This window comes from Exiguobacterium sp. PvP048, assembly GCF_040549175.1.
Lineage (GTDB): Bacteria > Bacillota > Bacilli > Exiguobacteriales > Exiguobacteriaceae > Exiguobacterium_A > Exiguobacterium_A artemiae.
On record NZ_JBEPSU010000010.1, the window covers coordinates 1 to 57,671 of the forward strand.

54 protein-coding genes and 2 riboswitches (1 of these 56 running past the window's edge) are annotated in these 57,671 nt (G+C 50.0%); of the genes, 41 read left to right on the forward strand and 13 right to left on the reverse strand.

Annotated features, from left to right (window positions below):
• Nucleotides 1-206: 206 nt before the first annotated feature.
• Nucleotides 207-310, forward strand: a riboswitch (SAM riboswitch).
• A gap of 86 nt (nucleotides 311-396) precedes the next feature.
• The 9 genes from ABIC15_RS13735 (at nucleotide 397) to ABIC15_RS13775 (ending at nucleotide 10,688) form a co-directional block, all read left to right on the forward strand.
• On the forward strand, nucleotides 397-1,428 hold the full coding sequence (locus tag ABIC15_RS13735; RefSeq protein ID WP_354020949.1) for a methionine ABC transporter ATP-binding protein: 1,032 nt from the start codon (nucleotides 397-399) through the stop codon (nucleotides 1,426-1,428).
• Nucleotides 1,418-2,068 (forward strand): methionine ABC transporter permease, encoded by a 651-nt coding sequence (locus ABIC15_RS13740; RefSeq protein ID WP_188004804.1) that lies wholly within the window; start codon nucleotides 1,418-1,420, stop codon nucleotides 2,066-2,068. Before ABIC15_RS13735 ends, ABIC15_RS13740 begins: the two co-directional genes overlap by 11 nt.
• A gap of 33 nt (nucleotides 2,069-2,101) precedes the next feature.
• Entirely contained in the window at nucleotides 2,102-2,923 is an 822-nt protein-coding gene (locus ABIC15_RS13745; protein ID WP_354020950.1) for a MetQ/NlpA family ABC transporter substrate-binding protein, read from the forward strand.
• 26 nt (nucleotides 2,924-2,949) lie between these two features.
• Nucleotides 2,950-4,161, forward strand: a complete 1,212-nt coding sequence (locus tag ABIC15_RS13750) for a M20 family metallopeptidase (RefSeq protein ID WP_354020951.1) — start codon at nucleotides 2,950-2,952, stop codon at nucleotides 4,159-4,161.
• Between the two features lie 158 nt (nucleotides 4,162-4,319).
• Nucleotides 4,320-4,467: riboswitch (FMN riboswitch) on the forward strand.
• 156 nt (nucleotides 4,468-4,623) lie between these two features.
• The gene (ribD, locus tag ABIC15_RS13755) at nucleotides 4,624-5,670 is read left to right on the forward strand and encodes a bifunctional diaminohydroxyphosphoribosylaminopyrimidine deaminase/5-amino-6-(5-phosphoribosylamino)uracil reductase RibD (protein ID WP_354020952.1); all 1,047 of its coding nucleotides are present in this window, start codon (nucleotides 4,624-4,626) and stop codon (nucleotides 5,668-5,670) included.
• The gene (gene ribE / locus ABIC15_RS13760) at nucleotides 5,655-6,284 is read left to right on the forward strand and encodes a riboflavin synthase (RefSeq protein WP_188004801.1); all 630 of its coding nucleotides are present in this window, start codon (nucleotides 5,655-5,657) and stop codon (nucleotides 6,282-6,284) included. Before ribD ends, ribE begins: the two co-directional genes overlap by 16 nt.
• Nucleotides 6,281-7,465, forward strand: a complete 1,185-nt coding sequence (ribB, locus tag ABIC15_RS13765; RefSeq protein ID WP_354020953.1) for a 3,4-dihydroxy-2-butanone-4-phosphate synthase — start codon at nucleotides 6,281-6,283, stop codon at nucleotides 7,463-7,465. Before ribE ends, ribB begins: the two co-directional genes overlap by 4 nt.
• 1 nt (nucleotide 7,466) lies before the next feature.
• The gene (gene ribH / locus ABIC15_RS13770; protein WP_131502418.1) at nucleotides 7,467-7,925 is read left to right on the forward strand and encodes a 6,7-dimethyl-8-ribityllumazine synthase; all 459 of its coding nucleotides are present in this window, start codon (nucleotides 7,467-7,469) and stop codon (nucleotides 7,923-7,925) included.
• Between the two features lie 126 nt (nucleotides 7,926-8,051).
• The gene (locus ABIC15_RS13775; protein WP_354020954.1) at nucleotides 8,052-10,688 is read left to right on the forward strand and encodes an EAL domain-containing protein; all 2,637 of its coding nucleotides are present in this window, start codon (nucleotides 8,052-8,054) and stop codon (nucleotides 10,686-10,688) included.
• A 58-nt stretch (nucleotides 10,689-10,746) separates the two neighbouring features.
• Here the strand turns inward: ABIC15_RS13775 and ABIC15_RS13780 are convergent, their stop codons facing one another.
• On the reverse strand, nucleotides 10,747-11,397 hold the full coding sequence (locus tag ABIC15_RS13780) for a DUF4352 domain-containing protein (protein WP_131502416.1): 651 nt from the start codon (nucleotides 11,395-11,397) through the stop codon (nucleotides 10,747-10,749).
• A gap of 11 nt (nucleotides 11,398-11,408) precedes the next feature.
• On the reverse strand, nucleotides 11,409-12,767 hold the full coding sequence (locus ABIC15_RS13785; RefSeq protein WP_131502415.1) for an alkaline phosphatase: 1,359 nt from the start codon (nucleotides 12,765-12,767) through the stop codon (nucleotides 11,409-11,411).
• Nucleotides 12,768-13,026: 259 nt separating this feature from the next.
• On the opposite strand from ABIC15_RS13785, the gene ABIC15_RS13790 reads away from it, so the two are divergent.
• Both ABIC15_RS13790 and ABIC15_RS13795 read left to right on the forward strand, forming a co-directional pair.
• Nucleotides 13,027-13,836: a DUF6612 family protein gene (locus ABIC15_RS13790; RefSeq protein WP_188004798.1), complete on the forward strand. Its 810-nt coding sequence runs from the start codon at nucleotides 13,027-13,029 to the stop codon at nucleotides 13,834-13,836.
• Between the two features lie 368 nt (nucleotides 13,837-14,204).
• A complete protein-coding gene (locus ABIC15_RS13795) occupies nucleotides 14,205-15,563 on the forward strand; it encodes an alanine/glycine:cation symporter family protein (RefSeq protein ID WP_354020955.1) in 1,359 nt (452 codons plus the stop codon).
• Between the two features lie 59 nt (nucleotides 15,564-15,622).
• Here the strand turns inward: ABIC15_RS13795 and treC are convergent, their stop codons facing one another.
• The 7 genes from treC to ABIC15_RS13830 all read right to left on the reverse strand — a co-directional run bounded on the left by treC (nucleotide 15,623) and on the right by ABIC15_RS13830 (nucleotide 24,891).
• Nucleotides 15,623-17,266: an alpha,alpha-phosphotrehalase gene (gene treC, locus ABIC15_RS13800; RefSeq protein WP_354020956.1), complete on the reverse strand. Its 1,644-nt coding sequence runs from the start codon at nucleotides 17,264-17,266 to the stop codon at nucleotides 15,623-15,625.
• A gap of 23 nt (nucleotides 17,267-17,289) precedes the next feature.
• A complete protein-coding gene (gene treP, locus ABIC15_RS13805; protein WP_012371570.1) occupies nucleotides 17,290-18,729 on the reverse strand; it encodes a PTS system trehalose-specific EIIBC component in 1,440 nt (479 codons plus the stop codon).
• Nucleotides 18,730-19,031: 302 nt separating this feature from the next.
• Nucleotides 19,032-21,818, reverse strand: a complete 2,787-nt coding sequence (locus tag ABIC15_RS13810; RefSeq protein ID WP_354020957.1) for a sensor domain-containing protein — start codon at nucleotides 21,816-21,818, stop codon at nucleotides 19,032-19,034.
• Nucleotides 21,819-21,950: 132 nt separating this feature from the next.
• Nucleotides 21,951-22,661: a trehalose operon repressor gene (treR, locus tag ABIC15_RS13815; protein WP_131502410.1), complete on the reverse strand. Its 711-nt coding sequence runs from the start codon at nucleotides 22,659-22,661 to the stop codon at nucleotides 21,951-21,953.
• Nucleotides 22,662-22,707: 46 nt separating this feature from the next.
• Nucleotides 22,708-23,670 (reverse strand): hypothetical protein, encoded by a 963-nt coding sequence (locus ABIC15_RS13820; RefSeq protein ID WP_131972077.1) that lies wholly within the window; start codon nucleotides 23,668-23,670, stop codon nucleotides 22,708-22,710.
• Nucleotides 23,663-24,529 carry an ABC transporter ATP-binding protein gene (locus tag ABIC15_RS13825; RefSeq protein WP_131502408.1) on the reverse strand — a complete coding sequence of 289 codons (867 nt, stop codon included), beginning with the start codon at nucleotides 24,527-24,529 and terminating at the stop codon, nucleotides 23,663-23,665. Before ABIC15_RS13825 ends, ABIC15_RS13820 begins: the two co-directional genes overlap by 8 nt.
• Nucleotides 24,523-24,891, reverse strand: a complete 369-nt coding sequence (locus tag ABIC15_RS13830; RefSeq protein ID WP_114597321.1) for a GntR family transcriptional regulator — start codon at nucleotides 24,889-24,891, stop codon at nucleotides 24,523-24,525. Before ABIC15_RS13830 ends, ABIC15_RS13825 begins: the two co-directional genes overlap by 7 nt.
• 194 nt (nucleotides 24,892-25,085) lie before the next feature.
• Here ABIC15_RS13830 and prfA point away from each other — a divergent pair, with 194 nt between their 5' ends.
• From prfA to wecB, 14 genes are all read left to right on the forward strand, one after another.
• Complete coding sequence (prfA, locus tag ABIC15_RS13835) at nucleotides 25,086-26,144, forward strand: peptide chain release factor 1 (RefSeq protein WP_131502407.1); 1,059 nt, start codon at nucleotides 25,086-25,088, stop codon at nucleotides 26,142-26,144.
• Nucleotides 26,144-26,992 (forward strand): peptide chain release factor N(5)-glutamine methyltransferase, encoded by an 849-nt coding sequence (gene prmC, locus ABIC15_RS13840; RefSeq protein ID WP_131972079.1) that lies wholly within the window; start codon nucleotides 26,144-26,146, stop codon nucleotides 26,990-26,992. The genes prfA and prmC overlap by 1 nt, the downstream gene beginning before the upstream one ends.
• A complete protein-coding gene (locus tag ABIC15_RS13845; protein WP_354020958.1) occupies nucleotides 26,989-27,987 on the forward strand; it encodes an L-threonylcarbamoyladenylate synthase in 999 nt (332 codons plus the stop codon). Before prmC ends, ABIC15_RS13845 begins: the two co-directional genes overlap by 4 nt.
• A gap of 17 nt (nucleotides 27,988-28,004) precedes the next feature.
• Nucleotides 28,005-28,520, forward strand: coding sequence for a low molecular weight protein arginine phosphatase (locus ABIC15_RS13850; protein WP_012371560.1), 516 nt, complete (start codon nucleotides 28,005-28,007; stop codon nucleotides 28,518-28,520).
• Nucleotides 28,521-28,525: 5 nt separating this feature from the next.
• Entirely contained in the window at nucleotides 28,526-28,966 is a 441-nt protein-coding gene (rpiB, locus tag ABIC15_RS13855; RefSeq protein ID WP_012371559.1) for a ribose 5-phosphate isomerase B, read from the forward strand.
• On the forward strand, nucleotides 28,967-29,506 hold the full coding sequence (locus ABIC15_RS13860; protein ID WP_012371558.1) for a TIGR01440 family protein: 540 nt from the start codon (nucleotides 28,967-28,969) through the stop codon (nucleotides 29,504-29,506). It abuts the gene before it with no gap.
• Between the two features lie 110 nt (nucleotides 29,507-29,616).
• Complete coding sequence (gene glyA, locus ABIC15_RS13865; RefSeq protein ID WP_290828410.1) at nucleotides 29,617-30,876, forward strand: serine hydroxymethyltransferase; 1,260 nt, start codon at nucleotides 29,617-29,619, stop codon at nucleotides 30,874-30,876.
• Nucleotides 30,877-30,977: 101 nt separating this feature from the next.
• Nucleotides 30,978-31,646, forward strand: a complete 669-nt coding sequence (locus ABIC15_RS13870; protein ID WP_354020960.1) for a response regulator transcription factor — start codon at nucleotides 30,978-30,980, stop codon at nucleotides 31,644-31,646.
• Nucleotides 31,643-33,007 (forward strand): sensor histidine kinase, encoded by a 1,365-nt coding sequence (locus tag ABIC15_RS13875; protein WP_354020961.1) that lies wholly within the window; start codon nucleotides 31,643-31,645, stop codon nucleotides 33,005-33,007. The genes ABIC15_RS13870 and ABIC15_RS13875 overlap by 4 nt, the downstream gene beginning before the upstream one ends.
• Before the next feature lie 76 nt (nucleotides 33,008-33,083).
• Nucleotides 33,084-34,115 (forward strand): ABC transporter permease, encoded by a 1,032-nt coding sequence (locus ABIC15_RS13880; RefSeq protein ID WP_354020962.1) that lies wholly within the window; start codon nucleotides 33,084-33,086, stop codon nucleotides 34,113-34,115.
• Complete coding sequence (locus ABIC15_RS13885) at nucleotides 34,112-34,756, forward strand: ABC transporter ATP-binding protein (protein WP_354020963.1); 645 nt, start codon at nucleotides 34,112-34,114, stop codon at nucleotides 34,754-34,756. Before ABIC15_RS13880 ends, ABIC15_RS13885 begins: the two co-directional genes overlap by 4 nt.
• A 107-nt stretch (nucleotides 34,757-34,863) precedes the next feature.
• On the forward strand, nucleotides 34,864-35,835 hold the full coding sequence (locus tag ABIC15_RS13890; RefSeq protein WP_318929021.1) for a hypothetical protein: 972 nt from the start codon (nucleotides 34,864-34,866) through the stop codon (nucleotides 35,833-35,835).
• An 82-nt stretch (nucleotides 35,836-35,917) separates the two neighbouring features.
• A complete protein-coding gene (gene upp, locus ABIC15_RS13895; RefSeq protein WP_012371551.1) occupies nucleotides 35,918-36,547 on the forward strand; it encodes a uracil phosphoribosyltransferase in 630 nt (209 codons plus the stop codon).
• A 127-nt stretch (nucleotides 36,548-36,674) separates the two neighbouring features.
• Nucleotides 36,675-37,811 carry a non-hydrolyzing UDP-N-acetylglucosamine 2-epimerase gene (wecB, locus tag ABIC15_RS13900; RefSeq protein ID WP_354020964.1) on the forward strand — a complete coding sequence of 379 codons (1,137 nt, stop codon included), beginning with the start codon at nucleotides 36,675-36,677 and terminating at the stop codon, nucleotides 37,809-37,811.
• A gap of 347 nt (nucleotides 37,812-38,158) precedes the next feature.
• On the opposite strand, the gene ABIC15_RS13905 is transcribed toward wecB, so the two are convergent.
• Nucleotides 38,159-38,950, reverse strand: a complete 792-nt coding sequence (locus ABIC15_RS13905) for a pentapeptide repeat-containing protein (protein ID WP_354020965.1) — start codon at nucleotides 38,948-38,950, stop codon at nucleotides 38,159-38,161.
• 650 nt (nucleotides 38,951-39,600) lie between these two features.
• Here ABIC15_RS13905 and ABIC15_RS13910 point away from each other — a divergent pair.
• The 13 genes from ABIC15_RS13910 (at nucleotide 39,601) to mreB (ending at nucleotide 50,025) form a co-directional block, all read left to right on the forward strand.
• A complete protein-coding gene (locus ABIC15_RS13910; RefSeq protein WP_012371548.1) occupies nucleotides 39,601-39,819 on the forward strand; it encodes an AtpZ/AtpI family protein in 219 nt (72 codons plus the stop codon).
• Nucleotides 39,816-40,202: an ATP synthase subunit I gene (locus ABIC15_RS13915; RefSeq protein WP_012371547.1), complete on the forward strand. Its 387-nt coding sequence runs from the start codon at nucleotides 39,816-39,818 to the stop codon at nucleotides 40,200-40,202. The genes ABIC15_RS13910 and ABIC15_RS13915 overlap by 4 nt, the downstream gene beginning before the upstream one ends.
• Nucleotides 40,203-40,210: 8 nt before the next feature.
• Nucleotides 40,211-40,954 (forward strand): F0F1 ATP synthase subunit A, encoded by a 744-nt coding sequence (atpB, locus tag ABIC15_RS13920; RefSeq protein WP_012371546.1) that lies wholly within the window; start codon nucleotides 40,211-40,213, stop codon nucleotides 40,952-40,954.
• Nucleotides 40,955-41,029: 75 nt separating this feature from the next.
• A complete protein-coding gene (gene atpE, locus ABIC15_RS13925) occupies nucleotides 41,030-41,242 on the forward strand; it encodes a F0F1 ATP synthase subunit C (protein ID WP_012371545.1) in 213 nt (70 codons plus the stop codon).
• A gap of 137 nt (nucleotides 41,243-41,379) precedes the next feature.
• Nucleotides 41,380-41,913 carry a F0F1 ATP synthase subunit B gene (gene atpF / locus ABIC15_RS13930; RefSeq protein WP_012371544.1) on the forward strand — a complete coding sequence of 178 codons (534 nt, stop codon included), beginning with the start codon at nucleotides 41,380-41,382 and terminating at the stop codon, nucleotides 41,911-41,913.
• The gene (locus ABIC15_RS13935; RefSeq protein ID WP_012371543.1) at nucleotides 41,913-42,446 is read left to right on the forward strand and encodes a F0F1 ATP synthase subunit delta; all 534 of its coding nucleotides are present in this window, start codon (nucleotides 41,913-41,915) and stop codon (nucleotides 42,444-42,446) included. Before atpF ends, ABIC15_RS13935 begins: the two co-directional genes overlap by 1 nt.
• 19 nt (nucleotides 42,447-42,465) lie before the next feature.
• Complete coding sequence (atpA, locus tag ABIC15_RS13940; RefSeq protein WP_012371542.1) at nucleotides 42,466-43,974, forward strand: F0F1 ATP synthase subunit alpha; 1,509 nt, start codon at nucleotides 42,466-42,468, stop codon at nucleotides 43,972-43,974.
• Between the two features lie 57 nt (nucleotides 43,975-44,031).
• Nucleotides 44,032-44,883: an ATP synthase F1 subunit gamma gene (gene atpG / locus ABIC15_RS13945; protein ID WP_012371541.1), complete on the forward strand. Its 852-nt coding sequence runs from the start codon at nucleotides 44,032-44,034 to the stop codon at nucleotides 44,881-44,883.
• Between the two features lie 35 nt (nucleotides 44,884-44,918).
• Nucleotides 44,919-46,337 carry a F0F1 ATP synthase subunit beta gene (gene atpD / locus ABIC15_RS13950; RefSeq protein ID WP_012371540.1) on the forward strand — a complete coding sequence of 473 codons (1,419 nt, stop codon included), beginning with the start codon at nucleotides 44,919-44,921 and terminating at the stop codon, nucleotides 46,335-46,337.
• Between the two features lie 26 nt (nucleotides 46,338-46,363).
• Nucleotides 46,364-46,777 (forward strand): F0F1 ATP synthase subunit epsilon, encoded by a 414-nt coding sequence (locus ABIC15_RS13955; protein WP_114597336.1) that lies wholly within the window; start codon nucleotides 46,364-46,366, stop codon nucleotides 46,775-46,777.
• Between the two features lie 321 nt (nucleotides 46,778-47,098).
• On the forward strand, nucleotides 47,099-47,332 hold the full coding sequence (locus tag ABIC15_RS13960; protein WP_114597337.1) for a DUF1146 family protein: 234 nt from the start codon (nucleotides 47,099-47,101) through the stop codon (nucleotides 47,330-47,332).
• Nucleotides 47,333-47,567: 235 nt separating this feature from the next.
• A complete protein-coding gene (murA, locus tag ABIC15_RS13965; protein ID WP_114597338.1) occupies nucleotides 47,568-48,872 on the forward strand; it encodes a UDP-N-acetylglucosamine 1-carboxyvinyltransferase in 1,305 nt (434 codons plus the stop codon).
• Nucleotides 48,873-49,041: 169 nt separating this feature from the next.
• Nucleotides 49,042-50,025 carry a rod shape-determining protein MreB gene (gene mreB, locus ABIC15_RS13970; RefSeq protein ID WP_354020966.1) on the forward strand — a complete coding sequence of 328 codons (984 nt, stop codon included), beginning with the start codon at nucleotides 49,042-49,044 and terminating at the stop codon, nucleotides 50,023-50,025.
• Between the two features lie 296 nt (nucleotides 50,026-50,321).
• Here mreB and ABIC15_RS13975 read toward each other — a convergent pair whose 3' ends face one another.
• A complete protein-coding gene (locus ABIC15_RS13975) occupies nucleotides 50,322-51,191 on the reverse strand; it encodes a hypothetical protein (protein ID WP_354020967.1) in 870 nt (289 codons plus the stop codon).
• 181 nt (nucleotides 51,192-51,372) lie between these two features.
• On the opposite strand from ABIC15_RS13975, the gene ABIC15_RS13980 reads away from it, so the two are divergent.
• A complete protein-coding gene (locus tag ABIC15_RS13980; protein WP_114597340.1) occupies nucleotides 51,373-52,569 on the forward strand; it encodes a multidrug efflux MFS transporter in 1,197 nt (398 codons plus the stop codon).
• 58 nt (nucleotides 52,570-52,627) lie between these two features.
• On the opposite strand, the gene ABIC15_RS13985 is transcribed toward ABIC15_RS13980, so the two are convergent.
• Nucleotides 52,628-55,114, reverse strand: a complete 2,487-nt coding sequence (locus tag ABIC15_RS13985; protein WP_354020968.1) for an EAL domain-containing protein — start codon at nucleotides 55,112-55,114, stop codon at nucleotides 52,628-52,630.
• Between the two features lie 230 nt (nucleotides 55,115-55,344).
• On the opposite strand from ABIC15_RS13985, the gene ABIC15_RS13990 reads away from it, so the two are divergent.
• Both ABIC15_RS13990 and ABIC15_RS13995 read left to right on the forward strand, forming a co-directional pair.
• Nucleotides 55,345-56,133, forward strand: coding sequence for a flagellar hook-basal body protein (locus ABIC15_RS13990; RefSeq protein ID WP_354020969.1), 789 nt, complete (start codon nucleotides 55,345-55,347; stop codon nucleotides 56,131-56,133).
• 15 nt (nucleotides 56,134-56,148) lie between these two features.
• Nucleotides 56,149-56,931 (forward strand): flagellar hook-basal body protein, encoded by a 783-nt coding sequence (locus tag ABIC15_RS13995; RefSeq protein ID WP_354020970.1) that lies wholly within the window; start codon nucleotides 56,149-56,151, stop codon nucleotides 56,929-56,931.
• A 695-nt stretch (nucleotides 56,932-57,626) separates the two neighbouring features.
• Here the strand turns inward: ABIC15_RS13995 and ABIC15_RS14000 are convergent.
• Nucleotides 57,627-57,671, reverse strand: partial view of an NAD(P)-dependent oxidoreductase gene (locus ABIC15_RS14000; protein ID WP_012371530.1) — the 3' portion only. The gene runs 819 nt beyond the window's last position; the window shows 45 of its 864 coding nt (coding positions 820-864); its start codon lies off the right edge, out of view; it ends in the stop codon at nucleotides 57,627-57,629.

Genomic DNA, 57,671 nt, shown 5'->3' on the forward strand with positions numbered 1-57,671 from the left:
GTGGTTATGGCTACCGAAACCTCGAACGATTCTTTTTGAGATTGCGCCTCGAGCTTGGTGGTTAAAATAGCAACCACGTGTTATGGTGATGAGCCTTTATTTTTGAAAATATGGTTGACCTTTAAAAGATCTTTCTGTAGTGTAAAAATTAGTTTTACGACATAAGTTCAACCGGCAACAACACACATACGAATTTCATACCGCAACACTTATCCAGAGAGGTGGAGGGACTGGCCCTACGAAACCTCGGCAACAGACTCATTATGAGCACTGTGCCAATTCCATCAGACAATTGTCTGAGAGATGAGTCGAGTGGATTCTGCCATTGTGCGGATCCAGGTCTCTTCTTGTTTCTTAAGAAGAGACCTTTTTTGTATTTTAAAGGGGGAACAAGTGGTGATTACATTCAAAAATGTAAAAAAAATCTATGAAACAAAGGAACAATCGATTGCTGCGCTGAACGGGGTCGATCTCGAAATCCGAAAGGGAGAAATCTTCGGTGTCATCGGTTTCAGTGGAGCCGGAAAAAGTTCCTTATTACGATGCGTCAACCTGCTTGAACGGCCGACATCGGGCAGTGTGACGGTCGATGGACAAGATTTGACGACGCTCTCGGCGAAACAGTTACGGGAAGCCAAACAACACATCGGGATGATTTTTCAGCACTTCAATCTGCTGGATTCGAATACGGTTTTTTCGAACGTCGCAAAACCCCTTGTCTTAAAGGGCGTCAAAAAAGACGAGGTCCATCGGCGGGTCAATGAACTGCTGGATTTCGTCGACTTGGCGGATAAGGCCGATCATTATCCGGACCAGTTATCGGGCGGACAGAAACAACGGGTCGGGATTGCCCGGGCACTTGCCACCCAGCCGTCCGTCCTGTTGTGTGACGAAGCAACCTCGGCGCTTGATCCGCAGACGACACAACACATATTACGCCTGCTGAAACAAATCAATCAGGAATACGGCATCACGATCTTACTGATTACCCATGAGATGGGTGTCATCCGTGAAATTTGTGACCGGGTCGCCGTCATCGAAGCCGGCAAGTTGATTGAATCAGGTACCGTATTCGACGTCTTTTCGAACCCCCAGACGGCGACGGCAAAAAACTTCGTCCGTTCCGTCATGCAGGATGAGATTCCGGCGTCAGTTCAAAAAGTCATCGATCAACGGGATACCGGGCACCATATCTACAAAATCAACTTCCTCGGGGCAGGGACCGGACAACCGCTTTTATCGCAAGTCGCGAAACGGTTTGATGTCGACCTCAACATCCTGCACGGCAGCATTACGGAACTGCAAAACATTCCGTTTGGCAGTCTGCTTGTTGAACTGATCGGTGATGCGGCGGAAATCAAACGGGCACTGCATTACATCGATCAATCGGATGTCGTCGTCGAGGAGGTGCTCGCAGATGCTGGTTAACTATACAGATATTTGGACCGCTTTTTTGCAAACGATGACGATGGTCGGACTGTCGTTACTCTTTTCGACATTGATTGGTTTACCGCTCGGCATCCTGCTTGTCGTGACACGAAAAGGAGCATTGCTCGAACAAATCCCCTTCTTCAATGTCTTAAGCAGTATTGTCAACATCTTCCGGTCCGTTCCGTTCATTATTTTGCTCGTCGCGATCATTCCGTTGACCCGCTTGATTGTCGGATCGTCGATCGGGACGCAGGCAGCGATCGTTCCGCTCGTCTTTTATGCGGCACCGTACATCGCCCGCCTGATTGAAAGTTCATTGCTTGAAGTCGACACCGGTGTCTTGGAGGCAGCGGAAGCGATGGGGGCGACACCGTTGCAGACGATTTTCCGTTTCCTCTTGCCGGAAGCCCTCAGCTCGCTTGTCCTGAACCTGACGATTGCGACAATCGGCTTGATCGGGGCATCAGCAATGGCCGGGGCAATCGGCGGCGGGGGACTGGGTGACTTGGCGATCACGTACGGCTACCAACGGTTTGATACGACGGTCATGATCATCACGGTCGGGATTCTCGTCATTTTGGTTCAAGGGTTACAGACAACAGGCAACCTGTTGGCACGAAAAATTCGGAGACACTAAAAAAACATAGAACAGATAAGGGAGAGATGGATGATGAAAAAAGGATTAGCGATTGGTGCAGCATTGACGACGGTATTGTTTGCGGGATGTGCCGCTTCCGGAGAAGAAGATCAAAAGACGGTGAAACTTGGCGTCAGCGGTTCTGACACCCAAGTTTGGGAATACGTCGCGAAAAAAGCGAAGAAAGAAGGCATCACGATTGAGCTCGTTAAGTTCTCCGACTATGTTCAACCGAATCTCGCACTCGCGGAAGGAGAGATTGATGCGAACTCCTTCCAGACCGTCTCTTACTTTAACGCCTTCAAAAAAGAACATAAGTTAAAACTGTCGCCGATTGCGACTACGGTCATCGCGCCGATGGGAATTTATTCGGATAAGATCAAGGACGTCAAAGACATTCCGGTCGGTGGAAAGATTGCCGTTCCGAACGAAACGACGAACATGGGGCGGGCATTGCTGCTGTTGCAGGAAGCAGGCCTGATCAAGCTGCCGGACGACTTTGACGGCAACGGCTCCGTCGATAAAATCGTCGAGAATCCGAAAAAACTGAAGATTGTCCCGGTCGTCGCCGGTCAGACACCACGCGTCCTGCCGGATGTCTCGGCCTCGATCATCAATAACGGAATTGCCGTCGATGCCGGCTTTAATCCGATCAAGGACTCGATTCTCCATGAAAACGAGACGGCAAAACCGTACATCAACATTATCGCGACCCGGACGGAAGACAAAGACAAAAAGACGCTCAAGAAAATCGCCTCGCTGTACCAGCAGGACGATGTCGCTGCCTTCATCAAAAAAGAGTACAAAGGCAGCACGATTCCAACGTTCGTCCCACTTAGCGAGATTGGCGAATAACAAAAACCAAAAGGAGCGTGACCCAAATGACAATTCAGACGAGACGGCAAAACCTGACACAAACGATTGAACAGGATATTGAGCAAAAACGGGAGTCGTATCTTGAGACGAGCCATCGGATTCATGCGACACCGGAAATCGGCAATGAAGAATATTTTGCGTCGCGTCATCATGCGGAACGCCTGACAGCCGAAGGGTTTACAGTCGAACTTGGTGTGGCCGGACACGAGACAGCGTTTCTCGCCCGGAAGGTCTCGGATAAACCGGGAGCAACGATCGCTTTTCTAGCTGAATATGATGCCTTGCCGGGAATCGGTCACGCATGCGGACACAACATCATCGGCACGACAAGTGTCGCAGCAGCGATTGCCGTCAGTCAAGTTCTGGATGAAGTCGGCGGCAGTGTCGTCGTCCTCGGGACACCGGCGGAAGAAGGCGGACCAAACGGCAGTGCGAAAGGGAGTTTCGTCAAACACAATCTGCTGACGGGCATCGATGCGGCCTTAATGGTCCATCCGTCCGGACAGACCCGGATTACCGGTTCTTCGCTCGCCGTTGATCCGCTCGATTTTGCCTTTACCGGTAAACCGGCCCATGCGGCAGCTTCGCCGGAAGAAGGGATCAATGCCCTGGATGCCGTCATTCAGTTGTTTAACGGAATCAATGCGTTACGGCAACAGTTGCCGAGTGACATCCGGATTCACGGAATCATTACCGATGGTGGAGATGCGCCGAACATCATTCCGGAGTATGCCAAAGCCCGTTTCTTCATCCGGGCGACGACACGCGAACGGCTGAATGCGGTGACGGCAAAAGTCAAAGCCGTTGCCGAAGGGGCAGCCCTTGCGACCGGAGCGACGCTTGAGATCATCGCCTTCCAAAACGAAGTCGATAACCTGTTGTTCAACCGGACGTTTGACGAGATTTTCCGGGAAGAAGCGACGGCGCTTGGGGAAGACGTCAAGACCGATGAACGGCAGGGTCTCGGTTCGACCGACGCCGGCAACATCAGCCAGGTCCTGCCGACGATCCATCCGTACATCAAGATTGGAGCAGACGACTTAGTTGCCCATACGGAAAGTTTCCGGGAGGCGGCGAAATCGGAACAAGGCGACGAAGCCTTGATCACGGGAGCGAAAATCCTGGCCCGGACGGCGTTCCGTCTGCTGACGGATGACTCGTTACTCGGGACGGTCAAACAGGAGTTCCACGACCGGAAAAACGGTTACTTGACGTAACAGCGAAAGACAGAAGTATGTGTTGGTCCGACCGGATGTCATCAAGACGACCGGGCGGGCCAAACCATACTTTTTTTGTTGAACCGGAAAAAAGAAAACAAATTCTCTTTTGTATTTTAAAATAACCTGTGCTAGTCTTGACCTGTACAACTGAATAACCAGTTCTTCGGGGTAGGGTGAAAATCCCAACCGGCGGTAATGCGATGATTTTCGAATCGACGAGCCCGCGACCCACAATGTACGCATTGTGGCTGACTTGGTGTGATTCCAGGGCCGACGGTAAAGTCCGGATGGGAGAAGAACGAAAAAATGTGCTTGAAACCATTTTCTGAAAAAATCTGTTCGGGAAAAGGTCTATTTCTGTATGCTTTTGAACAGAAAACAAGACGTTTCTTTCGTGATCCTTCAATCATGACGCCCTGCAAATGCAGCGGCGTCTTTTCTTTTGAAAGGAGCGGAAATATGAATAATCGAATGCACCAGGCGATGCAGTTGGCACGGATGCTGGACGGACAAACGAGTCCAAATCCGAGTGTCGGTTGTGTCATTACGAAACATGGAAAAGTGATCGGCTTCGGTGCCCACCGGTTTGCGGGTGGTCCGCATGCGGAAGTCGAAGCATTAAACATGGCAGGAGAAGCGGCGCGTGGTGCGGATCTCTATGTCACACTCGAACCGTGTAACCATCATGGAAAGACACCGCCCTGTACGGAGGCGATTTTAGCCGCCGGCATCAAGCGGGTGTTCGTCGCAACGGAAGATCGGCATGCAATCGTCGCCGGACAAGGTATTACGCGTCTGCGTGAAGCCGGACTGACGGTCGAAACCGGATTACTCGAAGACGAAGCGGTTCGATTTTATACACCGTTTTGGCAAAGTCTCGAGCGGAAACGACCGGTCGTCACCGTCAAAGTCGCCCAAAGTTTAAACGGTGTCGTCACGACAGGTGAGCAACGCCTGATTACATCAGATGCAGCCCGGGTGGCAGGACGTGAGCTGCGGGCAACACATGACGCCATCTTAGTCGGGAGTGAGACGATTTTAATCGATGATCCCGCATTGACGTTACGCACGGAAGCCGGACCTGAACCGATTCGGGTCGTCGTCGACCGTCGTGGACGTTTGACGGAAAGCGCCCAAGTCTTTCGGGACGGTTTGAATCCGACATACTGGCTGACGGAACAACCGCGTGTCTCAATTCAATCGAACGTCACGGTTCTCGTCGGCACGTATACGACACCGAATCAGATTTTAGACATATTGTACGACCAGGGGATCCGCAGTTTGTTGATTGAAGGCGGACCAACGATTCAGTCGTCATTTTTAGAAGCAGACCTTGTCGATCGTCTTGAAATCTATCAAGCCCCGTCCGTCTTACAAGGGACGACCGGATTGACAAGCACAATCGAGATTGAAGACCGGTTCGATTTAACCGACGTCGCGCAAATCGGACAGGATGTCCATCTGCGTTATACGCGGAAAGGAGACGGCTTATGTTCACGGGATTGATTGAAGAAGTCGGGACGATTAAACGAAAAGTTCCGCGCCCGAACGGTTTAGCGCTCGAAATCGAGGCGCGGCATGTTCTTGAAGAAACGAAGATCGGCGACAGCATCGCCGTCGACGGGATTTGTTTAACGGTCACGGCGATGACGGCGACCGGGTTCACGGCGGACGCCGTTCACGAAACGATTCGGGCAACGTCCCTTCAGACGTTGCGGGTCGGCACACCGGTTCAGCTCGAACGGGCGATGCCGGCGAACGGACGGTTTGGCGGTCATTTCGTCAGCGGACACATTGACGGAACAGCCCGGTTCTTAAGCCGTCGACCGGACGGTGAAGCGATGGAATACCGGTTCGAGACCGGGGAGTGGAGTAAATACTGTATTCCGAAAGGCTCGATTGCGATCAACGGAACGAGCTTGACGGTCCAACACGTGGAACCGAACAGTTTAATCATCTCATTGATTCCGCACTCCCGACAGTTGACGACGTTCGACCGGTTGCAAAGCGGGGCACTCGTCAATATCGAGTGTGATTTGATGGCAAAACATTTGTATCACTTTACACAGCAGGAACAAAAAACGGATTGGTCGGCATTTTTAGGAGGCGGAGCAGGATGAACGGATTTGATCTCGTAGAAGAAGCGATTGAAGAATTAAAACACGGACGTCCGATCATCGTCTGTGATGATGAAAACCGGGAAAATGAGGGAGACCTGATTCTCCTCGCGGAACATGCGACACCCGAACAAATCAACTTCATGATCACGTACGGGAAAGGACTCGTCTGTGTTCCGGTCAGCCCGCAACTTGCAGAACGCCTTGAGCTGAATCCGATGACAGATCACAATACCGATCCGCACGGGACGGCGTTTACGATCAGCATCGATCATGAAGAAGCGAAGACCGGCATCAGTGCCGCGGAACGTGCGTTGACGATTCAACGGATGCTGACGGATGAGGCGAAACAATTTAAGCGTCCCGGTCATATTTTCCCCTTGATTGCGAAAGAGGGCGGTGTCCGGGAACGGCGTGGACATACGGAGGCCGGTGTGGATTTGGCACGGCTTGCCGGAAGTGCTGAAGCAGCTGTCATTTGTGAAATCATCTTAGAGGACGGGACGATGGCGCGCGTGGATGATTTGCTGACCTATAAAGAAGTCCATGGGCTGAAGATGATTACAATCGATGCCCTCGTCACGTATCTCGAACGCCCCGTCCGGCGCGAAGCGGACGTCCTGCTTCCGGCCGCGCACGGCGCGTTTCGGATACTCGGCTATACGACGCCTGATCAAAAAGAACACGTGACCGTCCTGTCGGGAGAGCCGGAAGACGGAATGCTCGTCCGGCTGCATTCGGAATGTCTGACGGGAGACGTCTTCGGATCAAAACGCTGTGATTGCGGTCCGCAACTTGACGCAGCACTGGCACGCATCGGACATGAAGGCGGAGCGGTACTCTACCTGCGCCAGGAAGGGCGCGGTATCGGCTTGATGGCGAAACTGAAAGCCTATGAGTTGCAGGAGCAGGGACTCGATACGGTCGAAGCGAATCACGCGCTCGGGTATGCGACTGATTTACGGGATTACAAAGTCGCAGCCGCGATGTTACACGATTTAGGTGTCACGAAAATTCGGCTGATGACGAATAATCCGGAAAAACAACAGGCACTCGAACAAAACGGTATTACGGTGCTCGAGCGGATTCCGCTTGAGATTGACCCGGTACCGGAAAACAAGCAGTATCTGCAAACCAAACAAACGAAACTCGGGCATCTGCTCGATATCCAAGGAGGACAATAACATGGTATTCGAAGGATTTTTAACAGGTGAAGGACTACGCGTCGCAATCGTCGCAGCACGATTCAATGAATTGATCACATCGAAACTGGTCGGTGGAGCAAACGATGCATTCCGTCGTCACGGAGTCGCTGCGGATGCTGTCGATACAGCATGGGTTCCGGGAGCGTTCGAGATTCCGCTCGTCGCGGAAAAGCTTGCGAAAAGCGGAAAGTATGACGCTGTCATCACACTCGGTGCCGTCATTCGCGGTGCGACATCACACTACGATTATGTCTGCAACGAAGTCGCGAAAGGTGTCGCCGGCGCGTCACGTGAAACAGGGGTGCCGATTATCTTCGGTGTCCTGACGACTGACTCAATTGAACAGGCCGTCGAACGGGCGGGAACGAAAGCGGGGAACAAAGGATACGAAGCAGCGGTCTCAGCAATCGAGATGGCGAACCTGTTACGGACTATTTAATGAAATAACTGAGTCTTGAGACCTGTTTCCGAATGGAACAGGTCTCTTTTTTTATTCTGGCAGGACTTTACGAACTCCATCCCTAATGATAAGGGAAAGACTCTTTACAGAAGGGTGGAAAGGAAGATGGTGCGTTCAAAAAAAGCTTATTATCTGCCTGTTGTCGTCTGCTTTATTACAATTTACTATCTTTGGCTGATTATTTTTGCAAACCAGCCAGAGTTGTCAGCTTGGGGCAGTAACTTGTTTTCCATACTCGGTTGCGCGTTTGCGACATGTTTGTTGGTTCAGGCGCAACGAGAACCGGACCAACAAGAAGGACATTTTTTTCTCTACCTTGCATACGGAACAGGAAGTTATCTGATTGCCGAATTGATGTGGGGGACGTATGAGAATATTCTTCAAGTCGAAGTTCCCTTTCCCGGTATCTCGGATCTTTTTTACGTGTTGCAATCTGTCTTCTTTTTAGTGGCCTTTCTACACGCAATCCAACGCCATGTCACAAAAGCTCGTTTAGTCAGCTTTATATTTGATATCGCCATCGTTATGACGGTCGCTGTTACCTACAGTTGGTTTTTCTTAATCCGTCCGCTGTTTGACGAACCGTTCACCTCGAAAGCGGAATTCGTCCTGGCCTTTGCTTACCCGATGTGCGATATCGTTCTGTTATTTTGTATGATCAGTATCTATTATTTATTTGAGAAACACGAGTGGCAAAAACGACGACGTATGTTTCAGTGTTTGTTCATCGGATTGTTGTTACAGGTCGGCGCAGATACATCGTTTGTCTATGTGACGACCGTCAGCGGTGAGGATGTCATCCGGTTGATTGATCCATTGTTTGTCATTGGTTTACTGACGATTAGTATATCTGGTCATTTGGATAATCCCGTACAAAAAAGGCAACAGAAAGAAACAACGCGACGAAGACGTGCACCGATCGGGAAAATGTTTTTACCATATCTGTTAGTCATATTTTTATTTTCAACGATGACCTTTTATGCACGCCAAAATGAAGCAATGAATGGCTTAATGATAGGTTGCGCTATCACGATTCTCCTGATTTTAGTCCGCCAGATTCTAATGATTTTGAGTCACCAAGAATTAATTGAAGAAATTCATCATAAAGCGGACGAGTTAGAAGTGAGTGAGGAACGGTATAAGTCTTTGTTTACTTACCATCCGGATGCCATCTATTCACTTGACTTGAAGGGACGTATTGAAAGCGCGAATCCTTCGTTCGAAAAATTGACGGAGCAGGATGCGGAGGAATTGATTGGCAAAACGTATCGGCAGTTCACGACATGGCAACAGACATCGACAGACAAGGCGACAGCACAGCAATTTGAAACTGTTTTCCAAAAATCTGGCGGTCCAGATGTTTTGCTGAATGTAACCAACATTCCGATTCGCGTCCGGGATCGATTCGTCGGGATGTACGGGATTGGGCAGGATATCACGACCATCCGGGAAAATGAATTAAAAATCCGCCGGCTTGCTTATTACGATCATTTGACCGGGGTCATCAATCGGACCTACTTTGAAGAAGTGTTGCACCATTTAGTCGAAGAAGAGCGGAAGGAAGAAACCATCATTCTCTGTTTTATTGATCTCGACGACTTTAAACTCGTCAATGATTCGTTCGGTCACCATGTCGGCGATCAGTTGTTGATTCAAGTGGCAGAGCGCCTGCAAGAAGCCGTCAATCCGGACGATATCGTCGCCCGTCAAGGCGGAGATGAGTTTACAGTCATCTTGCGGGATGTTACGTCGGATGAGCAGGGCAGAAGCCGAACGGCCCGTCTGCTCGATGACTTAAAACGAACGTATGCGATTGAAGGAATCGAATTGATTTCCAATCCGAGTATCGGAGCCGTCATATGTCAGCGTACAGCGGGAAAACACGTCGTGACGTTGCTGAAGCAGGCCGATCTTGCGATGTATCAGGCGAAATCGGGTGGCGGTAAATCCATCATCTTCTTTGAAGATATTGCCGAAAAAGCGTCCTACCGCTTGCGACTCGAATCGGAGCTGCCGATTGCCATCGAAACCAATCAATTGATTTTACATTATCAGCCGCAAGTCGATACGGTCACGTATAAGATGGTCGGTGTCGAAGGACTGATCCGTTGGAATCATCCGGAACTCGGAATGATTGCACCAAACGATTTCATTCCGATGGTGGAAGAAGTCGGCATGATTATCCGGCTTGGTGAATGGGTGTTACGCGAAGGGTTTTTACAGGCAAAACGGTGGGAAGATGAAGGAGTCACATTGAAGGTTGGACTGAATGTCTCGATGCAACAGTTTCATCATCCGACGTTCGTCCTGACTTTGATTCGTTTAGTAGAGGAAACAAGTGTTGATCCGACGCGTATCGATCTTGAAATCACGGAAGTCTCAGCTGTCGAAGATATCGAAGAAACCGTCGTGACGATGAATCGCTTAAAAGAACTCGGCTTTACGATTTCGATTGATGACTTCGGAACCGGCTACTCTTCCTTATCCCGTTTAGCGGACTTCCCGATTGATACATTGAAGATTCCCCGCGAGTTCGTCGAAAAAATCCAACCGACGACGACCGGCTACTCGATGATTTCATCCATCATCCATTTAGCGAAGTCACTCGATCTTGAGGTCATCGCGGAAGGTGTCGAGACGCTCGAGCAGGTCAACGTTCTAAATTGGTTGGAATGCTCGCGGATGCAAGGTTATTACTTTGGTCGCCCGATGCCCGCAGAACAAATTCCGGCTCTTTACTAAAAAAGAAGACGATCCTTTCCAGCAAAACAGGAAGGAATCGTCTTTTGGTCTTTTAGCATTATAAGCGCAAAGAAAGGGACGAACCTTTTCCAAGCACATCACGTTTCGCACTGAGGACATCACTCGTCAACAACTCGACTGATGTGAGCGGTTGTTCGATAATGAAACCGAAGTTTCCGCTTCGTGTCTCGCCGGGGGCATATGTCGCAGCGAGCGACTCGAGGTAGACATCGTCTTGCAGTGTCTTCTCGGTTTTTGCATCGAGCCTGAAGTGAGCGACGGGGTTAAACGTGACCGGCTCATCGCCTCTGTTCGTGATCGTCACACGTGTCTTGACGAGGTCAAACGATTCCTCATGCGTAAACCCGTGGAAGAAATCAATCATCCCGTAACTCGGCCGGGCATGGAACACTTTCACTTCTTCGACTTTCATCGTGATCGGTCCGATCGTTCGTGTCACGTCGGGACGGACAAACTGTTTTAACGTCAATTCGCCTTTGTCGTCGGTAACCGATGCGTCGACTTTTGTCAGTTTCCGGTCATCTGGTAATTGCGGGTTCGGGACATATGCGGCAGACTTTTCGATCGATACCGGTGTCTCCTGTTTCGGGGCCGACTTTTCTGATGACTTCTCTTGGACGGTGTCTGGCGTAGTGCCGCAACCCGAAAGAATCGTCCCGAGCATCAAGGCAGCAAGTATCTGTTTCATGGAAAGTCTCCTTATTTCTTCGACTTCAGTAAATCGAAGATGATTTTGGCATGATCCGTATTATCGACTTGTCCGGCAAACCGTTCCTTCGCTGGACCAAACGCATAGACGGGAACGTCTTCACCCGTATGTCCGCCTGTCGTCCAGCCGGTGTGCGACCGTTCATTGAAGATGGCTTCGATCGCATTGTCGACATCAAGCAGTTTCTTCGATTCCGCAGCACGTGTAACGGACTCGATTTCATCTTCCGTCAGGGTGAGTTTCTTCTGGTCGATATATGTCGTCAACGTTTTTTTGACATCGGCACCTTCGATGATTTTTGCTGCCATGAAGTCTGGTGTCTTTTTCGCCGCCTTGATCGGCTCGGCGAACCAGTTATAGATACCATCCGCTCCAATCGAGTAACCGCCGGTCGAATGGTCGGCTGTCGCCACGACAAGCGTGTGCTTGTCTTTTTTGGCAAAGGCGATTGCCGCTTTGAAGGCACGTTCGAAGTCTTCCATCTCGCTCATGGCACCGACGATGTCATTGTCATGACCGGCCCAGTCGATTTGACTTCCTTCAACCATCAGGAAGAAGCCTTTTTTGTTTGAATCAAGTCGTTTGATGGCGGAATTCGTCATCTGTTCGAGTGACGGAACGGATGATTCCCGGTCGATGCGTTTCGGCAGACCACCGTCCGCAAACAGACCGAGGACCTGTTTGTTTTTATCCGCCTGCATTTGATCCAGATTCGTGACGTAGCTGTAACCGTCTTTCTTAAACGCTTTCGTCAAATCGGTATCCGGACGGACGAAGTTTGATTTCCCGCCTCCGAGCAGGACGTCGATCTTATGTTTGCCGTTGACCCGCTCCTTGAAGTAATCGTCCGCAATCGCATTCATGTTTTTCCGGTTCTCATCGTGCGCGCCGAATGAAGCCGGTGTCGCGTGTGTAATTTCGGATGTCGCAACAAGTCCCGTCGATTTTCCGCGTTCTTTCGCTGCTTCAAGGACCGTCTTGACCTCTGATTTATCATTGTCGACGGCAATCGCGGCATTATATGTTTTGACACCGGACGACATCGCCGTCGCGGCGGATGCGGAATCCGTGATGTTTTGCTCCGGGTCTTCCGGATAGGTCATCTGTTGTCCGACGAGATATTGATCAAATGCCGTTTTTTCCGCGACCGGCGTCGAAGGATCATTTTTTAAGTACCGGTGGGCTGACGTATACGAGACACCCATCCCGTCCCCAATCAGGAAGATGACATTCCGGATTTCCGGTGATTTTGCATGTTTCGTCTTAGCCTCAGCGTCGTTCATCGAGACCATCGTACTTAAGGAAAGGGTCGACAAGGCAAGAATGGGAATGATTCGTTTTAACTTCATGGATTGTTCCTCCTTCAGGAAAATAAATAAATAGTTTAGTATCGGATCAGATCTACAGGACTAACTTTAGCGGTAGAGTGTAAAACGAACATTTGAGGGATGTAAAGTTTTGTTAAGAATCAAACAGAAAACTTTACGTCGGACAGGAAGGTCGATGAGTAAAAAACAGTCAGAACGGTAATAAGATAAGAAATGGTTTTGAAACATTTTTCAGTGACAGCTCGTAAAGAAAGATAATCAATTTCAAGGAGGAATGACGATGAAGAAGACAAGGTGGATGACGGTCGGTCTCCTCACGGCAACGATTGGACTGGCAGGGTGTAATAACGAGACCATAGAAGATGGTCAAGGGGAGAACGGTTCCAAACAGCTTTCGAATACGGAGTTGCTGAAAAAAGCGTCAAGCGCACAAGAAAACATCAAGTCGTTTCATATGGACAGTGACATGATGTCGGAAGTTGGCGGTATGCCGATCAGTCAAAAGATTTCGGCAGACATCATCCAAAAGCCGATGACGATGTATCAAAAGATGACAATGAAAAATGCGGAAGACGGGACCGATGTCGAAACGGAACTGTATCTCGTGGATGATAAAATGTATATGTCGCAATCCGGACAATGGTTGGTACAAGATACATCGGAACTAGGGGATATGTTAGAAAACATGGAGTCGTCGGCATCGACAGAACAAAGTCTGAAGTTACTCAAAAAATATAAAGACAATTGGACGATGAAAAAAGAAGGTGATGTCTATCAAATCGATGTCGATTTGAAAGGCGATCAACTGAAAGCCTTCATGAAGGATTCTCTTGAACAATCCGGACAGCTTGCCCAAATGAAAGAGGTCATGGATCAAGTGGATTATAAAAAGATGGAGTACTCGATGACGTATGATGCAAAAACCTACTATCCAAAGACACTTGATATGGAAATGGCGTTTGAGATTGAAGAAGGAACGGAATTTACGATGAAAAACGAATCCGTATTCTCGAAATTCAATGAGATTAAATCGATTGAGTTGCCGGCGGAAGCAAAAGACGCACAGGAGTTGCCGAGCAGCAAGCAATAAGAAGAAACTGATTGACCTGAAAAGGGACTGACTCAAAATTCAGTCTCTCCAAAGATAAGGGTGGCAGATTATAATTCTGCCACCCTTATCCCGTTTAAAGAGGAATCACTCGTTTCACGCTGGCAGAGACAAACAAGACCCGGTTTCCTGCCTGGATCAGGAAGGGAAACTGGCTTGTGTCTCGCCTGAGGAAAGGGCGTGAAAGGACGAGAGATTCCTTTTTGAGTCAGCCCCTTTTAGTGAGCAGTAAAAAGAATACAACAATATAAGCTAGGCAATCGTCTGCACAGAAAATTAACCATTGACAATAATCTGTAAATTCTGAAAAGATAGAAAAGTACATATCGAATTGAAGGAGGGGAAACAGAATGGGGACAGCGTTCAGTGAGTGGATTGGTACGGTATCGGATTTTGTCTGGGGACCGCCGTTGCTTATCTTTTTGGTCGGTACAGGGATTTACTTGACGATACGACTTGGATTCATTCAAATTACCAAGCTTCCGTATGCCTTAAAACTGGCATTCACGAAACATCAGGACGACACGTCGGAAGGGGATATCAGTCATTTTCAGGCATTGATGACAGCTCTTGCGGCAACGGTCGGTACAGGGAATATCGTTGGGGTTGCAACAGCCGTCGTCCTCGGGGGACCGGGCGCGATCGTCTGGATGTGGTTATCCGGATTATTCGGGATGGCGACAAAGTATGCCGAGGCGATTCTCGCCGTCAAGTACCGTGTTGTCGATGAGAAAGGACAGATGGCCGGGGGGCCGATGTACTATCTCGAACGGGGATTAAGACAGAAATGGCTCGGCGTGTTATTTGCCGCGTTTGCTTCGCTTGCCGCCTTCGGGATCGGTAACGGTGTTCAGACGAACTCTGTTGCACTGGCGATGAAATCGACGTTCGACGTGCCGTTGTATGTAACGGGGATTGTCCTGATGGTGGCGACGGGGGTCGTCATTATTGGTGGAGTTAAGTCGATTGGGAAAGTCGTCAGTTATTTTGTCCCGTTCATGATTTTCTTCTATGTCGGAAGCGGTCTCTTGATCATGGTCATGAACTTTGATTTGATTCCGGGTGCACTCGCGACGATCTTCAGCAGTACGTTCTCGAATGAAGCCATCACCGGTGGTGCCATTGGTGCTGCGATTCGTTACGGGGTCGCCCGTGGGGTTTTCTCGAATGAAGCGGGTCTCGGTTCTGCACCGATTGCAGCTGCCGCTGCAAAAACGGATTTCCCGGGACGTCAGGCACTCGTCTCCATGACGCAGGTGTTTCTCGATACGCTTGTTGTCTGTTCAATGACCGGCTTGACGCTTGTCATGGGTGGTCAACTCGATAAAAAGCTGGAAGGGGTCGAATTGACGACAGCCAGCTTTGAAGTGTTCCTTGGACCGGCCGGAAAGTATATCGTGACGATTGGTCTTGTCATGTTCGCTTTCTCGACCGTTCTCGGATGGTCCTATTACGGTGAAAAATCCATCTATTATCTGTTTGGTCAAAAGTCGATTTTACCGTACCGGATTCTGTTTGTTCTCGTCGCGGGACTTGGGGCGATGACGACGAACTTGAATATGGTCTGGGCGATTTCCGACGTCTTCAACGGACTGATGGCCATTCCGAACTTGATCGGTTTGATTGGTCTGTCCGGTGTCGTCATTGCGGAAACCCGACTGTTCCGCGAACAGCTGAAACGGGAAGAGGCCGAACGACGAATTTCATAGAATTTCTGACGGTGCACAAAACCCCGCATTCTCATATGGAGAGTGCGGGGTTTGTTTGATTAAGTCGTTTGATACAGCATGAGGGATTCGTACGGGCGTAATGTGACTTGCCCTGACGCCTCTAAGACATCCGGATAATTCTGAATCAGAACCTGATGATCCAGCCACTCGTCCGGTAACGTGAACGAAGCTGCCGTACCGTAAAAGTTCGACAGGACGAGAAGTTGTTCGTCGTCGGTCGCCCGTTCGTACGCCCAAAGCGAGAGATCGTCCGGTGTCAGAAGCTGGTAACTTCCGTTCGTCAAGACGTCATACTGTTTGCGCAGGTGAATCAGCTGCTTGTAATGATAGAAGACCGAGTCCGGGTCGGCGAGAGCCGCTTCGACATTGATCGAGGTATGGTTTTCAGGAACCGGAATCCACGGTGTCGCTGTCGAGAAACCGGCGTGCGGTGAAGCGTCCCACTGCATCGGTGTCCGGGCATTATCGCGGGATTTCTGACGGATGGCTGCCAAAATGTCTGCTTCCGTCTCCCTAAGCGCCGCTTTTTCGGTATACGCGTTCAGTGTCTCGACATCCCGGTAATCGGTCAGATCCGTGAAGTCCGGATTCGGTGTACCGATTTCCTCGCCCTGATAGATGTACGGTGTTCCTTGCAAACCGTGCAACGTCGTCGCGAGCATCTTCGCACTTTCGACCCGGTAAACCGTGTCGTCCCCAAACCGGCTGACGACACGGGGCTGATCATGATTACACCAGAAAATCGCATTCCAGGCATTTCCCTGCATTCCGACCTGCCAGTCGGAGATAATCCGTTTCAGCTCGAGGAAATCGAACGGGGCTGCCGTCCATTTCTCTCCGTTCGGATAATCAACTTTCAAGTGGTGGAAGTTGAAGGTCATTTTCAGTTCCTGCTCGTTCAGATTCGAGTAACGAAGGCAATGATCGAGTGTCGTTGACGACATCTCACCGACCGTCATCAAGTCATGACCGGCAAAGACACGTTGGTTCATCTCCTGCAGGTAGTCATGGACACATGGACCGTCCGTATAGTATTTCCGGCCGTCACCGGTCGGGTCATCTGCAAAACTGTCATCTTTTGAAATCAGATTGATGACGTCGAGCCGGAAGCCGCGGACGCCTTTATCGCGCCAAAAGCCCATCATCTGATAGACGGCTTCCCGGAGCGCCGGGTTTTCCCAGTTGAGATCGGCTTGCGTCTCGTCGAACAGATGCAGGTAATACTTACCGGCGACGTCGTCGAACGACCAGGCCGGTCCACCGAATTTTGACACCCAATCCGTTGGTTCGTCCCGCCAAATGAAGTAATCGTGGTAGGGGCTGTCGGGATTTCGTCCTTGCTGGAACCACATATGATCGGTCGAACAATGATTGACGACGATATCCATCATGACGGATAACTGGCGTTTGTTTGCTTCCGCAATCAATTGATCGAAGTCTGCCATCGTACCGTAAGACGGGTCAATCGCGTAATAGTCACTGACATCATAGCCGTTGTCGCGTTGCGGGGACGCATAGACCGGCGTCAGCCACAGGTAATCGACGCCGAGCTCCGTCAGATAATCGAGTTTCGCTGTCACACCACTCAGGGTACCGGTCGCTTTGCCTTCCGGACTGTAAAAACTTTTCGGATAGATTTGGTAGACGGCGGATTTACGCCAGTCGGTTGTCGTAAGAGTCATATCAGGTCACACCTTTCTAAAACTTATGCTGCCTCTTTAAGTGCCGCTTTGCGGGCACGTTTCGTCGAGACGTAATGGAACAGGAACGTACAGACGATCGGAACGATGATCGCGATGACCATCCCGATGATGAAGGACAGAATCGATCCGGGAACGATCGAGATGAAGGCCGGAAGACCGCCGACACCGATTGCCGGTGCGAGTACTCCGCTGACAGCGATGAAGGAAGATGCAATCGCGGATCCGACCAGTGCCGCATAAAACGGATACTTGAACCGGAGATTGACCCCGAACATGGCGGGTTCGGTGATTCCGAAGTAAGCCGAGATGGCGGAAGTCGATGCCATGTTTTTATCATTGACGTTTTTCGCGAGGAACAGCATCGCAAGTGTCGCCGATCCTTGAGCGATGTTCGAGATGGCAATCATCGGCCAGATGAACGTCGTCCCGCTTTGACCGATCAGTTGCAGATCGACGGCGATGAACATGTGGTGCATTCCCGTGATGACGAGCGGGGCATAAAGGGCACCAAACAGCAACGCACCAAGGAGTGGAACGGCTTCAAACGTATTGACGACGCCGATTGTAATCCAGTCTCCGATTTGACGCGTGACCGGTCCGATGACGGCAAGGGCCAGGAAGCCGGTTAATGTGATGGTCGTGATCGGGACGACGAGCAGCTGAATCGCATTCGGAACACGGTTTTTGAGCCAACGTTCGATTGTACTTAAGACGTAAGCGGCAGCGAGGACCGGTAAAATCTGTCCTTGATAACCGACTTTTTCGATTTCAAATAAGCCGAGGATATTGAATGTCGGAATATCCCCTTTTAGTGCACTTTGACCGTAATTCCAAGCGTTCAGGAGATCCGGGTGCACGAGCATCAGTCCCATGACAATCCCGAGGATTTCACTGCCGCCAAAGCGTTTCGTGGCGGACCAGCCGACCAGTGCCGGCAGGAAGACGAACGCCGTGTTCGCCATCATGTTGATTAAATCCCATAAACCCTGCAGGTTCGGATACCGTTCGATCATCGTCTTGCCGCCAAACTCAATGCCGAACAGATTGTTAATTCCCATTAACAGTCCGGCGACGATGATGGCCGGGATGATCGGCATGAAGACATCGGAAAAGACTTTGATCAGTTTTTGGAACGGATTCATTTTCGAGGCACCGGACGATTTGACGTCAGCGATTGTCGTCGCCTGTAAACCGGTTAATTGAATGAACTCGGCGTAGACACGGTCAACGTCGCCGGCACCGATGACAATCTGATAGACACCCGCATTCAGGAAAGCGCCTTTGACGAGCGGGACTTCAAGTAACGCTTCTTGTTCGACCAAACTTTGATCTTTTAATGTCAAGCGGAGGCGGGTGACACAGTGGGCTGCCTGCTCGACGTTATCTTTGCCACCGATTCGTTCGATGATTTGTTCTGCAATTTGCCGATAGTTGGGTTTCATCTCACATTCTCCTTTGGGATTGAACTGAAGACTCATTTTGAAATGAAAACGTTTTCTTATATGCGCACATTCATCTTAACTTATCTATATAAGTTAAGTCAACAACTTATATAGATAAGTTTGAAACCGCTTTGATCAATAAAAAAGGGGCTGACTCAAAAGTCAGTCCCTACAAAGAAAAGGATGGCAGATTCTAATTCTGCCGCCCTTTTCTCGTTTAAACAGGAATCACTGTTTCACGCAACTCCTACAGGAAAGAGCGTGAAAAGACGAGAGATTCCTTTTTGAGTCAGTCTTGTTTTTCAGGAAGATTGCAGCGCTTCGAAGACGAGATGGGACTGCTTCACATCCAAGTACTGACATTCATATTCGATCTGACCGTTATCCAGTTCGATCGCCTGAAGCGGTCGGACCGGAATCGGCTGTTGCTTCAAAATCAAAACGAGTTCAATCCCTTCATGAACAGGCAGATGTAGCGGGGAATAGAAGGAGACACTATGCATGGTCCCTTTGGAGACTGCGATATTTGTTCGACCGACGTGGATATCCTGTCCGTTCAACCGTTGAATCGTAATCGAAGCATCGATTGTCCGGGTGCTGATCGGAGAAGTCATCGCTTCCGTCGCTGCAATTTGCCGCCTACGCATCGCCTGTTCGAAATCTGCTTTTGGCAGGGGTTTACTGAACAGGTAGCCTTGAATAGTTGTACATTCGAGTCCCCGTAGGAAGTGAAGTTGTCCCATCGTCTCGACGCCTTCTGCGACGACATCCATTCCGAATTCCTTGGCCATGAAGAGGACACTCCGGACGACGGATTGCGTTTTTTTATCTTGGACCAACGTCGTCGCGAACTGCCGGTCAATCTTAATCGTGTCGATTGGATACTGTTGCAGGTAAGAAATCGACGAGTATCCTTTTCCGAAGTCATCGAGGGCGATCTTGATCCCCATTTGGCTGAGCATCTGAAGCGACTGTTGAATTTTACTGTTATCAAACAGGACATCGGTCTCGAGAATCTCGATTTCAAGCATGCTTGGGGAAACACCGAAGCGTTGGAGTGTCTCCTGGCAGGTCTCGGCAAAGTTTCCGTGAATCAGACGTTTGGGAGAAACATTGATCGAGACCGGAACGATCGGTAAGTCGGCAAGAATCCATTGGTTGATGTTCCGGCATGTTTCTTCGAGCACCCAGTCGGCGATCAGGATATGCATCTCGCTTTCCTCGGACAACGGGATGAAATCGTTTGGCGGAATCCGGCCCCAGTCCGGATGTTGCCAGCGGATCAATGCCTCGGCTCCGACGATCGTTCCGGACCAGGCGTTAACCTTCGGCTGGTACTCGAGGAACAGTTCATTCCGGCGGATAGCTGTCCGGATACTTTTTTGAAGCTGATGACGCCGGTAAGTCTCGATATTGAACGTCGAGGAATAGACGCTGTATTCATTCACACGGGCCCGACCGAGAGCGATGCTCGCTGTTTTGACAAGGTCTTCCGCCGAATCCGCATCTTCCGGAAAACGGCTCACACCGATGCCGATTGACGGGTACCATTCATAGGAATCGATGACGATCTTTTGTTTGGACAGTTCAATCAATTGTTCACAAATCTTGTTGATCGAACATTCTTCGACGACGTTCGGGAACAGGACGATGTATTCGTCTCCGTAGAGGTGACCAAAGTAAGAAGCAGTCGGCAGGTGGTGTAACAATTGTGTTGCTGTTTTTGACAACCACTTATCCCCAATCGGATAACCGAAATCATGATTGATGTCCTGTAAGGCATTGTAACTGACCGTCAAGACGCTGAACGTGGGATAAGTAGCAATCCATTGGTTCATTTGTTCAAGAACCAGTGTCCGGTTCGGCAGTCCCGTCACCCGGTCATGCATCGCCAGTTGAAAAATTTTCTCTTCCTGTTGTTTTAACTGTGTGATGTCCTGAATGACACTTTGGAAAGCGGAGACGACACCGTCTGCGCCACGGATCGGTGTCCGGTTTTCTAAAATCCAATGAATCATCTCATCGTGACGGATCCGATAGGAGACTTCGGACTCATGATTGGCGAGAACCCGGTGATAACTCGCTTCGACTTTTGATCGATCTTCGGGAAGAATCAAATCCTCGATCCAGAGCCCATCGACCTGTTGGTGCCGGTGCAACAATCCTTCAAAGATATTTTCAAATCCCCGTGTGTGAAAATCAATCTTTTTTTGATCAATATCGTACCGGTAAATCGCACTCGTCGACACTTGTTGGAACGTTAAAAACTTTTCTTTTTCATCATGAAGTTGTTTATCCAATGATTTGTGTTCCGAAAGATTGTAGATAACACAAGCGAGCTCTGCCTGTTGTTGCCGGTCATCTTGCCGGAACGCACATCGGCAGAAGATATCCTGATAACCATGCTGTGGATGAAGGACACGTGTTTCGATGTCGAGTGAAGGCAAACAGCGGTTTGTTTTCAACAAATCCAGATACTCACGAAACTCCTGTTGGTCAGCAGGATGAATCCGTTGTAAAAACTCTTGTTTAGACAAATGTTTGAGCTGTTCGGGCCGAACTCCGAATAATTCCGCGAACGAGTCGGAGGAGCGCAATAAGTTACCGTGCTCATTGAATGCGGCCAGGGCGATTCCCGGAAGTGTTTCGACCAATTGCTGATCAAACTGAATCGAGTCCATCTGCTGTCTCATCAGTCGGTTTGTTGTTAAATCGCGAGCAATTCCATAAGCTCCAACAATCAGACCATTGGCGAAGATCGGAATATTGACAATCATCATTTCCAGATAATGACCTTTCGAATGCCGGATGCGTACCGTATACGTCTCGCTTTGTCCCTGCATGACCTGTTGAAAATGGAACACTGTGCTGTCTTGATCGTCTGGATGAACAAAATGTTTGAAGTGGTTCATTAAAGCGTCTCTCGTATAGCCAAGTAATAGGGATGTTTTATCGTTTAGACGTGTGACACGTCCTAATATGTCGAGTGTATAAATCGCATCCGGATGGTTTTCCATGAAGTGTTCGTCAATGGTGGATACGTCCTGACCACGTTTTAGTAGGGTCTGTAGTCCTTTCTTAAATGACAATGGCAAAACCTCCAGTTAAAAAATATAAAAAGAAACCTAAAATTTGGGTCACATTTTTATAATATAACATTCAAATGGAAGAATGAACGTTTCGTTCAAAAAAACAAAAAAAGGACTCTGAGTTTAGAGTCCTTAGCGGCGGGCAATATCCGTAAACTGAAACTTATCGAGCCGGTGACGCGACTGTGTCCGTTCAAAATGCTGACCCTCGTAATAATAGGTATCATTCGTAATGACGATGACGTGGGTGGTGCCCTCGAGATCCAGATACTGCTGATCTTCCACCGTCGCGGGTTGGGCCTCGATTTTTCGTTTGGCATAACTGATCTGCCGCCCGAGTGTCTGTTCGATATACGCATAAATCGACGCACCAGCAATTTCTTTCGTCAAACCGGGGACGAGGGACGTCACGAACAGGTTGATATCAAAGATGACCCGCTCCCCGTCAATCGACCGGACCCGTTTGACCTGCGTGAGCGACGTACCGGGTGTGACATGGAACAACTGGGCCAGCTCCTCGGTCGCTTCGAGCAGTTCACAGGAAATGACATCGGTCTTGACGTCATGTTCGCCGATTTGCCGGTTCGCTTCAGAAAAGCTGACGATGCCGTTGAACTGAAAGGCAATCGCATCCTGACTGAGTACGAAGACTCCTTTTCCCTGGTGTTTACGGACGAAGCCCTTGTCCTGCAAGGCATCGATTGCTTTGCGGACCGTGCCGCGGCTGGCACCGAATTCCTGCATCAATTCCGTTTCCGAAGGAAGTTTGGTTTCGGCCGGTAACGTCCCGCCCTGAATCTGGTCGACCAATTGCTGATAAATCTGAAGATATTTTGGCATCATCGATTCCGTCCTTTATCCAAAGTGTTGGGGATAGTGTAGCACGGAATCAACGTTTCCACCCAATCATCCGGCGGTACGAACTAAAAGCAGGCCAGGCGAGAATCGCGACGGCAAGCCAGTAGAGAAATTGATTTTCAGACGAGATCACACCGATGACAGCTGCAAGCAAAATGGTCGTATAGACGGAGAAAACGATGATCAACAGCGGATGGATCTTCGGGAAAACCGTGAAACGGCCAAGGCGTTCGTTTTCGCTTCTGACATAAAGCAGACTGCCGCAACTGATTAAGAGGACCAGCAAGACCAGGTTGAATACGAGGGCGCTGATCAACTGTTCGTCTTGGAACAACAAGGTGAACGGTGAAGCCGTCGTCGTCAGGAAATCGAACAACGAAGCCTCCTCATCGGCGAGACCAAATCCGAGTGTCGTGATGGCGGCGATCGCAAAAAAGGTCAGGTAGTTTAAAAACAGGAAGAACAATCCGAGTAATAATTGGCCGATGACGTCGCCGGCAATCGTTCCCGCGAGTAAAAAGATACTGAAGACGACGAGATCGAATAGAAAATACGAGACAAAATCGAGCGTCAGGTCAGACAGGCTGACGTAGTCAAACGGATGAATGCCGCCGATTCCTTGTAAAATCAGCCAGCTGACGAAGAAACCGATGATCGGCAAAATCAGCAGGATGGCGACACCAAGACTCCATTTGATCCAGTAGAGCGTTTTTTTATTGACCGGCAAAGCGTGAAGCATTAAGCTCCGGCCGCTTCCACGCTCTTTTCCGAGGATTAAAATCGCGAAGACCGCCATCAGAATCGCGCCGAATCCGGCAAAACTCGGACTGACGAGGACGGATTGGATGATTTCGTTTTCTGCTCCACCGTATGTACCGAAGTTATCGATGACCGTGTAACTGCCGAAGCCGTAACTGAAGACAGCGAGCAGGAAAAGAGAAGCGAGTGGCCAGATGCCCTGCTTGATATGATAACGGATCAGTTGTTTATACATGTTGATCGCCTCCGAACGTTCCTAAAAAGTAATCTTCGAGTTGGACAGGTAACACATCTCTCAGTAACGGATTTGTCTTGTCGACGTAAGCGGCACCGGCTTCCGAGCGGACGATCAGCGTGACGACCCGGCCGGTTTGTGACAGGACGTGAACATCGTTATGGTGGAAATCCGGGACCGTCTCATAGGCGAGTTGCCATTTCTGCATGCTGGATTTCGCATCTTCGAGTGTTTGCGGTTCTTTGACGAGGTGTTGTTCGATCGTCATGATCCGGTCGGCCAGTGAATCGAGTTCCTCTAACTGATGGGACGCGATCAGGACGGCGGTTTGACGTTCGGCAAGCAAGGTCACAAGCTGTTTTAAGTAATTTCGTTTATTGATCCGGTCGAGTCCGTCCGTCGGTTCATCGAGTAACAGGACCGGTGCGTTGGTTGCGAAAGCAAGCTGCAGTAAAAACAGCTGGGCCTGACCTTTTGAGAGTGAGGTGACACGGCGTCCACGATCGAGATTCAACGACCGGCAATAGTTTTCAATAAAAGTCCGTTCGAAATTCGGATAAAACGCATTGTAAAAGCCGATCAATTCCCCGAGTGTCATCTGACGGTAGACGCCGATTGAATCCGGAACTAAAAACAGATGTTGCCGGGCTGACGGAACGTGATGGATGGACTGTTGGTTCCATTCGACTTTTCCGCGGGACGGCTCAAGTGCTCCGACGAGTGTTTTCAGTAACGTCGTCTTGCCGGCACCGTTTCGTCCGATCAGTGCTGTAATCGTTCCGGCTGGCAACGTGAACGAGGCGTTTTCGTAAATCATTTTGGAATCAATCTGTTTGGTCAGGTGAGACACGGTCAACATGAGGAATCCTCCCTTGTTTGGATAAGTAGTTGATAAAGATCTGCATTGGATATCGATAATTCATCGGCTACGCTGCACAGTGTCTGCACATGTGGTTGAATCGCAGCCTGTTTGACCTGTTCGATCGGTAAATCGGAAATAAAGGAACCTTTGCCGCGCATCGTGACGATGAAGTTACGGCTTTCGAGTTCCTGATAGGCACGGGAAACGGTATTCGGATTGACGAGTAACGTGCTCGCCAGTTCACGGACCGACGGCATCTGTTCACCGGACCGGAGAAGTCCGCGGGCAACCGCACGGATGATTTGGGCGACCAGTTGCTCGTAAATCGGCAACGAACTTTTAGGGTCAACCGTAAACATTCGATTACCTCCTTAAGTGTATTAATTCAATTAGTACACTAATTATAGGAAAATCCATCCAGGACGTCAAGTGGAGTAAAAAAAGGAGTGACGGGAAACGCTGCTAATAAGGAAGAAATGTTGCTCCGGCGTAACGCGACTCTAAATATTTGCTATACTGACGACAGAAGAATCATCAGGAAGGATGACCGAGAATGTTAGAGCGATTAAGTGCGTTGGAAGACCGTTATGAAAAATTAAATGACCTGTTGGCGGACCCCGCCATCATTAAAGATACGAATCAACTGCGTGAGGTATCGAAGGAGCAGTCCCAACTGGCACCGACCGTTGAAGTGTACCGCGTCTACCGCGATAAGATGGAAGCCTACCAGGAGGCGCGTCATATGTTGACGGACCCGGAGATGCGCGATCTCGCGAAAGAGGAAGTCGCCGTGCTCGAGCCGGAAATCAAGGAACTCGAGACGAAGCTGAAAGCTCTGCTCCTGCCGAAAGATCCGAACGACGATAAAAACGTCATCGTCGAAATCCGCGGTGCGGCAGGCGGTGATGAAGCGGCGTTATTTGCCGGCGATCTCTTTAAAATGTATTCGAAGTTCGCTGAAAAACAGAGCTGGAAAATTGAGATCATCGATGCCAGCTATACGGAGCTTGGCGGCTACAAGGAAATCATCTTCATCGTCAAAGGAACGGGTGCGTATTCGAAGCTAAAGTATGAGAACGGCGCCCACCGAGTCCAGCGTGTCCCGTCAACCGAGTCGGGCGGACGGATTCATACATCGACCGCAACCGTTGCCGTCTTGCCGGAAGCAGAAGATGTCGAAGTCGAGATTCACGACAAAGATGTCCGCGTCGATACGTTCACATCGAGCGGACCGGGCGGACAATCGGTCAACACGACCCAGTCGGCTGTCCGGGTCACGCACGTACCGACGGGAATCGTCGCCAGCTGTCAGGATGAAAAGTCACAAATTAAAAATAAAGAAAAAGCGATGAAGGTGCTGCGGGCACGTGTTTACGATAAGATTCAACGCGAGCAGCAGGCCGAGTACGATGAAAAGCGGAAATCAGCGGTCGGAACGGGTGACCGGTCAGAGCGGATCCGGACGTATAACTTTGCCCAAAACCGTGTCACTGATCACCGGATCGGTTTGACGATTCAAAAACTTGACCGGATTCTGCAAGGTGAGATGGATGAAGTCATCGATACTCTCGTCATGGAGTATCAGGCCCGGGCATCGGAGGCGGCGAACTGATGCGAATCGCAAAACGTCTGAATCAGGCACAAACGATGCTCTTGACGGCAGGACGCGAGGCCTCGAGTGCCGAATGGTTACTTATGCACGTTTTACAGGTCGACCGGACCGGATTGTTGATCCGTTTGTCGGACGAACTTGAGCCGGAACAGGACCTGTTGTTCAGTGAATATTTACTGGCCCATTTAAATGGTGTCCCGGTCCAGCATTTGATCGGATACCAACCGTTTTACGGACGCGACTTCCGCGTGTCACCCGCTGTCTTGATTCCGCGGCCGGAGACGGAAGAATTGATTGAATTCGTGACGGGACGCCTGCAAGGAGAAACATTCAAACCCGGTGAAATCGTCGATATCGGAACCGGCAGCGGAGCGATTTGTCTGACGCTTGCCCTTGAACTGAAACAACCGGTCACGACGGTCGATATTTCGGCGGAGGCGATTGCGGTTGCCAAAGAAAATCAACAGATGCTTGGCGGAGAGGTCACCTTTTTGGAAGGGGATTTGCTGGCACCGCTTGCTGACCGGTCAGTCCGGGTGTTAGTCTCGAATCCCCCTTATATTGAAGAAGATGAATTGCTCAGTGACGTCGTGTTTGACCATGAGCCCCACCTCGCGTTGTTTGGCGGGAAAGACGGACTCGTGTTCTACCGCCGCCTGATTGAAGACAGCAGTCGGATCCTGCGCGATGATTTTCGTTTGATTGCGTTCGAAATCGGACACAATCAGGGCGATGAAGTGCAAATGATGTTAAAAAAACGTTATCCAACTGTAGAAACGGGTATTTTAAAAGATATAAACGGTAAAGACCGTATCGTGTATGCGGAACGAAAGGATTGTCCAGAGTGAAGACGGAAATGATTCAGCAGAAGACATTAAATGAAGCGGCACGACTATTACAAGAAGGTGAAGTCGTCGCGATTCCGACGGAGACGGTCTATGGTCTCGCAGGGGATGCGACGAGCGAAACGGCCGTTCGGCGAATTTTCGCCGCGAAGGGTCGACCTTCCGACAATCCGTTGATTGTCCATGTCGCATCCATCGAACAGGCAAAGCAGTTCGTCACTCATATTCCGGATGTCGCGACTCAATTGATGGATACGTTTTGGCCGGGTGCCTTGACGATCATTTTAGAATCAAACGGACGTGCATCCTCACTCGTCACCGCAGGACTGGATACGATCGGATTACGGATGCCGGACCATCCGCTAGCGCTTGAGTTAATCGAAGCGACCGGGTTAGGTCTGGCAGCACCAAGTGCCAACCGTTCCGGAAAACCTTCACCGACGTCATCTGCGCATGTCGCACATGACCTCTCGGGCCGCATCGCCGCAATCGTCGACGGCGGGGAGACCGGAATTGGTGTTGAATCGACGGTCATCGACTGTACTACGAATCCACCGGTGATTTTACGACCGGGTGGCGTGACGCGGGAACAGATCGAATCGGTCATCGGGGATACGGCACTTGATCCTGCCTTATCGATGAAGGATCAGACACCGAAGGCACCGGGGATGAAGTACACGCACTATGCACCGGAAGCCACTTTATCCGTTGTGGCGGGCGACCTCTCATTCCTGCAGCAACTCATCGATGAAGCACGCCAAAATGGACAAAAGACAGGCGTTATTCTCTTTGACGGAGAAGACATCGAAGCCGATGTCCGTTGTTTCCTCGGAACAACGATGGAAACAGCTGCGCAACGTCTTTACGATTGTTTACGGCGATTTGATCAGACGACAGTAGATCAGATTTTTGTACGGGACCTATCAGAAGAAGGGGTTGGGCTAGCAGTCCGGAATCGGCTCCACAAGGCAGCAGGTGGTCGGATCATTCGCCCGTAAAGAAGGAGGATACTGAGATGAGCACACGTCGTGTATTGTTTATCTGTACAGGAAACACATGCCGCAGCCCGATGGCGATGGCATTATTACGCTCAAAAGTGGCCGATCAAGAATTCGATGTCCGCTCTGCCGGTCTGCGTTCGATGCAAGGGTTTGATGCTTCCGAAAACGCCTTACAGGTCTTACGGGAGCGCGGAATCGAACTCGAGCACTATACGCAAGTCTTTGACGACGTCCTCGGGCGTTGGTCGGATATCATCTTGACGATGACACGCAGTCATAAACAGGAAGTCGGCGAACGGTACCCGGAACTGAAAGACCGGACGTTTACGCTGTACGAGTATGTGACCGGCCTTGAACGGGATATCAATGATCCGTACGGCGGATCGATGAACGTCTATCGCCAAGTCCGAAATGAACTCGAACCCCTCGTCAACCGTCTTGTGTTAAAATTGACGCAGAACGGAAACGGAAGAAAAGCACCGGACAACCGAAAACTTCCGAAAAAACAACCTAAACAAACGGGGGAATAGTAACGATGAAAGTAGCAATTGGAGCAGACCATGGTGGTTTTAAGTTAAAAGCAGAACTGAATGAACTCTTACAGGAGCTCGGAATTGATTATACGGACTTCGGCACGTATTCATCCGAATCAATCGATTATCCGGACGTTGCGATTCCAGTCGCGGAAGCAGTTGCGAACGGTGAATTCGACCGTGGGATTTTAATTTGCGGAACCGGTATCGGAATCGGCATCGCTGCGAACAAAGTCAAAGGTATCCGCGCGGCGCTCGTCCATGATACGTTCAGCGCAAAAGCGACACGTCAGCATAACAACTCGAACATCCTGACGATGGGCGAACGTGTCATCGGACCGGGCCTTGCGCGTGACATCGCGAAAATCTGGCTCGAGACGGAATTCGAAGGCGGACGTCATGAAAACCGTGTCTGCAAAATCTCAGATTATGAGGTGAAGTAAATGGATTTGGAACAAATCAAACAGGATCTCGAAGCCTCATTGACGGAACTGAATGAACGTTTTCCGTTGAAAGGAAAGTTGCTTGTCATCGGCTGTTCGACAAGTGAAGTCATCGGGAAACAAATCGGGAAAGCGGGTTCACCCGAAGTCGCAGAAGCGTTATTCGATGTCTTTGATACGTTCCGTCGTTCGCATCAGGTCGATCTGGCGTTTCAAGGCTGTGAGCACATCAACCGTGCTTTGACGTTGGAACGGCAAATCGTTGAACGGCTCGGTCTTGAAGCCGTGACGGTCGTTCCGGTTCCAGAAGCCGGCGGTTCGATGGCGAGTGTCGCGTATCAGCGGTTTTCGGCACCAGTCGTCGTCGAAGCGATCCAGGCCGACGCCGGCATCGATATCGGCGATACGTTCATCGGGATGCACTTGAAACATGTTGCGATTCCCGTCCGTCTGCCGCACCGCGAAATCGGTGAGGCACATGTGACGGCTGCCGTGACGCGACCGAAACTAATCGGTGGCGCACGCGCTAAATACGAATGATTTGCGCAAGGGGTTGCACTCCCCTTGCTTTTTTAATGGATTTTTAGAGGGTGCCCGCAAGAGATTATTCGTGTTAAGATAGGTTTATCGAAATGAATGGGGGAATTCAGATGGAACAAACACCACTAACGTATCTGAAACAGCAAGATGAGGAACTCTTTTCGGCTATGCGCAAGGAACTAGGACGTCAACGCGATAACATCGAGTTGATTGCGTCAGAAAACTTTGTCTCACAAGCGGTCATGGAAGCTCAAGGCAGCGTGCTGACGAACAAATACGCAGAAGGTTACCCGGGTCGTCGTTATTACGGCGGTTGTGAGTTCGTCGATTTAGCAGAAAACTTGGCACGTGACCGTGCGAAGGCCATCTTTGGAGCAGAACACGTCAATGTTCAGCCACACTCAGGTGCCCAGGCCAACATGGCAGTCTACTTCACGATTCTCAATCAAGGCGACACGGTCCTCGGGATGAACCTCTCCCATGGTGGTCACTTGACACACGGCAGTCCTGTGAATTTCTCCGGTGTTCAATACAACTTCGTCGAGTACGGCGTCGATCCAGAAACAGAGATGATCGATTATGATGTCGTCGCGAAGCTTGCGGAAGAACACAAACCAAAACTGATCGTTGCGGGAGCATCGGCTTATCCGCGCGTGATTGACTTTAAACGATTCCGTGAAATCGCGGACAGTGTCGGTGCCTACCTGATGGTCGATATGGCGCACATCGCGGGACTCGTCGCAGCAGGTCTGCACCCGAACCCGGTCGAACATGCACACTTCGTCACGACGACGACGCACAAGACGCTTCGTGGACCGCGCGGTGGAATGATTCTTTGTAAGGAAGAGCATGCCAAAGCAATCGATAAATCGATTTTCCCGGGTATTCAAGGTGGACCGCTCATGCACGTCATCGCAGCGAAAGCCGTTGCCTTTGCGGAAGCATTAGCACCTGAATTCAAGGATTACATCGAGCAAGTCGTAGCCAACGCGAAAGTCCTCGGTGAAGAATTAACGGCACGCGGACTGCGGATCGTCTCCGGCGGTACCGACAACCACTTGCTGCTCGTCGACCTGCAGCCGCTCGGCATCACAGGGAAGCTGGCAGAGCATGCACTGGATGAAGCCGGTATCACGGTCAACAAAAACACGATTCCATTTGACCCGGCAAGCCCGTTCGTTACGAGTGGAATCCGGATCGGAACAGCGGCGATGACATCACGCGGTTTCAAAGAAGCAGAAATGAAACAAATCGCAGAACTGATCGAACTCGTTCTGAAAAATCCGGAAGATCAAGAAACACTGACAAGTGCCCATAAGCAAGTTCTCGCTTTGACAGGCCGTTTCCCACTTTACCCGGAACGCGGTTAAGAGTTACCCGTACGAGCACCACCTCGACCTTTTCGATTGATGAGAAGTGCGGGGTGGTTTTTTGATGACCTGTAGGCAGAACAAAAAGGATGTGAGAGGAAATGAAGATTTTAGTCGTCGAAGATGATTTGCATATTCAGCGACTGATCCGCGAGACACTCGAGGCGGACGGACACCGGGTGACAGCGACGGCTGACGGGAACGAAGCAGCCACTTGGATCGACCGACAACTGTTTGAGGCAGCCGTTCTTGATGTGATGGTGCCGGGACGAAGCGGTTTTGAGTTATGCGCCTTGTTGCGGGCGAATCAGGAAATTCCGATTCTGATGCTGACGGCACTCGGGGAACTGACAGATAAGCGTGACGGTTTTTCAGCGGGAGCCGACGATTACATCACAAAACCGTTTGATCCGGAAGAACTGGTTTTCCGGCTGCATGCGGTCGCTCGACGCTATCAAAAAGCCGCTGTACCGGCGATGCAGTTCGGTGACGTCACGATTGATAAACGGAGCCAGCAGCTGACGATTGGAACGACACGGTTGACGATTCCCCGACGTGAATTTGAATTGTTACATCAACTGGCAAGCTTCCCGGGACGGGTCTTCAGCCGCGAAGAACTGATTGAACAGGTCTGGGGACGCGACTTCATGGGTGACGATCGTACGGTCGACGTCCATATCAAACGGTTGCGAACCCGGTTACACCAGACGAAGGCGATCACAATCGAGACCGTCCGTGGTCTCGGATACCGGTTGGAGGTAAAATCATGAAGTCGTTATATGTCAAAATCGTCGGTCTTGTCTGCCTGGTCCTGCTCGTGTCCGCATTGATCGCCCTGTTAATCAGTAACGTCCTGTATTACACGGTCTGGCAAGCGTCCTACAGTCAAAAGGTCGAAGAGGCGGTCGAGACGTCTTTTGCGTATTACGAACGGCACGGGGACCGGCGGGTCGATTCATTTTACGAGATGCTCAGTGCGACCGGTTTTCAGCTTTATGTCGTTTCGGAATCTGGACAAGTCAAACGGTTCGGGAATACGTTTCGGGATGAAACCCTCGCACCCGAAGTCATTCAAGCCGTGCAGGACGGGAAGGTCTATCAGGGCATGCGGGACTATCCGTTTCATCTGTTCCTGCTCGGATTGTTCGATAACGAAGTCATCAATACGTACGGAACGTCTCTGCAAACCGACACCGGAACGGATGCCGTATTCATTCGTCCGGACTTAAGCCGGCAGATTCGTGAGCTGCACCTGTTCGTCGGAGCATTCCTGGCGTTACTCGTCCTGCTGAGTTTCCTGCTGCTCGTCTTTTCGATCCGTTATCTCGTCCGTCCGATTAAACGTTTGACGACGGCGACGGAACGGATGACGGCAGGCGATTATTCCGTTTCGGTCGCGACAACCGGACAGGACGAAATCGGGGAACTGTCACGCCGGTTCGACGAGATGGCGCAAGCCGTCGCCAAATCGGACGCGGAACGAAAAGCATTTGTTGCCAATGTCTCACATGAATTCCAGTCACCGCTGACGACGATCCGGGGATACGCGGAGCAGCTCGAACGGTCTGCTGAAACGGAAGAGCGTCTGAAGTTACGGACGATCGGACAGGAAGCGAAACGGATGGCCGAGTTGACGCGTCAATTGCTGACCTTGGCCCGGCTTGACGAAGGACGGCCGCTTCGACGCCAGCCGATTCCGCTCGTCCAGTCGATTCAGACGACTCTTGAGACACTGAGTTATCAGTTGGATGAACGCGGAGTCGCCGTCGCCCTGGAAGCCTCGGACGATCCGGTGATTCTGGCGGATGAGTTGGCACTGGAACAGATTTTTCAAAACCTGATTCGGAATGCCTTACATGTCTCGGCGGAAGGTGATTTGATTACGATTCAAGTCGACACCGCAGCCGATTCTGTCATCGTTCGGATCAAGGATCAAGGTCCTGGCATGACGGAGGAAGTCATCGCTCATGCATTCGAACGTTTTTATCAAGGGGATGCCTCGCGCGGGACAAGCGGGACCGGTCTTGGACTCGCGATCGTCAAGGAGACGATGGATCAGTTGGAAGGACAGATTCGGATCGAGTCGATTCCCGGTACGGGCACGACGATGGTGCTGACTTTTTTAAAGTAAGACGGAGTCGTTCATATTCCGTTCATCTTCGTCCGCTACAATCAACCCTGTAACGTACAAACAGGAGGGATGAAAGATGAAGATGGGATGGCGTGAATTGATTCGGATGCGACAACGCTTCTTCTTGATGGCAGTCGTGACGACATTGATCGTCTTGTTGATTTTGATGATTTCCGGACTTGCGGACGGACTGGCCTATGACAATGGAGCAGTCGTCCGTAACTTGCCGATCGAGCAGGTTGCCTTAAGCAAAGATGCGGAAGGGCAGCTGACGCGATCGTTTTTAGACCGGATGGATCAACCGGCGGCGACGGAAGCGTTAGGTGTACAAAACATGGTGCTCGAAAAACAGAATGGAACCAAAGAAGATGTGACGGTGTTTGCTTCACCGGGTGATACGCGTTACGGACCGCGTCAATTGGCGGAGCTAAAAGACGGACAAGTCCTGGTCGACACACAGTACGCGAAACAGAACGGGACGAAAGTCGGTGATTCGTTTACGGACTTCCGGACGAAGCAGACGTTCGAAATCGTCGGAACGGTGAAGGATGGACGCTACAGTCATGCGCCGGTCGTCTGGATGACACTTTCGACATGGGACGGCTGGCAAGAAAAGATGGACTCGCGTTATGTCTCGGCATTCATCAGCGGGGAACCGATTAAAACAACGCTTGCGACGTATACGAAACAACAAATCGTCGAACAAGTACCGGGTTATGCGGCGGAACAAAATTCATTCCAGATGATGCGTCTTGCTTTGATCGTCATCGGGTCGTTGATTCTGACTGCCTTTTTCTACATCCTGACGATGCAAAAGATGAAACAGCTCGGCATCTTAAAAGCGATCGGGATTCGGACACGGACGATTGGACAAGGACTTGTCCTGCAAGTATTCTTGCTGACAGTCGTCTCGTTTTCAGTCAGTCTGCTGGCGACATGGACGATCGGCCAATTTTTGCCGGACGATTTACCGTTCCGCTTTGAATGGACGACGAGTCTGCTGTATGGCGGGTTGATTATCGTGACGGCGTTACTCGGCGGATTGATTCCGTTACGGGCATTAAAAAAACTGGAACCGGCGGATGCGATGGGAGGAATGACGGGATGATTAAGCTGACGGATGTCGAACAAACGTATGGCGCAATGAAAGTGCTGGAACACGTTTCGTTCGAAGCAAAAGAAAGCGAGTTGATTGCACTCGTCGGACCAAGCGGCAGTGGAAAAAGTACGTTACTCCAGTTGCTTGGCCTGTTGCAGACACCGTCCAGAGGGCGGATTCAGTTTGATGACCGGCTTCTGCAGGACACGTCGGACGAACAAAGACGACGGATGCGGTTACTTGAGATTGGATTCATCTTTCAGGAATCGCATCTCGTGCCTTTCTTAACGGCGGCGGAACAGTTGGAGCTCGTCGCGGAAGAAGCCGGTCAGACCATCGATGCGGCAATGCATCTTGAAACGTTTGGCTTACGTGACCGGGCCGACCATCTCCCGCAAGCCTTATCCGGCGGGGAGCGGCAACGGGTCGCGATTGCCCGGGCCCTTGTCAATGATCCGCGTCTCGTCTTAGCGGACGAACCGACGGCGAGCCTTGACTACACGAATGCCCGGCAGGTGATGGACCTGTTACGGCAACAGGCCCATGAGCACGGGAAGACCGTCATCGTCATCACACATGATGAACGGATGCTGACGTATTGTGACCGTGTCTTACGGATGGAAGATGGAGAGATTAAAGAAATGAATTAAAACAGGATACTGCTCTGACTTTTGTTTTCGTACTAAAAAATAAAAGTTGGAGCAGTATTTTTGATATACTGAACTGAATACGAATAATTTAAGGGTGGATTTAAACGATGGACTTATCTAAATTCATACGGTCGGAACTAGAGACGATTAATACGACACATATTACGAAATGGTTGGAAGATAAAAGTTTATCAAAACGTGACTATAAACGATTGGTTGAAGATTTTAAAGCCATTGTCATCATGGAACAAGCCGGTTTTTATGAACAGGCCGATGCACGGTTCATGCAGTGGAAACCTCTTCCGTTACCGGCGGAGATTTACCGTTACCGATTGGCGATTGCAGGAAAAATCGGTGGGAAACGATTGGCCCGAAAACGTTTTTCGGCATATCCTTCTGTTGTACAAAATCATTCGCAACTGAAGTCATGGAAAAAAAATCTTCGGAGTAATCCGTTGTGGTTAGGTGGACTAGTCGTAGCCGGCCTATTAGCAGTCGGAATTACGCAAGTTGATTTTTCCGAGGAAGCCCCTCCTAAAAAAACTTCCGAACAAACGAACGTTGAACAAAAGCTTGCGTCTTTAGAAAAAGAAGTCGAACAGCTGAAACAAAAAAATGAGAAGCTGACGGCATCTGAAGACAAAAAAACGGAAATCAAAAAGCCTAAAGCTGGCCAATCGAAAGAGACGGAAACAGAGGAGCGGAAGGAGTCAACGAAGGATCCTGAGCAAGCCCTTCAGGAGGCAGTTTCTTCCGTTCAGTCCAAAGAGTATGAAACGGCGAACCGATTGTTGACCGGAAATGTCCTGACGAATAAAGAGACAGCCGGTATGGCGCGTTTCTACAAATTGATTGCAGCCGGAAAGCTGAAGGAAACGAAACAAAGTGACTACCTGGCGTACCGGAATGATTTCCCGGAATCCGGTTACATGAGTGATGTCTTATGGATGCAGGCTGTTTACGAACAAAAAAATAAAGTCGGTAATTACAAAACGACATTACAGGAATTAGCGAAACAACCGGACAACGAATGGTCATATGCTGCGAAGGCAATCCTGGAAGGGAAGAGTACGCTGTGAGATTGATTCAAAGAAAACAGTTCCCAAGCAGTCGCTTTTTAGAGTACAATGCGAAAAGAGAATGGAGAGGAGATGCAAAACAATGAGTAAAGTACATGTATTTGATCACCCATTGATTCAGCACAAGATGACGATCATGCGTAAAGTCGAAACAGGAACGAAACAATTCCGGGAGCTTGTCGACGAAGTGGCTTCATTGATGGCATATGAACTCACGCGCGATCTTCCGCTTACTGACGTTGAAATCGAGACACCGGTCACGAAAACGACGCAAAAGATGATCGAGGGTAAGAAACTGGGAATCGTTCCGATTCTTCGTGCCGGTCTTGGGATGGTGGACGGTATGCTTCGTATGATGCCGAACGTCAAAGTAGGACACATCGGTCTTTACCGTGATCCGGAAACACTTGAGCCGACAGAATACTATCTCAAATTACCGACAGACGTCGCAGAACGTGATTTCGTCGTCGTTGATCCAATGCTTGCGACAGGCGGTTCAGCTGCTGATGCAATCTCCTCTTTGAAAAAACAGGGTGCGCAAAGCATTAAGCTGGCTTGCCTCTGTGCAGCACCTGAAGGCGTCAAACGCATTCAGGAAGAACATCCGGATGTCGATATCTATCTTGCGGCACTTGATGAGAAATTAAACGACCATGGTTATATCGTTCCCGGACTCGGGGATGCGGGTGACCGTCTGTTTGGTACAAAGTAACCGGCAGAATGAAAGGCGCTTCCTGCGAAGGGAGCGTCTTTTTTTGTAGACTCGTCACGGGCGTGCACTGCGCACGTGACATGGAATATGTTTTAATGAAAACAGAAGCAAGAAGGAGGAAGTCCGTATGCCCATCAAAGTCATGCCGATTTTCGGCACACGACCGGAAGCCATCAAAATGGCACCGCTCGTTAACGTCTTAAAGAACAATCCTGCGTTTGAGGTCCATGTCACGATCACGGCCCAGCACCGGGAGATGCTTGATCAAGTCTTGGCGCTGTTCGAGATTACGCCTGATCATGACTTGAACATCATGAAAGCACGACAGACGCTGGTCGATATCACGACACGCGGTCTCGAGGGACTCGATGCCGTCATGAAGGAAGTTAAACCGGATCTAGTCCTAGTCCACGGTGACACGACGACGACATTCGTCGGCAGTCTCGCCGCCTACTATAATCAAATCGCCGTGGGACATGTCGAAGCGGGACTTCGGACATACAATAAATACTCACCATTTCCGGAAGAGGTGAACCGGCAACTGACCTCGACGCTGGCCGATCTTCATTTTGCACCGACCGATCAGGCGGCTTCGAATCTGGCGTCAGAAAACAGACATGCGGGTGTTTTCGTGACCGGAAACACGGCGATCGATGCCCTGCAAACGACGGTCCAACCGGATTATGTCCATCCTGTTCTCGAACAGATCGGTTCGAAACGACTTGTCCTGATGACGGCGCACCGGCGGGAAAACTTAGGTGCGAAGATGCATCAGATGTTCCGGGCGATCCGGCGTCTCGTCGACGATCATCCGGATATTCATGTCGTCTATCCCGTCCACTTGAATCCTGTCGTTCAGGAAGCTGCGAACGAGGTCTTTGGAGGACACGACCGGATCACCTTGATTCCGCCGCTCGATGTCTTTGACTTCCATAACTTTGCAAGTCGGGCGCATCTCATTTTGACGGATTCCGGCGGCGTTCAGGAAGAAGCCCCGTCACTCGGTGTGCCGGTTCTTGTCTTACGCGATACGACGGAACGTCCGGAAGGCGTCAAAGCGGGAACGTTGAAGCTGGCCGGAACGGATGAAGAAACGATTTACCGTCTCGCGAGCGAATTGCTCGAAGATGAAGCGGCGTATAAGGAAATGGCACAGGCTTCGAATCCGTACGGAGACGGTCATGCCTCCGAACGGATTGCGGCGGCGATTCTGAAACACTTTAATCAGGATGCGGCGTTTGAGCCGTTTAAAGTCGAGAACTGACGAAAGTGTAGACATACAGCAAAAGGACCGGTGCTACCGTCATAAACGGCGGCACCGGTCCTTTTATGGACTATAACAGAATCATCTGTTGTAAAAATAAACGTACGAACGATGTGTACACAATCCACGTGAACGTCCTCGTTTCATGCGACTCCTGCAGGAAAAAGCGCGTTTTTTTTGCGCTGTCAGAGACAAACGAGACCCGGTTTCCTGACTACAGGGCAGGAAAGCTGGCTTGTGTCTCGCCTGCGGAAAGCGCATGAGGAAGAGGACGGAACTGTCACGATAGAATGATACGTTATTTGCGATAAGGAAGGCACTTCTAGTAGACAATGATGAATACCACGTTACGCCCAGTGCGACGGGCGGAGCAACCGTTCCGGCAAACGTGTCTTCGCGTCACCTTGTGCCGCATTGACCTGCGCCTGTGTCAAAAACAACGCGTCGGTCAAATCAGCTCCCGCCAACTGACAGTCCCGCAGGTCGGCACCGAGGAAGTTGACGCCGCGTAATCGGCTGTTCGATAAGTTCGTCGCAAGCAAAAACTGACCGCGGACGCTTAAGCCGGAGAAATCCTGTCCGGCAAGATTTTTCCCGATCCAGTCGCGGGGAAGCGAACGTTTGCCTGTTTCGGCGACCGGCGTTTGAACCAGTTCTTCAATCTGAGAAAGAAGCGGTAGAACGGTTGCCCGGACTTGATCAAGATCGAGTGCCGCCAGTTCGTCCGGAGAAGAGCGGGTCAGGGCATCGAGTTCAGACAGCTTGTCCTCGAGCAACGGGTGAATCTTACGGGTGACCGGTCGGATGCCGTCCGTCAGGTACCACATCATTTCCTGCAAATGGACCATCTTCGGATAGAGGGCGTACATGACAGGTTTCGTCGTTTCATCGTAAATCCCTTGGAATGTCACCTGCGAAATCTGTTGACCGGCACCGAAGCAGTCATAGACGGTGCATCCTTTATAGCCGCTCGGGCGCAGCCGGTCGTGAATCCGGCAGCGGTACTCATTGTCTAAATTCCGGCAAGGCGTCGCTTCCGGTTTGTCGTGACCAAAATCGCTTGAAGCGGAAAATGCGAGGGCTGTACAACAAAGTCCGAAGCAATCCCCGCACTGAACACGAAAGCGTTCGGTTTCCATAAGGTTCACATCCTTTTGGTTTGTTCATATCACTTCTTTTTACCATATGTAGGCAATGGTTTTCAAATCGCGGGAGACGAGTAAAAAAACAGCAGACCATGACTGAGGTGGAAGAACTAAATGTATGATTTTCATAAAAAAAAGAGCCGCATCATGAACTTGAAAATAGAAAGTCATCCGTGAATTTTTAAGCTGTGATAAGGGACACACGGAACGAATTGGAAACCGCGCATCCGCTTTGTTACAAACAGATGTCAGAGGGGATAAACCGTCCCATAAAGGAAGCGTTTACAAATGTGAACGAAAAATGTTTTTTCACAAAATCGACACAAATCAGATTTAGGTGACTTGTTTCTCATTTCAGAACACGATATAACGTTACTGTTCAAGGATTTTGTTCACCTAGTGAACCATCTCGATAAACGTTGATAATACTACATATTTTCTTCACATCTTCGTGAAAAGAGTGGCACGGGACACCTCTGTGAAAACCTTATCAATTGTTGATATACAATGGTTTTACGGCTCCATTTTAATTGTGAATTCATTTGACTATGAAATGGTTCTCATTGTATTCTTGACTAGTATGAAAATCCGAAAATTGTGGGAAAGAAAAAGAACTCACAACTGGGAAAAGGGGGTCGTCTCTAGTGCGCCAAAAAGGGCTCGCGACGAGTATGGTCATGGCCTCGCAAATTTCGACGGCACTAGCCGCACCGATCGTCATCGGCTTTCTTGTTGGGAACTATGGGGAACAGCAGGATTGGTGGCAAAAGATGGGTGCGACGTTTGCAGTGTTCATCGGGATTTTCATCGGAATTCTTTGCATGATCGCAATGATCAGGCACTTGTTAGGAGACAAGACATGAATATCATCCTTCAAGATGCGTTGTATCGTGCGTACTTACGATGGTTCGGACTCTATTATGGAATCCTTGCTGTCCTGTTACTTGTCGGTTATCCGAGTGATCCGGTGATTTATGGACTGGCACTGGGTGGGGCAGGTAGCTTCATGATCTTGACGCTGCAACGATTAAGCGTCGATCGAATGTATCGTGTAATCGAGCGTGGGCGCAAGCCGATGTCTCGAGGGACCGTATCACGCATGGCGGTCGCGGTACTCTGTGTGATGATCGGCTTGAAGTATGAAGCCGAATTGTCATTAACTGCGGTGGTAATAGGCCTTCTCGCCGGCCACGTCATACAATTTTGTGAGTATTTTACTCACGAACTTAAGCGGGAAAAGAGGTGAATAATCAAATGAACCACGAAATGCCACTTTACGAAATCCCACTCTGGGGCGACTTCGTTCTGTACGGTAGCTGGACAAACTTGATCACAGTGCTGATTGCAGCTGCTCTCGTTTTCCTGATTGCCGTGGCCGGTACGCGACGTCTTGTGATGAAGCCGACCGGTGCTCAAAACGTGATGGAGATGTTCCTCGAGTTCGTTCGCGGAATCATCAGCAGCACGATGGACTGGAAAACAGGGGGTCGCTTCCTAACTTTCGGAATGACACTGTTCCTGTTCATCATCGTGTCCAACTTAATGGGTCTTCCCTTTAACGTTGTGACGGGTCACTACATTTGGTTCAACTCACCAACTGCAGATCCGTATGTGACACTTGCACTTTCATCTATGGTAGTGGTCATGAGCCATTATTACGGTGTGAAAATGCGCGGCTTCGGCTCGTATGCGAAAACGTTTATGACGCCGATGTTTATTATTACCATCATCGAGGAATTCGCAAACACGTTGACTCTCGGTCTTCGTCTTTACGGTAACATCTTCGCGGGTGAAATCATGATTGGTATCATTCTTTCGATCGGTATCGTCTCTGGAACGAACGATTTCCAATTCCTCGGACCAGTCGGTGCTATTCTGTCAGCGATCCCAATGTTGATCTGGCAAGGATTCTCACTCTTCATCGGAGCAATCCAAGCGTATATCTTCCTTATCTTAACGATGGTTTACATCGGGCATAAGGCAGCGCACGACCATTAATTCGAAGGTAAAGCATCTGCTTTTCCGATAATCGCACGACCAAATTTCGAACACAATCTAGGGAGGCAATTCATAATGGAACTTATTGCAACAGCGATCATCATCGGACTCGGCGCACTCGGCGCAGGTATCGGTAACGGTCTTATCGTAAACGGTACAGTATTAGGACAAGCACGTCAGCCAGAACTCAAAAACGAACTTCGTCAAACAATGTTCATCGGTATCGGTCTCGTTGAGGCACTTCCAATCATCGGTGTAGCGGTCGGTTTCCTTCTTCTCAACTCTTAATCCGTATTTCATTTTACGCACGAAGAACTGAGCTACATAGGGCGTTATTCGTTCCATTAGAGTGAACCGTCATGGGGGCTACGGCTCCCTTATGTAGATACTAGAAGTAGGACCAACCACGAGGGGAGTGTAATCGAATGAATCTCACGTATCGTGCGGCTGAAGGAGTTGCAGAAAGCAACCATCTTCTTCTCGCCAATATGATCGTCACGATCGTCGTTTTCCTCTTGCTCCTCATCCTCTTGAAGAAATTCGCATGGGGCCCGCTCGTCAACATGATGAAAGCGCGGGAAGAGCATGTGGCTAGCGAGATCAATTCGGCTGAGAAAAGCCGGAAAGACGCTGAAGTCTACGTAGAACAACAACAAGCAGAACTCAACAAGGCACGTACGGAAGCACGTGACCTGTTAGAAGCATCACGCCGTCAAGCTGAGGCAGAACAAGCACGTGCGATGGAGCAGGCACGTGTCGAAACAGAATTGAGCAAGGAAGAAGCTCGCCGTGCAATCGAACGTGAACGCGCTGAAGCACAAGCTGCTTTGAAGAACGATGTTGCTCTTCAAGCAATCGCTGCAGCACGCCACGTCATGAAAACACAGCTGGCGACAGACGAAGCGGCACAACGTGCACTCGTCGATCAATTCCTCGCTGATACTAAGGGCACGAACTAATGCGTGACCACGTAGCGGGACGCTACGCAAAAGCGCTCTTCGATCTTGCACTTGAGCATCATGTGCTCGACCAAGCAGAAGCTGATGTGCGAACGCTCGGCGAAGTGCTCCACGCAACACCAGAGCTCGCATCGGTGTTAGAAAACCCATCGATTTCTGCAGAAGAGCTGAAGCAAGTCCTTCAGACGAGCTTCACAGGCTTCAATACGATTGTCTTGAATACAATCCTCGTCATGGTCGAAAACGACCGGGCATCGGAAGTATTGTCATTACCAGAGCATTTCATCGCGTTGTTGAATGAGCACCGTAACGTTGCGACAGCAATCGTGACAAGTGCATACAAACTGTCAGACGAAGAACTCACGAACGTGAAGGAAACGTTTGGCCAAAAATCAGGTAAAACGCTTGAAGTAGAAAATGTTGTTGATACGAACGTAATCGGCGGACTTCGTGTTCAAATCGGTTACACGACATATGATGGCACGATCGAAACGAAACTAACGCGACTTGAGCGTGAGCTGTTAAAAGCGTAAGAAAATAGGGGTGAAACGCATGAGCATTAGAGCTGAAGAAATCAGCGCCCTGCTTAAAGCGCGTATCGCGCAGTACGGTTCTACGATGGAAGTGAACGAGACAGGTACAGTCATCCAAATCGGTGATGGTATCGCTCGTGCACACGGACTCGACAACGTCATGTCGGGAGAGCTCGTAGAATTCGCTAACGGCACAATGGGCTTGGCGCAAAACTTAGAAGAAGGCAACGTCGGTATCATCATTCTTGGTGACTACCTTGAAATCAAAGAAGGCGACTCTGTTCGCCGTACGGGCCGCATCATGGAAGTACCAACTGGAGACGCACTCCTCGGACGTGTCGTTAACCCGCTCGGTATGCCAATCGATGGTCTTGGTCCAATCGAAACAGAACACTATAACCCAATCGAGCGTAAAGCTTCTGGTGTCATGGCACGTAAATCGGTTCACGAACCGCTTCAGACGGGAATCAAGGCAATCGATGCCCTCGTTCCAATCGGCCGCGGACAACGTGAGTTGATCATCGGTGACCGTCAGACGGGTAAAACGTCGATCGCCATCGATACGATCATCAACCAAAAAGAAGAAAACATGATTTGTATCTACGTCGCAATCGGACAAAAAGAATCAACAGTCCGTGGTGTTGTTGAAACACTCCGTAAAAACGGTGCACTCGATTACACAATCGTCGTTTCGGCAGCAGCTTCACAGCCGGCGCCACTTCTTTACCTCGCACCATTCGCTGGTGTAGCGATGGGTGAACACTTCATGGATCTCGGCAAGCACGTTCTTGTCATCTATGATGATCTTTCAAAACAAGCAGCGGCATACCGTGAGCTTTCGCTTCTTCTGAAGCGTCCACCAGGCCGCGAAGCCTACCCGGGTGATGTCTTCTACCTTCACTCACGTCTCCTTGAGCGTGCAGCGAAATTGAACGACGGACTTGGCGCAGGTAGCTTAACAGCACTTCCGTTCATCGAGACACAAGCGTCGGATATCTCGGCTTACATCCCGACAAACGTTATCTCGATCACGGATGGTCAAATCTTCCTTCAATCGGATCTCTTCTTCTCAGGTGTCCGTCCAGCGATCAACCCGGGTCTCTCGGTATCGCGTGTAGGTGGTTCGGCTCAAGTAAAAGCGATGAAGAAGGTTGCGGGTACGCTCCGTCTTGACCTCGCTTCTTACCGTGAGCTTGAAGCCTTTTCACAGTTCGGATCTGACCTTGATAAAGCGACACAATCGAAGCTTAACCGTGGTGAGCGGACAGTAGAGGTTCTGAAACAGGATCTCAACCAACCGTTGACTGTCGATAAGCAAGTCATCATCATCTATGCCTTGACTCGTGGTCACCTTGATGATGTTGCCGTTTCAGATATTCGTCGTTTTGAAAAGGAACTCAACCTTTGGCTCGATCAAAATCGCAAACAACTTTGCGACGAGATCCGTAAAACAGGTAACCTTCCAGCTGACGAAGAAATCGTTACTGCAATCTCAGAATTTAAGAAAACGTTCCAACCGACAGTCTAAGACCTTGCTCTTAGGCTCGGCGGAACACTCTTGATACTAACAAGGTGGTGAATCGAAATGGCATCGTTGCGCGAGATACAAATGCGGATCAACTCGACGAAAAGTACGAAACAGATCACGAAAGCGATGAACATGGTTTCGGCGTCGAAACTGAACCGCGCTCAAGCACATAGCGCGAAGTTCCAGCCTTACATGCTGAAAATGCAGGAAGTGCTCGGAACCATTGCGAATGGCACGACAGGTGCTAGCCATCCGATGCTCGAAAAACGTCCTGTCAAAAAGACAGGCTATATCGTCATCACATCGGATCGCGGCTTAGCTGGTGCATATAACGCCAACGTGCTGCGTGAAGTCTACCGGGAAATCAATGAAAAGCATACTACGGACAGTTACGTCTTGTTCGTGGTCGGTAAAGTCGGTGTCCAGTTCTTCCGTTCACGCGGAATCACGGTCACGGATGCGATCACAGGACTAAACGATTCTCCTTCGTATGTCGATGTCGCAGAAATCGTGAAGCGTACAGTGAGTGCGTTCACGCTCGGCGAAATCGACGAACTCAAGCTGTGCTACAACCACTTCATGTCTGTCATCAGCCAGGAAGTGAAAGTCGAAACCCTTCTCCCGCTCGGAGAAATCGAAGCTTCGTCTTCGACGACTTATGAGTACGAGCCAAGCGAGGAACAAATCCTGGCTGAACTCCTTCCGCGTTATGCGGAGAGCTTGATTTTCGGTGCGCTTCTTGACGCGAAAGTAGCAGAACATGCGTCACGTATGACAGCAATGCAAAGTGCGACAGATAACGCAGATGACTTGATCGGTCGATTGACTCTCGTCTACAACCGGGCTCGACAAGCTGCAATCACGCAAGAAATCACAGAGATCGTCAGTGGAGCCGCTGCGCAGCAGTAATCCACTCGGCGTAATGATAGCTAGGAGGAAACACGATGAACGAACTCGGTTTAAAAGGCCGCGTCGTCGCGGTCATGGGACCTGTCATCGACGTTAAGTTCGACGGACACTTGCCGAACATCTACAACGCGCTTCGTATTCAATATACGCCGCAAACAGTAGAAGAAGTGGCTATCGACTTAACGCTTGAGGTCGCCTTGCACCTTGGTGACGACGTCGTCCGTACCATTGCGATGGATTCTACGGATGGTGTACGCCGCGGAGTGGAAGTACTGGACACTGGTGCTCCAATCTCGGTACCTGTCGGAGAAGCAACGCTTGGTCGCGTCTTCAACGTACTCGGTAACCCAATTGATGAAAAAGAACTTGATGCAAGCGTGGAACGTCTTCCGATCCACAAAAAAGCACCGACGTTTGATAACCTTTCAACAAAAGTTGAAATCCTCGAAACAGGAATTAAAGTCGTTGACTTACTCGCTCCTTACATCAAGGGTGGTAAGATTGGTCTCTTCGGTGGTGCTGGTGTAGGTAAGACCGTCCTCATCCAGGAATTGATCAACAACATCGCCCAAGAGCACAGCGGTATCTCGGTATTCGCAGGTGTTGGTGAGCGGACGCGTGAAGGTAATGACTTGTACCACGAGATGACGGATTCAGGCGTTATCAAACAAACAGCGATGGTCTTCGGTCAGATGAACGAGCCGCCGGGCGCACGTCTTCGTGTTGCCTTGACTGGTTTGACAATGGCAGAATACTTCCGTGATGAGCAGGGACAAGACGTTCTTCTCTTCGTTGATAACATCTTCCGTTACACACAAGCAGGTTCAGAGGTATCGGCCCTTCTCGGTCGTATGCCGTCTGCCGTTGGTTACCAGCCGACACTTGCGACAGAGATGGGTATGCTTCAAGAGCGTATCACGTCAACAAACAAAGGTTCGGTTACATCGATCCAAGCGGTTTATGTACCAGCCGATGACTATACTGACCCGGCTCCTGCAACGACGTTTGCCCACTTGGATGCAACGACGAACCTTGAGCGCCGTCTCTCTGAGATGGGTATCTATCCTGCCGTGGATCCACTTGCTTCGACTTCACGTGCCCTTTCACCGGAAATCGTCGGCGAAGAGCATTACGGTGTAGCTCGTCAAGTTCAGGAAACACTTCAGCGTTACAAAGAACTTCAAGATATCATCGCGATCCTCGGTATGGACGAGTTGTCTGAAGAAGACAAATTGACTGTACACCGTGCGCGTCGTATCCAGTTCTTCTTGTCGCAGAACTTCCACGTAGCTGAGCAGTTCACAGGACAAAAAGGATCGTACGTCCCAGTTAAGGACACGATCCGCGGCTTCAAAGAAATCCTCGGTGGGAAACATGATGATTTGACGGAAGAAGCATTCCGTCTCGTCGGTCCGATCGAAGATGCGATTGAAAAAGCGAAGACGCTTGTCTAAGTGACAAAGCATAAGGGGGACTTGAGATGAACACACTTCATGTCAATATCGTCACCCCGGATGGCGAAGTGTATGATGGGAATGTTCGTATGGTCGTCGCGAAAACGATATCTGGTGAGATCGGGGTTCTCCCGCACCACGTACCGCTCGTAACACCACTCGACATCAGCATCTTGAAGTTGCGCCACGAAGATGGCGGACGCACGTTGATCGCTATCAGCGGTGGCTTTATGGAAGTGCGCCAGGATACAGTGACGGTTCTTGCTGAAACGGCTGAAGCAGCGGACAAGGTCGATTACGACCGTGCCTCGGCTGCGAAAGTCCGGGCAGAACGTCGCCTCCAGGACACGAAATTATCAGATCTTGAGTTCAAACGCGCTGAGCTTTCATTGAAACGCGCAATCAACCGTCTCAACCTAAAAGAGTACGGTCGCGATTGATCCAAGTTAAAAGACCCGGTTTCCGTCATGGAAGCCGGGTCTTTTTTTTGAGGAGAGGTCAATGATTTCCTGCAGGACAACCGCTTTCACAAATCTGTTGGATGATTCAGGTTTAACAACGCTAAAAAAAGTAAAAGGACATATATGTGTCCTCTTCACACATTTTTCAATCTTATTATGTGGAATTTTCCATAATACTCTTTTCATAATATATTTTATACGCTAAAATAAATTATCTTGTGCCTTTTTGTTTGCGCAATCATTCATTGTATGAAATCATGGTAAGGTTGGAAAAACCTTAACAGAAGAGGTGCAGTAGCAGTGACGTCAATCGGTTTAAGTGCATTAATCAGTATGCTCGTTTATTTAACGGCGATTGTCTTCGCCTGGTGGTCACTCCTTCCGGTCAAGTGGGAGAAGTTCCTGCAACATCCGAAAGGACCGCAGGCTGTTGTCTTACGTGTGTTGCTTGCCGTGGCGCTCGGTTCGCTGATCGCCCGCTTTTTGCTCGACTATTCAGGATTCGCACAGCGTCTCCAGTTCTTAGTCGGGTGAACTTGTAACTTCGTTGTAAACCCTAAATCATCAATCTGATTTAGTATGGAACAGGATAGTATTCTTATAATGAAGAAACGTAACCATTGTCAAGCTGAAAAGTCGTGTTGGATTTGGAATGAGAGATTAACTATAGGGTGTTTCTCTTCTATCATGCGTTGGTCTTCAACTATGATGCACACCAATCGCGAATTGAACATAATAGAACAGAAACGAAAGCAGAGGAGTATGAGTAATGGAAAAAATCGTTGTCCGTGGCGGACGTAAATTAGCTGGAACGGTAAAAGTAGAAGGTGCAAAAAACGCAGTCTTGAAAACATTGGTCGCAACATTGCTGGCTTCAGAAGGTACATCGGTCCTTCAGAACGTTCCCCGTCTGGCAGACGTCTATACCATCAATAACGTCTTACGGAACCTGAACGCAGAAGTAACATTCGATGCTGAAGCAAACACAGTCTCGGTCAATGCAGAAGCAGAATTGAAAGACGAAGCACCACTTGAATACGTTCGGAAGATGCGTGCGTCAATTCTTGTCATGGGACCACTCCTTGCGCGTCTCGGTCGTGCACGTGTCGCCATGCCGGGTGGCTGTGCGATTGGTTCACGTCCAATCGATCTTCACTTAAAAGGATTCGAAGCGATGGGCGCGAAAACAATCATCGGCAACGGATTCGTTGAAGCACACGTTGACGGTCGTCTGCAAGGTGCAAAAATCTACCTCGACTTCCCGTCAGTCGGTGCAACAGAAAACATCATGATGGCAGCGACACTTGCTGAAGGTACGACAGTCATCGAAAACGTCGCGAAAGAACCGGAAATCGTCGATCTCGCAAACTTCCTCAACGCAATGGGCGCAAAAGTCCGCGGTGCCGGTACAGAGACGATTCGCATCGAAGGTGTTGAAAAACTTCACGGCGGCAACCACTATGTCATTCCAGACCGCATCGAAGCCGGTACATTCATGATTGCAGCTGCAATCACGGAAGGTGACGTTGAAGTCATCGGTGCCGAGCGTGAACACCTCCGTCCATTGATTTCGAAAATGGAAGAGATGGGTGTTAAAATCTCGGATACAGAAGAAGGACTTCGTGTCGTCGGACCGAAGAAACTCGTTGCGATTGATGTCAAGACGATGCCACACCCTGGTTTCCCGACAGACGTTCAAGCGCAAATGATGGCGTTGGTCTTAAAAGCAGAAGGTACTTCTGTCATCACGGAAACAGTCTTCGAAAACCGTTTCATGCACGTCGAAGAATTCCGTCGTATGAACGCTGACATCAAGATCGAAGGACGTTCATCGATCATCACAGGCGGCATCCAGCTTCAAGGCGCAGAAGTCCTTTCAACGGACCTTCGTTCAGGGGCAGCACTTGTGACGGCAGGATTGATTGCAGAAGGCGAAACACGTGTTGGTGCCTTGCATCACATCGATCGTGGATACGTTGATTTCCATCTTAAATTACAAGCACTCGGCGCAGATGTCGAACGCATCACGGAAGAAACAGTGGCCATCGAAGAGACGGCGGCGACGAAGCTTTAAGCTATCATTTCATTCCAATACATTCTTGACGACTTTCTCAAAAAGAAAGTCGTCTCTTTTTGTTTCCCTGTGCTAGAATTGAAAGGTATGTATACATAAATGGGTTAGACGTCCAAACGACGTTCTAAATTTTGGAATAATAGCCAGTGGACAAAGGAGATCACGCGAGATGTTTTTGACAAAGGATATCGGAATTGACTTAGGGACGGCGAATGTCGTCATTCACGTAAAAGGTAAGGGAATCGTACTCGACGAGCCGTCAGTCGTCGCTATTGATAAATTAACAGGCAAAATTCATGCGGTCGGAACGGAAGCCCACCAAATGGTCGGCCGGACACCGGGAAACATCGTCGCCATCCGTCCATTACGCGATGGGGTCATCGCTGATTTCGAGATGACGGAAGCGATGTTACGTCACTTCATCGATAAAATTGAAGTCCGGAGTATGTTCGGCGGGGTCCGGATGTTGATTTGTACACCGGCCAGCATCACGACGGTCGAAGCGAAAGCGATTCGTCAAGCAGGTGAAAAATCAGGCGCGAAAACCGTTTTCCTCGAAGTAGAACCAAAAGTCGCCGCCGTCGGAGCGGGTATGGATATCTGGATGCCGGCCGGACACATGGTCATTGATATCGGTGGCGGGACAACAGATGTCGCGGTCTTGTCGATGGGCGATATCGTCTGCGGTGAAACGATCAAAGTCGCCGGAGACCGGTTTGATCATGATATCATTCGTGCGATCAAGGACAATCATAAATTGATTATCGGGGAACGGACAGCTCAAAACGTCAAGATGACGGTCGCGACCGTTTCAGACGAGGGGCGCCAGGAAGAGATGGACATTCGTGGCCGGAATCTCGTGACAGGTCTCCCGGACAACATCACGATTTCATCGCAGGAGATGCATGAAGCATTGGCGGAAGCCGCAATGGAAATCGTCGAAGCGACAAAACGGGTCCTCGAGAAAACACCACCGGAACTGGCGGCAGACATCATCGACCGCGGAATTATCCTGACAGGTGGCGGAGCATTGCTTGACGGCATCGACCAGTTGCTGGCGAAAGAGCTCGGACTGCCGGTCCTCATTGCAGAAGATCCGATGTTATGCGTTGCACGCGGGACAGGGATCATGCTGGATCATTTAGGGAAATAATCCGAATGAATGCTTGTGTCGGACGTCTCCGCCATCCTCGCTTTCCATGGGCGGAAGGTAAGCCGCGGCATCCCGCACTCCATGCGGTCATGCCGGGTCTTACCTATTCCTGACGGAAGCGTAAATCACGCTTCCTTTTCCCATAGGAGTCGAGGATTTCGTTTCCGTCCTCCATCAATCAAAAATGGCCGATCATCCTATCTGTTGACAGGATGATCGGCCATTGCCATGCAAATTTTGATGATTCAAAACCGATTCGTATCTTTTTATGCACGATAGAGGTGACGGTCAGTTAATTATTGCGTACTGCGCATGAAGGCCTGATACGCATCAAAATCATGATAGACGATCGCGCTTGGCGGCAGGGAACTGTTCATCGTCTGATTGACGAGTTGTTTAAGCGCCGTCCGCGTCTGTCCGTAAAACGTGATACTTGGCGTGTCCGGCAGTTCCGTGAATTCGAGAGCATACGACAGACGATGTTGATGACTGGCGGCGTAAAGTGCATCGGTCATCGTAATCGCGGCAAGACCGTTTCCGCCGCCGTAGACGGTCCGGTAACTCATCAAGGTGACTTCATCGGCCAGTTCCATTGCCCATTCGCTGAGCGGTTGCCCGGAAGCATCCGGCACGGTATGGAACCAAAACGGCAGAAACAGTTGCAACGGGAGCTGTTGTGCTGTGCTGACATCATGAAAAGCTGTCAACAGGCGTTGGTAAGAGGCGATGACAGACGCTTGATCCGTTTCCCAGGCCGGTAAGGCATAAGGTTCGAGATCGACGCTGATGCCATCGGGACGTTCCATTGTTTCTTGCAGGTACACGTTGATCCAGGCTAACGGATCTTCGACGTTCGGCCGGTTCGTCGTCCCTTCATTTGTAATCCATGCGGGCTGGCCGAACAGGAAATAGACTTCGATTCCGGCAAGATGGGCTTTTTCAACGAATGTGCGGTAGAGAGTTCGGTCACCCTCGACAGCGACATGCAGGTAGACACGTTTCATCTGTCTGTTTGCCAGCTGTGTGACTTTCGTTGAAATTTGTTTCGCTTCAGGAATTGACCACATCACGGTATGACGCGTGACGGTGACGGCCGCTTCGGTTCTGGCAGGCAGAAGCGTCGCAGCCATCGTAAGACAAATCAGACTGATAATGAAGCGTTTCATATCGTTCACTCCCATTACTTAAGTTATCTTATTATCGGTCGTCCGGTGCATCTTGGATATAAGGCAATAGTCCGGGAGTCCTGAGAATCAGTTCAAATCCTAGACATTTCATTTTGTGAAGTGTATATTAGAAGTTGTTGAATTGAAACGGAATTACCATTAAAAAGGAAGTGATGCCACAATGCCATTGTGGAAACGAAATTTAGTCGTTGTTTGGATCGGTAGTTTTTTGACTGCTGCTGCGTTAAGTTTAGTCTTACCGTTTTTGCCCTTATTCATTGAAGAACTTGGTGTCAACGGACGCCAGGAAATCACGACCTGGTCCGGCGTAGCGTTTGGTGCAACGTTCCTCGTCGCAGCAATCGTCTCACCGATTTGGGGACGTTTGGCCGATAAAAAAGGCCGGAAATTGATGTTACTGCGGGCAAGCCTCGGTATGTCAATCGTCATGTTCTTAATCAGCTTCGTTCAAGATGTGTACCAACTCGTGTTCTTACGACTCGTCATGGGAGCTGTCTCCGGATTCATCTCTGCCGGAATCACCCTGATTGCGTCACAAACCCCAAAAGAGAAAAGTGGCTGGGCGCTCGGTACATTATCGACCGGTGGGATTGCCGGTGGATTACTCGGACCTCTGATTGGAGGATTCCTTGCCGATATGATTGGGCTTCGACCCGTTTTTCTCTTTACGAGCATTCCGCTCTTCCTGACGTTCCTCGTCACGTATTTCTTCGTCAAAGAAGAATTCGTGCCGCTGCAGACGAAGCAGATGGCGTCAGCGAAACAAATCATCCAGTCGTTACGTCATCCGGAACTGATTTTAAGCCTCTTCCTGACGACGTTTTTGATTCAGTTCGCGGCTCAATCAATTAGTCCGATTCTATCGCTGTACGTTCGGGAACTCAGTCCCGGTACGGAACGATTAGCCCTGTTATCCGGAATCGTCGCGTCGGCTCCCGGGATTGCGGCCTTGATTGCCGCCCAGCGGCTCGGTCGGCTGTCGGATAAAATCGGGGCGGAACGTGTCTTGTTCTTCGCATTACTGATTTTCGCCGCCTTCCTGATTCCGCAAGCGTTTGTGACGGATACGAGCCAATTGATCATCTTACGGATGGGCATCGGCTTTGCGACTGCCGCTTTGATGCCGTCGGTCCAGGCGCTGCTCCGAAAACACACGCCGGCGAATGCGTCTGGTCGGATCTTCGGATATAACCAGTCGGCCCAGTTCATGGGGAATTTCCTCGGACCACTGGCGGGTGGTCAGATTGCCGGTCACTTCGGTTTTGAAGCGTTGTTCCTGTTCACCGGTCTGATTGTCATCACGAACGCGGTGCTCGAACGGACGCAAACGGCTGTCCTCAGTAAAAAACATTCATGATGCATAGGAAAAAGGCTGTTTCGATTTTCATCGGAACAGCCTTTTTGATGTAGCAACATCAGGATAACAGGAAGAATTCATCCAGCTTCAATTGCTCGGATGTTTCGAGCGCCTTCATGATTTGTCCCGACTGAGCGCGGATTTTATAGTCAGCCGAATAATGGAACAGTCCGTTATCGAGTTCGGTCACGGCGAGCGGTTCAATCAGTGTTTTCGGATGGACGATATCCATCAATTGAAGCGACAGTTCGATTTGATGGTCGACCGGCAAGCGGATCGACGCATAAAAATGAACGGAGCGGTTCGTACTGCGGGTGATGAGAACCGGGGAGGCTCCGACGTTGACATCCTTTCCGTTCAACCGTGTGATCGAGATGAGTCCGTGCAGGGACGGCAATGGTTTTTTCGGTGACTTCTTCATCGATTCGACCGGTTGCAGGACACCCTGTTTCAAATGCAGACGTAACGCTTCGATACCGACGGGACGGCTGAACAGGTAACCCTGAACGGCGTGGCATTCAAAATCCCGGAACTGATCGAGCTGCTGAAGCGTCTCGATGCCCTCGGCGACGACCGACAGCTGAAATTCTTTCGCCAGGTAGACGATGCTTTTGATGAGCGGGACGGACCGGTCATCTTCCTCCAGTTGAGCGACGAACGACCGGTCGAGTTTCAGACTGCTGATCGGATAACTCCGGAGGCTGCTGAGGGAAGAAACCCCGCTGCCGTAACCGTCGAGGATCAATTGGATTCCTAACTGATGGAGTTGCTGTAACGTCTCTTTGACGAACTCGCTTTCGTGCAACAGGATGCTTTCCTGAAGCTCGAGTTGCAAGTACCGTGCCGGGACCTGATAGCGGTGCAGGCACGTACGGATCGTCTGGAGGAAATCCCGGTGAAGCAGTTGATTGGAAGAGAGATTGATTGAAATCGGGACGACCGGAACACGTTGTTGCAAGAGGGACTGGATCGTCTGACAGACGGCATCGAGCACCCATTCGCCGATCGGCAGATAACAATGACCTTCCTCCGACAAAGGGATGAAGTCTTGTGGGGGAATGCGACCCCATTCAGGATGATCCCAGCGAATCAACGCTTCGCACGCTAAAATCTGTCCGCTCCAAATGTCGACCTTTGGTTGGTATTCAAGAAACAGTTCATCCTGTTCGATCGCATGACGCAGACTTTGTTCGAGCTGATGGCGGCGATAGATTTCAAGATCGAGCTGTGACGTATAAAACTCATAAGAGGGCTGTATCTTCAGCTTGGCACGGGACAAGGCACGGTTGGCCGTATGCAACAGCTCCGTAGCCGTCGTTTCATCATGTTGGAACGGACTGAGACCGATTGCCAGTTCAGCCGCCAGTTCGTAGCCTTCAATCTGAAAACGCATCGTGTTCAGCGTCAATAAATGGAGACATGTCTCTTTCAGGGCGACTTCGTCGAATGGTTCCGTCGACAAGGCAGCGTAATGATCGCCGGCAAGCCGGGCACAATAGAGATCCGGCAATTTTTCCGCTAAGTAATGACTCGTCTGTCGCAACCATTGATCACCGATATCGTAGCCAATCTGTTCATTGATCTGATGCAACTGATTGAAATCAATCGATAGAATCGTAAACGGATGATCGGTCCGGATCAGGTGCTCGACTTCTTCGAGGAACAGTGTCCGGTTCGGCAGTCCGGTCACTTCATCATATAAAGAGAGCTTCCGGATTTCCTCTGGTTGGATTGCCCGGTCTGACCCATGTTCCGCAGCCGGTTTCGCGACGGCCTGAAACAGGAAACTGAACAGCTCCTGGTTGCCGTCTTCCGAGCGGAGTCCCTGACAAGTCACATCTTGTGTATAGTCGCGTGTTTGATTCATCCGAAATGAACCGGAGACAGCTGGTTCTCCTGTCCGCAGGAGTGTCAGAAAGGTTTTAAACCGGGACCGGTCCTCCGGATGGATTTCCAGTAAAAACTCCCCGTAATCGAGTGAAGCGAGCCGGTGTTGCGAGAGATCCAGCAACGAGGCAAAATGAGCAGACAACGCGAGACGATCCTGTTTCGTTTCGTACTCTAAAAAAGCGAGTCCGGGAAGTGACGCCGTCAATTGTTCTTTTGCCGACAGCCGGGTATGTTGGAGCCGTAGTTGAACATGTTGGGTGATGTCCCGGGCGATACCGTAGACGCCGATGATGACATGATTTTGATAGATCGGAATATTCGTGACGTTCATCGTTAAGAGATGTCCATCATGATGGGTGACTTCTGCTGTGAAATGGACGGTTTCCCCGGTCAAAGCCCGTTGTTTGAGCGGAGCAATCCGCTTGGCTTCAGCGGATGTGATGAATTCGCTGAAGTGCTGGTGGTGGAGCTTTTTTCCGCCATATCCGAGCAGCAGGGACAGTTTTTGATTGTAAGAGACGATTTGACCTTCTAGATTCAAGGTATAGACCGCATCCGGATGATTTTCGAGAAAGTGGGTTGCATCGACCAGTTGTTTAAAATCCAGGGAGCCGTTGATGAAGGATTCTGTGTTCTTCTTTTTGAAGAAGGGCATGATCTCACCTCATTTAGTGTCGTTATAACTTGATTATAACAATTTATGGGATTTAGACATATCATGTCTGTTGAAAAATAAGCAAATGTTTTTGAACGAATGGGGTAGGCCTTTCGATTCATCTACGCGATTCATTCCCTTATTTTGAAAAAAACATCGAATTTCTAAAAAATTGACCGATATACTTAAGGAACAGAATTGAACAATAAGTCAATGAGGAGCCAACACATATGTTACGAGGAATGTATACGGCGTCTGGTGCGATGCAGGCGTTACAACGGCAGCAAGAGATGTTAAGCAATAACCTGGCCAACGCCCGGACGCCAGGCTTCCGGGCCGATCAGGCGTCCCTCCGGACCTTTCCTGAGATGATGATTCAGCAGTCGGGCGTCAATGAACAATCCGGTGTCCGTTCCCGCGGGACAGTCGGGAAACTCGCGACGGGTGTCTTCATGCAGGCGGCGACACCGAACTTTGCGCTCGGCTCGATTACAGAGACGGGTAACGCGACGGATCTTCAAATCAGCTCGCCTGAAGGAGCAGCCCTGTTTGCGATCCGGCATGCGGATCCTGCGACCGGCGAAGAGGAAACACTCTATACGACGAACGGTCAGTTCGCCGTCGGACAGGACGGTCTGCTCCGGACGACGGAAAATGATCTTGTCCTCGGTGACGACGGTCAGCCGCTGAACGTCGTCAACGAAGATTTCGTCGTCAGTGCGGATGGTGCTGTCACGGACGGAAACGGTCAAGCCATCGGCAACCTCGGTCTGGTCGTCACGAATCAGCCGGAAACGCTTGAGCGGACCGGAAATGGTCTGTTCCGATCGGTGGATCCGTTGAATGCCGGTGCCGTCAAAGTCGATCAAGGGGTACTTGAGCTCGGAAATGTCGAAGTCGAACAGACGATGACGGAGATGAACGCCGGTCTTCGCCAGTTCGAAGCCAATCAGAAAGTCATCCAGGCCTATGACCGGACGGCGGAAAAAGCAGTCTCGGAAATCGGACGCGTCCGTTAATCAAGGAGGAAGTTCATGCAATCACTTTATACATCCGCCAGTACGATGGCTCAGCTCCAAAAGCAACTCGATACGACCGGACATAACTTGGCGAATGCCAATACGAACGGCTACAAACGGCGGGATTCCCAGTTCAATGAACTGCTCGTGCGTAACTTGAATAATCAACCGGCCGGACTGACGGCGGGACCGTTGACGACACCTGCTGGTCTGCGCCTTGGTGTCGGCGGATACGTCGCTAATGAAGCAACGCGTTTCGCAACCGGGACGTTCCAAAATACCGGACGTAAGCTCGACGCGGCGCTCAGCAATCCGCACCATTTCTTTGGTGTGATTGATGCGGACGGCGTGACGAAGTTTACACGTGACGGTAATTTTGAATTGTCTCCGCAGGCAAACGGACAAGTCCTGTTGACAGATGATGCCGGACGATCGGTCATCAATCAGGCGAACGAACCGATTACATTCCCGGACGATGCGACGTCGATCGAACTGAACAAAGATGGCAACATCACCGGCGTCTTGAACAGGGAACGACGTGTCCTCGCCCGGATCGGTGTCGCCGATATTCCGAACCACGGGGAATTGACCGATGTCGGAGGCGGTCTCTATACGACGGCAGGACAATACCAAAATGCGACGGGAAATCCGTTGACGGTCGGAACGCTTGAGACCTCGAATGTCGATATGGCGACGGAGATGACGAACCTGACGCAGATTCAGCGGGCGTACCAGTTTAATTCAAAAGCCCTGACGACATCGGACCAGATGATGGGTATCGTGACGTCACTGAAATAATGTTGAATGGTGATCTATGAACAGGATTTCTAGAAAGAGCGGACAGAAGCGATGAAAATCGGATGCTGTCCGCTCTTTTTGACGTATGCTGCAGGAGTCAAAAGAAGGGACGAGTTGTTTGATCTTCGATATTAGAAGATCAAACAGGGTAATAGTTATTAAATAGGAATATGTCATGTACTAGTTTTTTTGAATATTCACTATTCGAGTTGGATAAGTGAATGGAAGGGCGGCACATATGATTACTCATGAGAGAGCCTTATTCGTTCGTCAGTGTGTCTTCGATTATTACCAGCGGCTTGAAATCGACTGTCAAGTGACCATCTTTACGGAACAACCATTACAGTTATTATTGGATTTCGATTCAAGAAGAGAAGAATTATTTACGCCCCGGCGCCGAAGTCATTCCTGCCGAGACATTCGTTCGCATCTTTCATCGACCTTCGATGAGTCGTATACGCATATATATATGACGAAAGCTCCATTTTCATCCATGACGCGCTATTGTCTGTTAATCGTTTGATGAATGTGTTGATGATGATTCCATGCTTTCTTAGATGCGTGAGACGAGTCAAACATTGCTTCGTCAGTCGATTTAACGTATAAAAGTGATGGCTTACCCCACCAGGAATAGGCGAGACTACTTCCGTTGTAAGAACCGGGAATAGTCTCGCCTGATTTTGATTGCTCCAGGGTTACCGCTGCTTTAATGATAGATACACAGCGGCCATGTCTTCGTC

What these genes read in the sequence shown, in the direction of transcription:
- treP (WP_012371570.1), bottom strand. Translation starts at nt 18,729, where the DNA reads ATGAAACCCAACTATCGGCAAATTGCAGAACAAATCATCGAACGAATC.
- ABIC15_RS13750 (WP_354020951.1), top strand. Translation starts at nt 2,950, where the DNA reads ATGACAATTCAGACGAGACGGCAAAACCTGACACAAACGATTGAACAG.
- treC (WP_354020956.1), bottom strand. Translation starts at nt 17,266, where the DNA reads ATGACTCTTACGACAACCGACTGGCGTAAATCCGCCGTCTACCAAATC.
- ABIC15_RS13995 (WP_354020970.1), top strand. Translation starts at nt 56,149, where the DNA reads ATGCAATCACTTTATACATCCGCCAGTACGATGGCTCAGCTCCAAAAG.
- ABIC15_RS13870 (WP_354020960.1), top strand. Translation starts at nt 30,978, where the DNA reads ATGAAGATTTTAGTCGTCGAAGATGATTTGCATATTCAGCGACTGATC.
- ABIC15_RS13820 (WP_131972077.1), bottom strand. Translation starts at nt 23,670, where the DNA reads ATGTATAAACAACTGATCCGTTATCATATCAAGCAGGGCATCTGGCCA.
- ABIC15_RS13745 (WP_354020950.1), top strand. Translation starts at nt 2,102, where the DNA reads ATGAAAAAAGGATTAGCGATTGGTGCAGCATTGACGACGGTATTGTTT.
- ABIC15_RS13785 (WP_131502415.1), bottom strand. Translation starts at nt 12,767, where the DNA reads ATGAAGTTAAAACGAATCATTCCCATTCTTGCCTTGTCGACCCTTTCC.
- ribD (WP_354020952.1), top strand. Translation starts at nt 4,624, where the DNA reads ATGAATAATCGAATGCACCAGGCGATGCAGTTGGCACGGATGCTGGAC.
- atpA (WP_012371542.1), top strand. Translation starts at nt 42,466, where the DNA reads ATGAGCATTAGAGCTGAAGAAATCAGCGCCCTGCTTAAAGCGCGTATC.
- ABIC15_RS13850 (WP_012371560.1), top strand. Translation starts at nt 28,005, where the DNA reads ATGAGCACACGTCGTGTATTGTTTATCTGTACAGGAAACACATGCCGC.
- treR (WP_131502410.1), bottom strand. Translation starts at nt 22,661, where the DNA reads ATGATGCCAAAATATCTTCAGATTTATCAGCAATTGGTCGACCAGATT.
- ABIC15_RS13795 (WP_354020955.1), top strand. Translation starts at nt 14,205, where the DNA reads ATGGGGACAGCGTTCAGTGAGTGGATTGGTACGGTATCGGATTTTGTC.
- ABIC15_RS13935 (WP_012371543.1), top strand. Translation starts at nt 41,913, where the DNA reads ATGCGTGACCACGTAGCGGGACGCTACGCAAAAGCGCTCTTCGATCTT.
- rpiB (WP_012371559.1), top strand. Translation starts at nt 28,526, where the DNA reads ATGAAAGTAGCAATTGGAGCAGACCATGGTGGTTTTAAGTTAAAAGCA.
- ABIC15_RS13790 (WP_188004798.1), top strand. Translation starts at nt 13,027, where the DNA reads ATGAAGAAGACAAGGTGGATGACGGTCGGTCTCCTCACGGCAACGATT.
- ABIC15_RS13775 (WP_354020954.1), top strand. Translation starts at nt 8,052, where the DNA reads ATGGTGCGTTCAAAAAAAGCTTATTATCTGCCTGTTGTCGTCTGCTTT.
- ABIC15_RS13740 (WP_188004804.1), top strand. Translation starts at nt 1,418, where the DNA reads ATGCTGGTTAACTATACAGATATTTGGACCGCTTTTTTGCAAACGATG.
- ABIC15_RS13875 (WP_354020961.1), top strand. Translation starts at nt 31,643, where the DNA reads ATGAAGTCGTTATATGTCAAAATCGTCGGTCTTGTCTGCCTGGTCCTG.
- mreB (WP_354020966.1), top strand. Translation starts at nt 49,042, where the DNA reads ATGTTTTTGACAAAGGATATCGGAATTGACTTAGGGACGGCGAATGTC.
- ABIC15_RS13980 (WP_114597340.1), top strand. Translation starts at nt 51,373, where the DNA reads ATGCCATTGTGGAAACGAAATTTAGTCGTTGTTTGGATCGGTAGTTTT.
- ABIC15_RS13990 (WP_354020969.1), top strand. Translation starts at nt 55,345, where the DNA reads ATGTTACGAGGAATGTATACGGCGTCTGGTGCGATGCAGGCGTTACAA.
- ABIC15_RS13985 (WP_354020968.1), bottom strand. Translation starts at nt 55,114, where the DNA reads ATGCCCTTCTTCAAAAAGAAGAACACAGAATCCTTCATCAACGGCTCC.
- atpG (WP_012371541.1), top strand. Translation starts at nt 44,032, where the DNA reads ATGGCATCGTTGCGCGAGATACAAATGCGGATCAACTCGACGAAAAGT.
- atpE (WP_012371545.1), top strand. Translation starts at nt 41,030, where the DNA reads ATGGAACTTATTGCAACAGCGATCATCATCGGACTCGGCGCACTCGGC.
- atpB (WP_012371546.1), top strand. Translation starts at nt 40,211, where the DNA reads ATGAACCACGAAATGCCACTTTACGAAATCCCACTCTGGGGCGACTTC.
- murA (WP_114597338.1), top strand. Translation starts at nt 47,568, where the DNA reads ATGGAAAAAATCGTTGTCCGTGGCGGACGTAAATTAGCTGGAACGGTA.
- wecB (WP_354020964.1), top strand. Translation starts at nt 36,675, where the DNA reads ATGCCCATCAAAGTCATGCCGATTTTCGGCACACGACCGGAAGCCATC.
- ABIC15_RS13860 (WP_012371558.1), top strand. Translation starts at nt 28,967, where the DNA reads ATGGATTTGGAACAAATCAAACAGGATCTCGAAGCCTCATTGACGGAA.
- ABIC15_RS13915 (WP_012371547.1), top strand. Translation starts at nt 39,816, where the DNA reads ATGAATATCATCCTTCAAGATGCGTTGTATCGTGCGTACTTACGATGG.
- ABIC15_RS13885 (WP_354020963.1), top strand. Translation starts at nt 34,112, where the DNA reads ATGATTAAGCTGACGGATGTCGAACAAACGTATGGCGCAATGAAAGTG.
- glyA (WP_290828410.1), top strand. Translation starts at nt 29,617, where the DNA reads ATGGAACAAACACCACTAACGTATCTGAAACAGCAAGATGAGGAACTC.
- atpF (WP_012371544.1), top strand. Translation starts at nt 41,380, where the DNA reads ATGAATCTCACGTATCGTGCGGCTGAAGGAGTTGCAGAAAGCAACCAT.
- prmC (WP_131972079.1), top strand. Translation starts at nt 26,144, where the DNA reads ATGCGAATCGCAAAACGTCTGAATCAGGCACAAACGATGCTCTTGACG.
- atpD (WP_012371540.1), top strand. Translation starts at nt 44,919, where the DNA reads ATGAACGAACTCGGTTTAAAAGGCCGCGTCGTCGCGGTCATGGGACCT.
- ABIC15_RS13955 (WP_114597336.1), top strand. Translation starts at nt 46,364, where the DNA reads ATGAACACACTTCATGTCAATATCGTCACCCCGGATGGCGAAGTGTAT.
- ABIC15_RS13830 (WP_114597321.1), bottom strand. Translation starts at nt 24,891, where the DNA reads ATGTTTACGGTTGACCCTAAAAGTTCGTTGCCGATTTACGAGCAACTG.
- ABIC15_RS13880 (WP_354020962.1), top strand. Translation starts at nt 33,084, where the DNA reads ATGAAGATGGGATGGCGTGAATTGATTCGGATGCGACAACGCTTCTTC.
- ABIC15_RS13890 (WP_318929021.1), top strand. Translation starts at nt 34,864, where the DNA reads ATGGACTTATCTAAATTCATACGGTCGGAACTAGAGACGATTAATACG.
- ribH (WP_131502418.1), top strand. Translation starts at nt 7,467, where the DNA reads ATGGTATTCGAAGGATTTTTAACAGGTGAAGGACTACGCGTCGCAATC.
- ABIC15_RS13825 (WP_131502408.1), bottom strand. Translation starts at nt 24,529, where the DNA reads ATGTTGACCGTGTCTCACCTGACCAAACAGATTGATTCCAAAATGATT.
- upp (WP_012371551.1), top strand. Translation starts at nt 35,918, where the DNA reads ATGAGTAAAGTACATGTATTTGATCACCCATTGATTCAGCACAAGATG.
- ribE (WP_188004801.1), top strand. Translation starts at nt 5,655, where the DNA reads ATGTTCACGGGATTGATTGAAGAAGTCGGGACGATTAAACGAAAAGTT.
- prfA (WP_131502407.1), top strand. Translation starts at nt 25,086, where the DNA reads ATGTTAGAGCGATTAAGTGCGTTGGAAGACCGTTATGAAAAATTAAAT.
- ABIC15_RS13905 (WP_354020965.1), bottom strand. Translation starts at nt 38,950, where the DNA reads ATGGAAACCGAACGCTTTCGTGTTCAGTGCGGGGATTGCTTCGGACTT.
- ribB (WP_354020953.1), top strand. Translation starts at nt 6,281, where the DNA reads ATGAACGGATTTGATCTCGTAGAAGAAGCGATTGAAGAATTAAAACAC.
- ABIC15_RS13780 (WP_131502416.1), bottom strand. Translation starts at nt 11,397, where the DNA reads ATGAAACAGATACTTGCTGCCTTGATGCTCGGGACGATTCTTTCGGGT.
- ABIC15_RS13975 (WP_354020967.1), bottom strand. Translation starts at nt 51,191, where the DNA reads ATGAAACGCTTCATTATCAGTCTGATTTGTCTTACGATGGCTGCGACG.